Raw genomic sequence first — 57,671 nt, 5'->3', positions numbered from 1 at the left:
CGATATTCAATTCATTTATTGTTGCCTCAATAAAGTCAACAGCTTCAGCCCTGGAAGTTACGACCTGGCGCATAACATCCTCGCTCCACTTTGATTTTAGTGAGTGGAGACCATCATTACCGACCGGTGCATACAGGTTTCCTGTGGAATGGCCTGTAGAACCATTTGCGATTTTCCCGGATTCCAATACTACCACTCTTTTTCCAGCGCTGGAAAGCAGATAGGCTGCAGTAATACCTGTAATGCCACCGCCAACAATAGCAACATCAACAGTGATGTCATTAGCAAGTGAAGGAAAGAATATTTCCTGTGCATTAGTCTTCCAAACAGGAGTGGTATCCATTGTTTGTTTATATAGTTATATTAAAAAATTATACCAGAAGAAATGTTAAATGGAGCCTATAAAATTTAAAATGTAAAATGTTGGGAACGTAAGCGGTATGTTGATCCATATTTGAGGGCGTCTTATCGTTCTTTTCTGAATTTCCGGCTTTTTTTTTGCTGATGGCAGCCATTATTATGAGAAATACTATAGCTGCCCTTTTCTTATTAGCCGCCGTTGGTCCTGGTTGTAAGCCCACAGGTATTTTTGGCAGAAAATCGCCGCACGAAGAATATGTTAAAAAGCTGGATAAAACAGACATGGAAGAGACGCCGGAAGGCCGGCAATGGCTGGCTGCTTCCAAAACTGCCCTTGAGGACGCACAAGTAGTGGAGCTTCCATACCGGCAAAATGGGTATTTTGGGAGTGACAGACCCCGTGCGCTTGGATTAAAGTTTAATGCCAGGCATGGTGAACAACTCAATTTTATGCTGACCAAGAGGAGCAGTGTGCCGTTTACTCTTTATGTTGATATTTTCAAACAGGAAGGTGAAGGGACTTCCCTTGTCTATTCTGCTGATACGATCAGGTCGCAATTCAGTTATTATGTTGAAGAAGCAGGAAATTACATTGTACGACTGCAGCCTGAGCTCTTCCGCTCAGGTGCGTATAGTTTGTCTGCTTCGATAGGTCCTTCCATAGGTTTTCCTGTAAGCGGCAACAAAGTAAAAACCGGAAGTTTTTGGGGTGCCAGCAGGGGTGGTGGAAACCGCCAGCATGAAGGCATTGATATTTTTGCTCCAAAGCGTACCCCGGTTGTTGCGGCAGCAGATGGCATCGTTACTGGCGTAAAGGAAGGAGGTTTAGGAGGTAAAGTGGTCTGGCTGAAACTTCCTGATAAAAATATAACCCTTTATTATGCCCACCTTGATAAGCAATTGGTAAGAGAAGGGCAAGAGGTCAAGAAAGGAGAAACATTAGGTCTTGTGGGTAATACAGGCAATGCAAAGCATACAGCATCTCACCTTCATTTTGGCGTTTATACCAGTGGCGGTCCTATTGATCCGTTTCCATTTGTCAATCCAACGGTAAAAACGGCACCTGCAGTTCCAGATAAAAACATGACCAATTATTTGCGCGTCAGCAAAACCCAAAAAATAGCTAATGGTAGTAATATGTTACAGGCAAACACCTTATTGATACCTTTGGCCGCAAACCTGGTGGGATATATTGCAGAAATGCCTGATGGTAAGTTGGTTCAGGTGCCCTTTGCTTCCGTAGAATCCATTTCACAACCTGTAAGAAGTATGGTGGCAGTGGCAGAATCATCTGAGAAAGAAAGAAAACGCAGGGTGCGTAATTAAATAAACCGAACTATGTTTGTATAAATAACTTGTTTCCAAAACACGAAATTGGAACGCAGTCAGATAATTTTGAGCTCATGAGTTTTTTAGAGGTGTCCCAGATCAGCAGGCAAATAGATGATGCATTCCTGCTCGAAAACATCAGTTTCAAACAAAAAGAATTTCAGAAAATTGCTATTGCCGGAGCTACAGGTTCTGGTAAAACCACGCTGTTGAAGATCATTGCAGGGCTGGAACAGCCAGATGCGGGTGAGGTTTTGTTCGAAGGGACCAGGGTTACAGGTCCTTTTGAAAAACTGATCCCGGGGCACCATCGTATTGCTTATTTATCGCAGCATTTTGAATTAAGAAATCATTATCGTGTAGAGGAAATCCTGCAAATGGCCAACCTTCTTGGTGAAGAGGAAGCTAATAAAATCTACGAAGTTTGCAGAATTGATCATCTATTGAAACGTTGGACCCACCAATTGTCGGGCGGGGAAAGACAGAGGATCTCATTGGCCCGATTGCTGGTCACTTCTCCAAAACTTTTGGTTCTTGATGAACCATATTCCAACCTTGATGCTATTCATACCAGTATTCTTAAAAATGTAGTCAATGATATTGGTGAAAAGCTGAACATCAGTTGTATACTGGTATCGCATGATCCTCATGATATGTTGCCGTGGGCAGATGAAGTTATTGTATTACATGAGGGGCGTATCATTCAGCAAGGCTGCCCGATTACTGTTTATCACGAACCTGTCGATGAATATGTAGCTGCTTTATTTGGCAGGTACAACGTAGTATCTCTTGACCTAGCTCTTTCCTTATCTGATTACTCGGATGTGAGCATGAATGATTTTTACGGTTTTTTAAGGCCTGAGCGATTTGTTATTGTTCCTGATGATAGTAAAGGTGTAGAAGGAAAAGTGAATAGAGTGAATTTTATGGGTAGCCATTATGAAATGGCCATAAGAATCGGAGATAATTCTATTCTGGTGAATTCGAGACAGGCTTACCAGCCAGGTGATGTTGTTTATGTAACCTTGTAAGGTGTTGTGTGTTTTATTCAATTGTTACATCTTCGGCATTGCATTTGTGGCCAAAGGAAGTAGGGAATGGAGGGAATGACGAATGGGGTGGTAGATGATAGATGGTATTAGAAAGAGGGGATTGGGAGCAAAGAAATTGAGAACAAAGAAATTTGTGGTGATAGATGGTTGAAGAGAGAGATGAGTGATCAGTGGTAAGTAGGGATACTCAAAACTGATCACTCTTTTTATGTGCGGTTATCAGGTGAGCGCTTGTTTTACTTTGGAAATGATGTGGGCGGCATTGATACCGGCGTCGTCCATTAACTGGTCTTTGGTACCGGATTGTGAGATTTTGCTGACTGCCATTTTGATTACCATTCCATCTTCTCCTTCAATAGCTGCTGCTGCGAAATCTCCCATACCGCCGTGTTCAAAATGGTCTTCGACTGTTACCAAGATTTTTTTACTTGTTTCCTGCAAACATTTTTTCAGCGTAGTTACATCTATAGGTTTTATAGAGTAACAGTCTACCACACGGATGCTGATGTTTTCCTTTTGTAATTCATCTGCAGCTTTCAGCGCTTCAACAACTGTTATACCTGTGGCCACAACAGTTAACTGATCATTACCTGACTGTCTTAATATTTTAGAACCACCTATGGTGAACTCTTCCTCGTTTTTATAGAACAATGGGGTTTTAGGCCGCAGCGTACGCATGTATGCAAAACCTTTATGGGTAACGATCAGTGGAATTAACTTAGCTGTAGATACTGCGTCTGCCGGTTGCAGCACGATTGAGTCTGGCAAGGCGCTAAATAAAGCAACGTCTTCCAGGCCCATTTGTGAGGGACCATCTTCTCCGATGGAAACGCCTACATGGGAGCCTATGAATTTAATATTTGCTTCCGAAACTCTCGCCATCCTGATTTGGTCAGCAGCTCTTGTCAGGAAGGCTGCAAAGGTAGCCACAAAAGGCACTTTCCCTAACCGCGACAAGCCTGCAGCTACAGACACCATGTTTTGTTCAGCTATATAAGATTCAACAAAACGTTCGGGATACGCCTTTTTAAATGGTTCTGTGAAAGTAGAATTCATGACATCGCCGTCAAGCGCATAAATATCCTTGTTTTTCTCACCCAGTTTCACCAGTACCTCGCCAAATACTTCTCTTGTTGCATACTCTTTTCCTGCATCAAAAGAAAGATCTGTATTTTGAGTGGGGGTGTGGTCTGCCGGGAATATTGAGCGTTCAGGTTTTCTTAAGTCAAACCTCAGGTTATCATCAAGTTCTCCTAATTCCGCCAGGGCTTTTTGCAATTCTTCTTTATTCAATGCTTTACCATGCCAGTTATCCTTGTTTTCCAGGAATGAAACACCTTTACCCTTAAAGGTTTTTGCAATGATCGCAACTGGTTTTCCTGAGGTGTTTTTTGTTGCCTGGGCAAGTGCTGTATCAATCTCTTCGAAGTTGTGCCCATCAATGGGTATTACTTCAAAGTCGAAAGCCCTGAACCGGTTGATATACTTTTCTATATTGTGCCCAAACATGGTCTCCTGACTTTGAGCTAATCGATTGATATCCAATATAGCAATCAGATTATCCAGCTTTTCATGAGCCGCAAAGTTGGCTGCTTCCCATATCTGTCCTTCTGCCAATTCACCATCACCCGTGATCACATAAGTTTTATTTGGAAGGCCCTCGCGTTTCGAAATCAGTGCCAGTCCTGCGCCTACAGATAATCCTTGTCCAAGCGAGCCGGTAGCTGCTTCTGTGTACTTAAAGTTAGGAACAGGATGCCCTTCCAGTTTACTGCCAAACTTGCGTAATGTTTTCAATTCTTCCAGCGGGTAAGCGCCAGACAAGGCAAACAAAGCATACAGCAGAGGCGCTGCATGGCCTTTCGAAAGAACAAACCTGTCATTATACAAATTCAAAGGATTAGAAAGGTCGTAGGTAAAGTACTTGTCGAATAGCACAGCAGTAAAGTCTGCCGCAGACATACATGACGTTGGATGACCTGATCCTGCTTCTGTTGTAGCAATAAGTGACCACTTGCGGAGCAAGTTGGCTTTTTGATTGAGCTCTTTTGATTGTTCCATGGTTCTTATCTTTTAAGGGCGTTAGGTTGTTGATTTATTTCCGTAGCTTTTTTTACCACAGGGGCTACTTTGGTTCCCAGCAATTCAATAGCATGCATGATCTTATCGTGCGGCATTGCTCCCATACTCATTTGGGCCAGGAACCGGGTATGGCCAAACAATTCATGTTCAAATAATATTTTATCAATTACCTGTTGAGGGCTTCCAACTATCAAGGATCCCTGCTGATTTATAGATTTATGGAATTGTTGTTTATTGGTTGAAGGCCAGCCTCTTTCTTTTCCAATGCGGTTGATTACATCTGCATAGGAGGGATAAAACTCTTCTTCAGCCTGCTGTGAATTATCGGCTATATAAGTATGTGAGTTAATGCCGAGTTGCAGTTTATTCAAATCATGACCAGCTTTTTGATACATCTGGCGGTATAATTGTGCATAAGGTACAAAGCGGGCAGGCATGCCACCAATGATCGCCAGTGCCATGGGCAGTCCATACTCTGCTGCCCGCACAACCGATTCCGGAGTGCCGCCAACTGCTACCCATATGGGCAATTGTTCCTGGTAAGGGCGGGGATAAACACCCATATCGCTTATAGACTGGGTATGTTTTCCAGCCCATGTGATCTTTTCATTTGCATTGAGCTTTATGAGCATCTTTAATTTTTCAGTAAACAGCTCATCATAGTCGTTGAGGTTATAGCCGAACAAGGGAAATGATTCTATAAAGGAACCTCTGCCAGCCATTATTTCTGCGCGGCCTCTTGAGAGGAGGTCTACTGTAGCAAACGACTGGAAAACACGAACAGGATCATCAGAACTCAGAACTGTAACCGCACTTGAAAGTTTGATGTTGTTTGTTCTTTCTGCAGCGGCTCCCAAAATAACTGCAGGGGCTGATACTGCATAATCAGGTCGGTGGTGTTCGCCCACAGCAAATACATCCAGATTCAGCTGGTCTGCAAGTTCGATTTCCTCCATGAGGTTACGGATGCGTTGGTGGGGAGAGATGGTTTTTCCGGTTACCGGGTCCGGGGCAATATCAGCAAATGTGTAGATGCCTAATTCCATCCTTTTGTCCTTTAGAGTATGAAGTTAAGCAGTAATAATATTGTACTCCTGTAATTATGGTGGAGAGGGTGATTTTGGTGTTTTGTGAAAACGCCATATTGAATCCGGAGGAGTTTACTAATTTGGTGGTATGCAATTTTTAAAAGGTATTCATCATATAGCCATCATCAGCTCGGATTATGAGCGGTCAAAAGTATTTTATACAGATGTTTTAGGTTTTACCATCAAGCAGGAAGTGTTTAGAGCTGAGCGTCAGTCGTATAAATTAGATCTTTGTTTGGATGGTACTTATGTAATTGAACTTTTTTCATTTCCTAATCCCCGGCCAAGGCCCTCACAGCCTGAAGCTGCAGGACTCAGGCACCTTGCATTCAGGGTCAGTGATATAGAAAAAGGGGTCGATTATCTTAAAGGTAAGGGCGTAGATGTGGAAGCTATCCGGATAGATGAGTATACTGGGAAGCGTTTTACTTTCTTTAGGGATCCGGATGGACTGCCTTTGGAGTTGTATGAGGAATGATTCGAATGACGAATGGGGAATGGGATGAGTAATGAGTAGGGGAATAAGGGGAGATGATGGATGATAGGTATATGATGGTGGTGTGCGGTGATAGATGATGCATATATTCAATAAAATAACTGTTGGCATTGGAAGCTTTGCTTGCTACCATATTAGTTCTTGTGGTTACTGACCATAACATTGTTTTGGCGGCTGATAGTAAGAAGACCAGTCTTGGTTCGGAGGGTGTTGTGAAGAATGAAACCATGGATAAGATTTACCGGGTTCATGATTATTTCTATGCTATTGCAGGACTGGATTCGTCAGGGGACGGGAGCTTCAGCGTACATGCGATCCTCAATCGTATTCTACAACAATATTCCGATTTGGAGCAGGTGATTCAAGAGATACTTGCTCAATTACCTTATGCATTAAAGGATTTTTTTTCAGGTCTGAAAGCGAGAAGTCCCGAGGTTTTTGGACAATACCAGAAATACAGTGCTTCCGGAGGAGAAATCGTTATTATTAAACGGGTAGGAAAAATACCCACCCTTTACTTACTGGACTATAGAATCATAGATGAATCAACAATGAAGATTGTTATGAATACCTGGAAGGCGGATACGTCTACGATGAAGGAAAAGGCGCAATGTTTTTGGAGGGCAATCGGGAGTACGTCTTTTTTAAGCGGGCGACATCCTTCAGATGAGGAAATGTCTTTGCATGCAAAAGAGAAGGCACGAGAAATTATCGAGGAAGGGATCAGGGTTTATCCTGATTTTGTTGGAGGGCCAGTAAAGATTGTGAGCATGGAAATGGAGGGCGAAAGTGGGATGGTTGAATATTAGGATGCCTGTTATTGGCGCATCTCCTGCAAGATGGTAATGGCTTCTGACTCTTCGTGAGCGAATGACTCCCTTGGCAGGGCTGTGGCTGTTTCAGCATCGGTTATACCTTCTGCATCTGTCCAGTTGAAATTGTGTTTCATCCCATTCCGCCTGGTGAGATGAAATTCAAACATAGCGTTGGTTTTTCTAACTAAAACATGTGTACCGTTGCTCAATTGAAATTCAACGGGAAATTCCGGGATCATTTGGCAATGTTTCCCTGAAGTTAATGAGGAATAATGGTTATCCCGTATTTTACTGTAAAAAGTATTTTACTCTGCTGTTTAGGTATATATTTTGTTTTCAACTTCTGAACACCAAACGAAACGTGATGCTAACACTAAAATTTCAGAGTGCAAGAGATCTGGCTTTTTTTCAAATGGTTACCGGAATTTTAGATACTTATTTTGATGATGACCAATTAATAGTCCGGGGCTTTTTGAGTGAAGCGGAGGCTGAACTGGCCTGCAATGCTTTTAATGCAGCAATCATTGAGACGGATTTAGTTTATTATTGAACCAGTAATATATAATGAAAAGGCTGTATTGATTTTCCAGAGTGTGACCTTGGCTGGCTTTTTTTAATTTGGGCAAACGTATGCACAACATATAATAAGGGCAAGTTTTTATGTTTATGAAATCATTCATTTCGTAAAGCCGTATCGAGGTACTTAGTAATGAAAAGTTTTCTTGTTTTTATTATTGGAATTGCCCTCCTCTGTTCAATACCGGTTTATGCCCAAAAGAAAACCAGTACGTTGCCCAACATCATTTTTTTCCTAGCCGATGATTTAGGCTATGGAGATGTGGGTTGTTATGGTCAGCAATTGATCAAAACGCCTCATATAGACCAACTGGCCAATGAAGGCATGCGGTTTACTAACTTTTATGCCGGCAGTACTGTGTGCGCGCCTTCCCGTGCCAGTTTAATGACAGGTCAGCATACTGGTCATACTTACATCAGGGGGAACGGTGAACTGCCGTTACGGGCTGAGGATTCCATTATACCGCAACTTTTAAAACAAAAAGGGTATGTCAATGGCATGGTAGGGAAGTGGGGACTTGGCTTAAAAAACACTACAGGTGCGCCTGAAAAGAAAGGGTGGGATTTTTTCGTGGGCCATCTGCATCATGAGGAAGGCCATTTCCAGCAGAGCGATTCTATTTGGAAGATGGTTAACGGGGTCAGTCAAAAAGTAAGGGTTCCGGCAGGCACTTACCTTAATGAATTGTTTACATCTTCAGCCATTGATTTTATCCGCCAGAACAAGGAACACCCGTTCTTTTTATACGTTGCCTATACGCTTCCGCATGCAGAATTGAAAGTGCCGCAGAGATACCTGCAAATGTACCAGCAGAAGACCAGGAGTGTCTTTGAGCCGGAAATGCCGCAGCCGCCAGGCTTGCATTATGGTCCGCAGCCACAACCCAGAGCAGCATACGCAGCAATGGTTACCAGTATGGACGATTATATTGGCAGCATTTTGCAACAGTTGAAAAAAAGCGGTTTAGAGCAGAATACCATCGTGATATTTGCCAGCGACAACGGAACGCACATCGAAGGCGGACGAAAAATGCCTGATGCCACAGGGTTATTCCACAGCAGTGGCAATTTGAAAGGTATCAAACGAGACCTTTACGAAGGTGGTATTCGCATTCCCTTTATTGTTAAATGGCCTCAACATGTAGCAATGAATAGTACGTCTGTGTTTACTGGTGCTTTTTGGGATGTGCTGCCCACTTTTGCTGACATCACAGGGCTAAGCCTTACACAGACCGATGGCCATTCATTTCTGCCTACGCTGCTCAATAAACCACAAACATTGAAGAATAACTACCTCTATTGGGAGTTTTATGAAGGGGGATTTAAACAGGCAGTCCGCAAAGGCAACTGGAAAGCCATACGCTTCTACAAAAATGCACAGCCAGTACGTACAGAATTGTACGATCTCTCTGAGGATCCGGGTGAGCAAAATAATATAGCCAATTCCCATCCTGATCAAGTAAAAGAACTGGAAGCCCTGATGGACGAAGCACACCGGCCATCAGAAAGCAAGCTGTTTCAAATCCAGTAAATTAGCTGAAACAATCGCCGCAAATACGAAATAAATTTTAAGCTTTGTTTTTTAATCAGTATTTATGAGCATTCAACCATTATTTATTCTATTATTCCTTACAATATCTTTATCATTAACTGCACAAACCAGCCAAAATATTGATTTAAAAAGAAGTGAATTACCTAACGGCTGGGCTATTTCCCATGTTGGCAGGTCTTTACCACTGGGGGATCTGCCGTTGAATATGGCCGTAAGCCGTCAAGGCAAATTACTGGCTGTTACGAACAATGGTCAGAGTGTACAAAGCATTCAGCTTATTGATCCGGCAACAGAAAAACAGCTAGACAGCGTTGTGATCTCTAGAAGCTGGTATGGCTTACAATTCAGTGCCGATGGAAAACAACTATATGCTTCCGGAGGAAATGATAATATCATCTGGCAATACAGTATTATCAATAAAAAATTAATACTTACGGACAGTTTCGTTTTGGGAAAGAAATGGCCTAATAAAATCTCTCCGGCCGGTATTGAAATTAACACTGCTTCACAAACGATGTACGTAGTAACCAAGGAAGATAATTCTCTCTATATTATTGATCTTCCTTCAAAGTCAATCAAAAAGCAGATAAAACTGGAAGCAGAAGCATTTTCCTGTATTTTATCAAATGATCAAAAAGAGCTTTACATTACCTGTTGGGGCTGTGACCAGCTCCTGGTGCTGAACACTGCAACAGAAGAAATAACTGCCACAGTAAAAGTAGGCAGCCATCCAAACGATATCATTCTTTCAAAGAATGGAAATTACCTGTTTGTGGCCAATGCCAATGACAATTCTGTTTCCATCATTAACCGGAAGGAGCGGAGTGTTGTTGAAGTGCTCAATGCTGCATTATACCCTGATGCTCCGGTTGGTTCAACTACAAATGGGTTGGCCTTGAGTGCAGATGGGAAGCGTTTATACATTGCCAATGCCGATAACAATTGCCTGGCAGTGTTCGATGTAACAAAACCCGGCAGCAGTGTATCACTGGGCTATATTCCTACAGGCTGGTATCCAACCAATGTAAAAGTGATCGGTAGAAAAATATTTGTTGCGAATGGAAAAGGGTTCTCTTCATTACCCAATCCGTATGGTCCAAACCCGGTTGGCAAAATACAAGAAGTAAAATATAGAACAGCCGATAATAATAAGCCACCGTCCGTTCAATATATTGGTGGATTGTTTAAAGGAACCATGAGCATCATTGATGAACCTTCACAACAGCAGTTAAGCTTTTATTCGCGGGAAGTATACAGGAATACGCCCTATACAAAAGAAACTGAAATGAAGGCCAAAGGCCAGCAGGACAATCCCATCCCGATGAAGGTGGGAGATAAAAGTCCCATCAAATATGTCTTTTATATCATCAAGGAAAACAGGACTTATGACCAGGTATTGGCAGATGTTCCGCAAGGGAATGGAGATACCAGCCTGCTGTTGTTTGGCAAGCACATTACACCTAATCAACATAAGCTTGTTGACGAATTTGTATTACTTGATAATTTTTATGTTGATGCCGAAGTGAGCGCGGACGGGCATAACTGGAGTTTAGGTGCTTATGCAACTGATTACCTTGAGAAAACGTGGCCAACTTCTTACGGTGGCCGTGGGGGAGATTATGACGGAGAAGGGAGACGTAAAATTGCCAACAATAAAAATGGCTTCATTTGGGATGCCTGCAAAAGATCTGGTGTAAGTTTCAGAACCTATGGTGAATTTATGATGGGCTATAAACCAACGATCCCTGTATTGCAAAATAATTATTGTCCCACATTTAATAGCTGGGATGAAATGCAAGAAAAGGATACGGCCCGCTTTCGCCAGTGGCGCAGGGATTTCGATTCTCTAGTTGCCATTAACCGTGTGCCACAATTCAACACTATACGATTCCTCAACGACCATACTGAAGGCATGCGGAGAGGACGTCCCACACCATTTGCACATGTTGCTGATAACGACCTGGCAGTTGGTTTGTTCATTGAACATCTAAGCAAGAGTCCTATCTGGAATGAAAGTGTGGTATTGATTGTAGAAGATGATGCACAGAATGGCGCTGACCATGTGGATGCACATCGAAGTACTGCTTATTTAGCAGGTCCTTATGTGAAAAGAAAGTTTGTTGACCATACGATGTATTCATCTGCATCTATGTTAAGGACCATTGAATTGATATTGGGTATTCCGCCTATGACGCAGTACGATGCTGCTGCCACACCACTTTGGAATTCTTTTACGTCCCAACCCGATTTTGCCCCATTTCAGTCTGTGCCTTCAAATATCAACTTACAGGATGTGAATATCGTAATGAATGAATGGCAGCGGAGGTCAGAAGGTTTTGATTTTTCCAAGGAAGATGCTGTACCTGACCTCGAGTTTAACCTGGTATTGTGGCACGCCATAAAAGGCAGTCATGTTCCATTTCCTGGTCCACGTCGTGCAGCTTTTATAAAGCCAGTACAGGAAAAGGATGAGGATGACTGATTGTTAAGGAAGGTAGTTGTGGGCCAGTATTATTTTATTTCGATTAATCGGTGTTTATTCTTTGGGGTGATTGGGTAATGTTTTCAAATTCGAACTGCATTTCATTGAGTTTGCGGTAAAGCCCGTTTTGACTCATTAGTTGCTGGTGTGTACCCATTTCGCTGACGATGCCTTTATCGATCACTACGATCTTATCGGCATTGCGCACAGTAGATAGCCTGTGCGCAATGACAAATGATGTGCGGCCTTTCATGAGGTTTTCCAATGCTTCCTGTACCAGTTGTTCGCTTTCACTGTCCAGCGATGAAGTAGCTTCATCGAGTATCAGTATGGCCGGATCTTTCAGGATGGCACGTGCTATTGCAATCCTCTGGCGTTGGCCACCACTTAGTTTGATGCCCCGCTCGCCCACAATGGTCTCATATTTTTCAGGGAATTTCATGATAAAATCATGAGCGTTGGCTTTTTTGGCGGCATCGATTATTTCTGCTTCAGTAGCGGAAGGTTTGCCATAGGCTATGTTTTCTTTAATCGTTCCTCCAAATAATATCACATCCTGGGGCACAAAGGCCATTTGCCGGCGTAATTGAGAAAGGGGAAATGATTTGGCCGGGCGTTCATCAAAATACAGAGTACCGCTATCCGGTTCATAAAAGCGTAGTAATAGGTTTGCCAATGTGCTTTTGCCTGCACCGCTGGGGCCTACTAAAGCAATCTGTTCACCGTTGGCAGCACTGAGTGAGATATCTTTCAAAACGGGCACGTCTTTTCTTCCCGGGTATGAAAATGCAATGTTTTCGAAACGTACGGCACCCTGCAGTACAAATCGGGGTTCCACTTCCTCTTTAGCGAGTTCCACGGCTTCTCCTTCACTGCGAAGAATTTCGCGGATGCTTTGAGTGGCTCCCAATGTTTTTTGTAACTGACTGAAAATATCGGCAAAGCCGGCAAAGGTGCCACCTACAAACATGGAGAAAATGACGAACATGGTCAATGAGCCGATGGTGAGCTGACCAGATTGGATCATGCGTGCGCCAAACCACATTACAAAAGCAATAGCACCAAATACGCTAAATATCATAAAGGAAATAAAGGCCCCTCTGTAGCGTGCGTTGGAAATAGCAGTATCTACTACCGAATAAATGCTTTTTACATAACGGCCAATTTCATACAATTCGTTGGTAAAGGCCTTGACAACAGCAATGCCGCTGAATGTCTCCTGTACTATGGTACCACTTTCGGCCAGTTGATCCTGTGCCCTTCGTGACATCATGCGGATACGTTTGCCAAACAGTACAGCCAATACAGCGATCAGAGGCACGATTGAAAGCATGACCAACGCCAACTTTGTGCTGATCCAAAAGATAAAGGCCAGCCCAATGATCAATGTAAATATGCCTCTCAGCATCTCTGCCAGTGTATAGGAGAGTGCATCCTGGATTTGTGACAGGTCGGAGGAGATGCGGTTGCTTAATTCGCCCACTCTTTTTTCTGTAAAGAAACTCATTGGCATGCTGAGGAGCTTTCGATACACGTCCCGGCGCATATCTGCAAGCGATCTTTCACCCACTTCTGTCAGCAAATACACTCTCATAAAGGAAAATACGGTTTGGATACTCAATTGAAGGAAAATGAGCAGGAGGGTCGTATTCAAACTCCAGTGAATGTCCTTCAGGTTGAAGCCTACCTGGTTGCCTATATTGCCTGCTCCCATGCCGGGTATGGAAGCGCCCGGGGACACCGCATCGATCATTTTGCCCAGGAACAGCGGGAACAGGCTTGTTGAAAATGTTGACAGGGCAATAAATACCAGGCTTGCAATAAATTTACCCTTGTATGGTTTTAAGTAGGTATAAAGGCCCAATACTTCGCGCAGTGATTCTTTTGAAAGTTTCACTTTGGGTCTTTCATCTTTGCTTTTTCTACTATTGTTCAAATTACCTCTTTCGTTTGCCATATACAACAAACGTGCAAGGTAATTGTTTCTGAATATTGGGAAGGCTATTGGCCCTGGAGTTCCTGGTCCGTCTTTTTCTTGATTTTTCCCATTAACCAAACACTTAAAGAGAGCCAGGCAAAGCCTACACAGAATCCAGCCGCCACATCAGTTGGATAATGCATCCTGAGATAAACTCTGCTAAAGCCAATTAATAAAGCAAATAAGATGAGCGCCGAACCTGCTATGTATTTAAAAGTTTTAGGAAGGTTTGCTTTCCATATCAGGTATACCATTAATCCATAGAAGATGAAGCCCGATGTTGCATGTCCACTTGGAAAGCTGAAATTACTGAGGGGGGCATCCAATGGATTTAACGGGCGGTTACGTTGAAAAGAAAGTTTCATAAAGTGATTAACCAGGAAGCCTCCACCGCCAATGACGGCAATCTCAGCTGCTCTTTTGTAATCCATTCGAAATAAGTATAACAATACCAGGCATCCGTATGCTAATTGCAAAAAAGTTGATGATGCAAAGTAGGTAACTACTTTCATAAAGTTAGTTAGACCGGGGGTTATCACATTACCAGCAAGAAAATTGAAAATGTAGTTATCAACGGCTTCTTCTTTTTCCCAGATTACTTCATGAATAATCAACCCTAATAAGAAAACTGCTCCTATAAAAAAGATCAACAGCAGTATCAATCTTAAAGGCAGCTTTTTAAAATAGGCTTTTGTAAAAGTTTTAGAGCTCTGCATGATCAGGATAAAAATAAGTGGTTGCTTCTACTCCCGGATCATTTTTTGAAGATTTACAAAAGTCTCATAGGGGCCTTTAGCAGAAAACATGTTGACAATCCAGGCTGGCAAAGAACCGCCAGGATCAATATCCAGGTAGTACTCTGCATGTAACTTCCCTTTGTCAGTGTTGCGGAATTTCCAAGTTCCTGATAAATGGGGAACCCGCACGATGCCTTTTTTAACAGGTGTGGCATCCGGAGCTTCTTTCTGGGTAATGGTAAGGTCATGATTTGAAGGGCCTTCTTCCAGATTCATATGAATAGCTATATCCCGGTCGCTTGCAGGCCAGGGTAGAGAGGTTTCGTTGTAATATATAAAGTTGTTGTCATCTATTTTTTTGATCAGATTGGCTTTCCGGGTTTTAAAAACCCAATCTTTTTGACTTGCAATATCACGGAACACTTCAATCACCTTGTTCAGCGTACCGTTCAGCTCTGCATTTACTTTGATATACTTAAATCCCGAAGGGGATGGAGCCGTATACACTTTAATGCCGTTTCCTTCTTTTACAAGGTGCCAATTGGCCCCAGATGGCACTTGTGCATCAGCTGTAATGCCCAAGAATAGCAACCAACAAAAAATATTCAAGTATTTGGCCTTCATTATTTCAAATTATGGCTTCTGCTTATAAAATACGTGATACAGGGCAGAAAGTTGCCAGTACATTCATGAGCAAGATGCCATAGCCGTATTATTTCCATTCTACTTTCAAATCTTTCACAAGTGTTGGAGATCCGCCATTGTATTGAATGCCAAACCCACCATATGTATTTGGGACAATTGTTGTTTCCATCTGAATTGCAGGGAAAACACCTGGCCTGTCAGCTTCGGTACTATTGGGAGCGGAAGTAGTTGCCTCAGCAAGGATTTTATTGCCTTTTACTTCTACCGTGATCTTGCAAGATGTTTTGAAAGCTGTAGTGGAGACAGGCTCACTCATATTGGTTACCTGTCCATTTTCATATTTAACCATGATGCAGTCGACCGCATCGTGGTATTTAGTTGTACGTATAAAGCGTAGAGCATAACCTGTCATTGATCTTGTATCGAACTTGACCAGAACATCCATGTATAGAGGCGCCACTGAAAAGCCTTGTCCGGCAGTTTTAAAAGGGGCCACGGTCATTGTTAATTTCATGTCACCGTAGTTATCGCCAACCGGTGTATATCGCATCGCTGCGCTCCTGCCTTGCAATAATCCAAACATATTTGCAGCGCCCTCACTGCCTTGTCCATAATACCAGGCATCACTCTCCTTATTGGCCGTAAACCTGGGGTCATTACCGGCAGGTTCAAAGTGTTCCCATGTCCAGAATCCGGGTATTACCCTTGGTTGGTTTTTAGTAGAGAGGTTTTTAAAGTCTGTATATAAAATTTTTGAGGTAGCTTTTACATCTTTTGCGCTTATGGGTGTTTGCATGATAAAACTCACCGGATTGCCAGCATCGCAACGAAGGTGTTTAGGCGCTACAGAAACTTTTATGTAATATCCTATATCACCGGGTGAGAGTGTATAAGCGAGCAGGGGGGTGTCAAATCTTGATACAGCCACTTCTACAGGGAAGCTGCCGTTGGCGTCGGTGCAGCGGTACCAGGTGACCTCTGACTGGTCTTTAAACCTCATATCCAGCTTATAATTTGCGTGGAGTTTGCCATTATTCATCAAGCCTATTGAAGGTGCCAGACTAAATTTAGGAGCTTCCATTTTTGAAGGGGCTACTGTTAATACACTTGCTGCCTGCAAACCAGAAGCGGTGGTTGCTGTAATTACTACCTGCCTAGTGTCGTCATTTAAATTGGTAGGTGTTACAGTGCAAGTTGAACCGTTCTCACTTATTTTCAACCGGACCAAGGATCTCTGATCAGGAGCAACAGACCACTTTATCGTATCCCCGGTAAAAATGTAGTTGCCATACCGCACTACCTGTGCTGTGAGTGTTACATCATTCTTTGTTGTTTCCAGTGAAATCCTGGTAGGGGCAATGAGTAGTTGTACCGGTTGCATAATATACGATTTGCCGCTTTCTTTAGCAGCAGCCAAAACGGTTTCCCTGATATTCATCGGATCCCAGTCGTCATTACCCTGAAGCAAATTGTATGTATTGTAAATAACTTTTCCATTGTATTCGAAACGATATGCATCCAAAACAGGTTTGCCGGCCATTTCCACTGTTGCAGCCGGATTTTTTTTGCTGATCAATGCAGGCTTGCCATTTTGCGTAACATTGAATTGATAGTTACGGGTTTCAGCAGGGACCACATCTCTCCAGCCGAGGTAGGTGCCTGAGGGCGTCGTTAAACGAGAATCTATAACAGCAACCTGGCCATTAGCTTTCGTAAAAAATTGTTGATTGTCACCGGTGTGAGATGTGATGTCGCAGTTTAAAAAGACAGCGCCGGTACCAGAGGTACTATAAAATGGTTTGGAAGCATAAAAATCCAAAGAGCAGTCCAGGTAAACACCTGTACCGCATAAAGCATCATCTGTCGATTCAAAGTGACAACGATCAAAGAGAACACGTTTACCGCCTACAAAGGGGCATAAATTGAGCCTGCTGACAAACCTGGTATTACGCGCCAGGATCTTGTCACCATTGCAATGAATCAATTGGGCCTGCACGATTGCTGAGGCCCTTTTTGGCCTGTTTAATTGTGGCAGGAGCGGGTATACCAGGTCAATGTTACAATAGTTGCCGAAGGTGATGTTTTCGGAACTTGTGCCCTGACCTATGAATTTGAACATAGTAAAATTGCCTTTAGCACCAATCGTTTGTCCCCGGTTGCAGGCAAGCACCACATTTCCGGCATTGCTGGATAAACCATAAAACTTCAACCAATCACATTTAACGATCTTACCGTAAGGCGGTTCGCCGTTTTCTGAAACCCGAACTTCAGGATCATCCGGATTGTCGATCCAATAAACGTAAGGTGCAATGTACAACACCATGGGCGCAGCTTCCGTACCATTTGAGAGTTGATCCAATGCCTTGTTTACTGAATTATACACAAAAGGCTGGCCGGCTGCCTGTGCGTCGGTTAATTGACCGTCAATGAAAAATGCTTTGGGGCCGAGCGTAACCGTATCACCTTTATACACAATGTATTTCCCTCCGAACACAATGGGTTGCTTTGGATCGAGGGATTGGTAACTTTTTACTTGTTGTGCGGTGCAAAACAAAATGGCTAGTAATGACCAGCCAAACAGGATAGCCTTTTTCATATGTTAATTTAAGCTTCCATTATCTAAATTAAAAATACCAGATAAAAGTTGAATCACCTGCTTCAATTTTGTTTTAAGTTTTATCTTAAAGGATGAATTCATTTCTTTCAATACATCCTGAAGTGCAGCAAGCTTTAGCTGAACGCAAGCCAGTTGTTGCGTTGGAGTCTACCATTATAGCTCATGGTATGCCCTATCCTCAAAACGTACAAACAGCATTGGATATTGAATCGATTGTAAAAGAATGTGGTGCAATACCTGCGACAATCGCTATCATGCATGGCAAATGCCATGTAGGATTAGCCCCGGAACAGATTGAGTACCTAGGCAAAGCAAAGAATGTCTGGAAAGTTAGTCTGCGCGATATGCCTTATGTGATCAGTCAAAAGCTTGTTGGTGCTACCACAGTAGCTGCTACCATGCGTATTGCTTCTTTGGCAGGCATCAAAGTTTTTGTTACCGGCGGGATAGGAGGTGTACATAGAGCAGCCCAGACAACGATGGATATTTCTGCGGATTTGACAGAAATGGCACAAACGTCGGTTGCGGTTATATCTGCAGGTGTAAAGTCAATCTTAGATGTAGGATTGACGTTAGAATACCTGGAGACCAAGGGCATTCCTGTAGTGACCATTGGAGCGGATGAATTTCCCAGTTTTTATTCCCGGAAGAGTGGGTTTTCCTCTCCATTAAGGGTGGATACCACTATGGAAATTGCTGCATTGATGCATACGAAGTGGGCATTGGGATTGAAAGGATCTGTATTGATTGCCAATCCCATACCAAAAGATGAGGAAGTACCTTCTGAGGAGATGGAAATTTATATACAGGAAGCGTTGAAGGTGGCGGAGGAATTGGGTATTAAGGGTAAGGAAGTCACTCCATTCCTGTTGAAATACATTGCAGATCATTCCAAAGGTGAAAGCCTGCAGGCAAATATTGCTTTGATCAGGAATAATGCGATGGTGGGAGCGGAGATAGCGAAAGCGTATACTTACCATATACGGCTATGACCCATTAAATTATTTCTAAATAATATCTTTGTTTCAATATTGTATCAATGCCCCATCCTGACCAGAAATATATTGATGCGTTGGTCAACAATGATTTCACCTTGTTAGAGGAGTTGTATCAAAAGTTTTCAGGCAAGATCAAATGGATGGTGTTACAAAATAATGGCAGTTCTTCTGATGCCGCAGATATTTTCCAGGAAGCCTTAATGTCTATCTTTCATAAAGCCAAAACGCAGAATTTTACTTTATCCTGCCCTTTAGACGCCTTCCTATATGTGGTTTGTAAAAATAAATGGTTGAAAGAGTTGAATAAAAGGAAAGCAGGGGGGGTAACAAATTCGGACCCGGAGGAATATCATATTGGCGAAAACTGTTTTCTGCTTGCAGAAGAATGCCAGTTGAAACAGGAAAGAATGGAATTGCTCCATGAAAAGCTTTCTGAATTGGGGGAAAGTTGCCAGCAACTGTTGCGCTTAAGCTGGAGTGGAAAGTCAATGGATGAGGTAGCCCAGATACTCAAGGTTACCTATGGTTATGCCCGTAAGAAAAAATCAGAATGCATGTCTAAATTGATGCAATTGGTAAAGCAATCTCCAAAGTTTGATTTCTTGAAATGGTGATATATGAATGAAACATGGTTAGAAAAAATAGGCGATTACCTTAACGGGAAAATGAACCATGAAGAGCGAATGCAATTTGAGGCGGAAATGGCCTCAAACGAGGAGTTGTATGCCGTTTTCAAGCTCTATCAAACTATCGAGAAGGAAATGTCTGAGCGTGCAAAACATAGCAGCCAGGAAGGGGAACTGAAAAGTTCACTGGATGAACTCAGCACACGGTATTTCCCAGATGAGCATGAGCGGGAAACTGGAGAAAATGTAACCATGTATCCTGTAAAAGGGCCAACTCCAGTTATTCCATTCGGCGTAGTGTTTGGAAAGGTTAAAAGAGTCCGGCTATGGAAAAGCATAGCGGTTGCAGCAAGCATCATTGGACTTATTATATTGGGAACCATTTGGTTTAGACAAGGTGATCAAAATAAACCGGAAATAGCGTCAGAACATAGCAGTTCTGATACTTCAGCAGACGTTTCTATTACAGATTCCATTTCAAAAAGTCCTTCTATAGACGATCAACAAAATAAACCTGGGGTGGTAGTGGAAAAGCCGGAGCATCAACAAGAATCTATCCAGGTAAAACCGGGGAAAAATCTTAAGGAAGAAGTACATCAGAATAGACCAAAAGCTGGAAAACTGGATGCCTTGTTTGCCAGCAACTTTAAACCAGATACTTTGCCGGTTCGTAAAGCAGGTCCTTTACAAACTGCATATCAACATTATGAAAGTGGTGATTATGAAGATGCTATTTCTGCCTTTGAACAAGTGAACATGGATGTAGTGACAAGGGGGAACGACACCAATAAAGCTCTTGCTGCTTTTTACATGCATTATTTTAAAGGCCTGAGTTATTTAGCTATTAACCGGGCTTCAACTGCCATACAGGAATTAGAAAAGGCCCTGGCCGGAAGTCCAGATGCATTCAGCAAAGGAAAGACTTTATGGTACCTGTCGTTAGCTTATATCAAGAGCGGAGAACCAGATAAGGCTTTGAATTATCTCAGAAAGCTTGCTGTTGAAAAGCAGGCTGGTATTTACCGGGATCAAGGGGTAAAATTAATGGGTGAATTAACAAGGCATAGTTTGAATCAGGCGGATTAGGATTAGAGATTTAAGTGGCGTTGGAAATTAATGAGGAGTTGGCTCAAACTGCTGTTATGAAAAACAACCATTGGGCAATATTCATGATTTTAATCGTGCTAATGAGCATACAGAGCGTATCTGCCCAGACAAAATATGCTTTACTATTTGCCATTAGCAACTATCCTGCAGCAGGAGGCTGGTCAGCACTCTCCAGCAACCGCGATGTTTTTTACATAACAACAGCTCTTCAGAAACAGGGGTTCTTAGCTAATAACATCCAAACTATTACTGAGTCGGAAGTGACGCCACCTGGTATTACCAGGGCTTTGATGGCTTTGATCCAAAAGGCGAAGGCTGGAGATATCGCTGTTATTCATTTTTCCACACATGGTGAGCAGGTAGAAGATGATAATGGCGATGAAACTGATGGATTGGATGAAACCATCGTTACTTATCATGCCATAAAGCCAGAACTTTCACGGGACTTTACTAAGGAACAGGCAGCTTATTTCAGGGATGACCAGTTTGGGGTCTTGATTGACAAGCTCCGTGACAAAGTAGGCAGCAATGGTGATATTGTCGTATTTATGGATCTATGCCATTCGGGTAGCGGCACTCGTGGGTTAGCTAAAGTTCGTGGCAATGAACCCCCATTTGTATCCGTTGGTTTTGATGCCCATCGATTTGCGGCCAAAGATGCATCTGGTGTCTTTATGGAAAATATCTCAACGGGAACCAAGCAAGAAGGATGGGGAACGTACGTGGTTTTTTCTGCAGCAAGAGCCAGTGAAGCCAGTTTCGAGGTAACTGATGATGCCAACCAGGGCATGGGTGCATTAACCTATGCCATCTGCAAGGCTTTTGAAAACCTGGATGCAGGAATTACCTACCGGTCTTTGTTTTCAAAGGTCCAGGCAATCGTGCAAGCAAAAAGGCCGGGTCAATACCCCGTGCTGGAAGGCAATGGCATTGACCGTAAATTGTTCGGTGGAAAATTTGTTCAACAGAAGCCCTTTGTAGAAATTGAAAAGATCAAAGGAACAGAACTGACCTTAAAATCAGGAAAATTGGTAGGATTGGATTCTGGTGCTAAAGTTACCGTTTATCCTTCCGGAACGCTTGATCCAACAAAGGCAACGGCACTCGCTTCAGGCTATGTTACAAAGGCTGGTTTTTACAGGTCTATTGTACAACTTGATAAAAAAGCAGGTATTGAACAGGAAGGATCCGCCTGGGTATTTGTCACAGAAACCGTTTACATCATGGATCCTATAGGCGTTCAATTCATTTCCTTTACTGATACCAAATCGCTTAAAGAGAATCTAAAAGAACTGCCCATTATTACGTGGGAAGGAGAACCAGAGCTCATTATTGTAAAAGGTTCAGAAGAAGATTCCATAAAATTTGCAACGACTGGAAAGTTGTATAAGACGGTTCAACATAGTGATCCTGGAAATACAGCATTGATAGAAGCGCTCCGGCGTTATGCACAGTATAAATTCCTGCAGGGGCTTGAATTCAATGATCCCAACACGAATACAGAAGTAAGGCTGGTGCCGGTACTTCAAAGGAAAGCAAATACTGCTGCGATTGATCAAAAGATTAAATATGGCACTTACGTTTTTAATGAGGGAGATACTATAGCCTTGTGGATCAAAAATAAAAGTAGTCACCCTGTTTATTTCAATGTGCTGGATCTACAGCCCGATGGAATTATAAACCCGGTATTTCCCAACAAGCAGTTGAAGATATATCCACAGGATCTAAGAATTGAAGCTGGCCAATCAAAATTATTCCAGAGACCGTTCATCGTTATTGCACCTCCTTATGGAATGGAAATCTTTAAAGTATTTACTTCAAAAACAGAGATCGATATGGAGGGTATTGTCAATGTCAGGAGAGGGGAGGAACCTGCCAAACTCTCTTCTTTAGAACAACTGGTAGATCAATCTTTTGAGATCGGAACCAGAAAAGGCAGAATGGAAAAAGTCAACACTTCGGAGGGCAGCATTTATAGTGTATTATTTGAAACCAGATCCAGAAAGTAGGCAGTGGGTGGTTGGGGCAGAAATCTCAATTTATTTGTTATGCGTTTCCTGATCTTATTATTGGTGTTTAAGGTTCTTTGTCTCTTTCCGGCAAATGCACAGCCAGACAGTATTACACAGCAAGCCATCCGAAACTGCGATCTGACGGTATTACAACAGCAATTTGTAAAAGATACAGCAGGTACCTATAAAGCTGACAGTAATGGAACTGCCCTACTGATGTGGGCTGCCTATTATTGTGATTTACCTATTGTCAAGCATTTAGTGCAGCATTATCTGAAAGTTCGTGATTCAGTTGTGATCTTCATTAACCAGGGGGCCAGCTATTTTGGTAATATACAAGGCGTTGCCGCCTCTAAAAAATCACCTGCACTCTTACAATACCTTGGAGATTCCCTTCATTTACCATTGGATGAAAAAGGATATAATCCTTATACCAGGAAAAAAGATAGCTGGACACCTTTGTTTTGGGCAGCAGCCAACGGAAGAACAGAGAATGTACAATACCTTTTACAACATGGAGCCAAGATCGATGTTTTGGATGCAGAAGGCTGCTGTACTCCATTGATCGTTGCTGCTGAAGAAGAACAGTGGGCCGTTTTTGAACAACTCATGAACGCCGGTGCAAAGGATCAGTTGGGTAGACAGGCAAAAGCATTCATGAATACAGCTACCATGCTGGCCAGTCAATATCCTAATAAAGGCTTCGTTACTAAAGAACCAGCATACAGAAAATTTATAGTAGCGCTCAAAGAGGCCTATTTTGGAAAGACCCATTTTTCTTATGCCAAGAGTTTGAATAGTCTTGCTGATGCTTATTACCAGATGGGAGAAGCAGACAAGGCCAAGCCTTTATATGAACAAGCACTGGCTATATTAAAAAAGGCAGGAAATCCAGAATTCGCTAATAGCCTTATTGGTCTTTCTAATGTGTATGTGTACATGGGTGAGTATAAGCAAGCAATACCGCTCATGCTCGAGGCTGTAGCTGTCAAAAAAGAGGTTTATGGCGAAGAGCACCTGGATTATGCCATCAGTTTACACAACCAGGCTTTTTTATATGAACATATAGGGCAGTATGATAAAGCCTTGCCTTTGTATGAGCAGGCATTAGGTATTTTAGAAAAGGTTGCAGGAGAAAAGCACAGCAGGTATATGACCACATTGGAAAACCTGGCAAGTTTATACGTGCGTATCGGGCAATATGATAAAGCTTTGCCGTTGTATGAGCAAGCTGTAGACATACAAAGGTCGGTTTGGGGCGAGCAGCATCCTCATTATGCTTCCAGTTTAAATAGCCTGGCCAATCTTTACCAGAGTTTAGGAAGATATGATGTAGCGCTTTCCTTATTGCTACAGGCTGTAGACATTCGAAAAAACTGGATGGCAGATCATCCTGATTATGCTACATCCTTAAATGACCTTGCTATTTTATATGAGCGCATCGGGCAGCCGGATAAATCAGTACCCTTGTTACTGGAAGCTTTACCTATCTTAAAAAAAGTATTGGGAGAAAAGCACAGCAAGTACATCCTTACTTTGGAAAACCTTGCCGGATTATACGAAAGTATGGGGCGCCCGGATACAGCTTTGAAATTATATGAACAAGCCTTAGCTGTCAGAAAATCATTGGTGAAAGAGAGCCCTGATTACACTGTTGGATTGAATAACCTTGCAGGGCTGTATATGGCAAAAGGTGCGTATGAAAAAGCTTTGCCTTTGCTGGTACAGGCTGTTGCGATCAGGAAGAAAGTCTGGGGAGAGGAACATCCTGACTATGCTCAAAGTTTACATAACCTGGCCAGTTTATATGAGCAAACAGGTCATCAACAGGATGCACTGTCCTTATATGAAAAGGCATTAGCCATCAGAAAAAGAGTATTGGGTGAAAACCACCCGGATTATGTGAGCAACCTGAATAGCCTGGGATTACTTTATGCCAGGATGGACAGTGTTGCAAAAGCGTTGGCTTTTATCAATAAAGCTAATGCAACCATGGTTCAGCAATTGACACAAACATACTCTACATTATCGGAGCAGGACAAATTAGCCTTTCTCAACAGAGAGGCTTACCAGTTTGATTACCTTCCTTCGATCTTATATACCCAGGAAAAAGCTGGACAGCCAGAATTGCAACAATTATATGCAAGTGAGCTGATCTCTAAAGGAATGGTATTGGAAAACCAGCGGCAGGTATTGTATAGCATCCGTAAAAGCAATGACAGCGTTGCTTTGCAATTATTTGATCAATGGCGTTTGTATAAAGCTTTTATTGGAAAGCAACTTTTGCTGCCCATTTCCCGGCGTGTACCCAACCTCGATCAATTACAAGAGACTGCCAACCAGATGGAGCAAGAATTGTCCAGCCTCGCTTTACCTTTTAGAAACCTGTTGTTTAAACAGCAGGCAGATGTAAAAAAGATCAGGCAGCACCTGTCAAAAGGTGAGGCTGCGATAGAATTTGTAAGATTTGGATTGTATCATAAAAAATGGACGGACAGTACCATTTATGCAGCGCTTATCATATCGCCTGCAGATAGTAATGTTGTATTCGTGCCCTTATTTGAAGAAAGACAGTTGCAACGATTATTAAGGCCTGACACCTCTATAAACGCCCTAGATTCCGTAGATGGAGCAGAGGCAATCATTCATCAATTGTACCGGGGAATCATTGTTTCTGAAGATGAAAAAAGTAGTTTTTCTGATTCGCTCTACCAATTAATATGGAAACCCTTAGAGCCTTCTCTCAAAAATATCAATACCATTTATTTTGCGCCTACCGGTTTGCTGCATCGTGTGGCTTTCCAAGCTTTGCGGTATGATTCCACACATTTGCTCATTGACCAATACCAATTGAACCAACTACTCAGCACCCGTTCATTGGCCCTGTCGTCAGAAGGAAATGCAAAGCCCAAGATTGCCAATACCTGGGGCAATATAGATTATCAACAGTCATCAGATACTATGCAGGTTAGAGCAGGCGTCTATAGCAATGCTAGTTCCTTTAATTTTTATGCATCTGATACGCGTAGAATAAGAGGGGGCAAGGAATGGAATTCATTGCCGGGAACGAAGGAGGAAATAGACAGTCTACAAAAGATATTGTTGCATGGAGGTGTGCAGGTGCTCCCGGTTAGTGGTTCGAATGCTACAGAAGAGGCGTTTAAGCGTTTAGATGTGCACAGTCCACAAGTATTGCACCTGGCGACTCATGGCTTTTTTCTGCCTGTACCTGAAGTGAGGGCGAATGCGGCATCTCCTTTGGAGCACAGGAATGTCTTTACTATTCAGCAAAATCCAATGTTCCGGAGTGGTTTGGTATTGGCAGGTGCCAATCATGCATGGAAGGGAGGGATCGCGCTGCCGGGCAGGGAAGATGGCATCCTGACCGCTTATGAAATAGCACAATTGGATCTGAGTTCTACAGACCTGGTGGTGCTGAGTGCATGTGAAACGGCTTTAGGCGATTTACAAGGTAATGAAGGTGTGATTGGTTTGCAGCGGGCATTTAAGCTTGCAGGCGTGAAACAGATGGTGCTGAGTTTGTGGCGTGTACCTGACAAGGAAACCAAGGAATTAATGGCCCAGTTTTACAGGAACTGGATCAATGGACAATCTACCAAGGATGCCTTGCATGCTGCACAGTTAAAGATGAAAGAGCAATATCCGCCATTCTTCTGGGCTGGATTTGTTTTGGTTGAGTAAACGTTTTCATAGAGCCGGATCGGGGGGCAAGGAATAAAAACGGGCTGGACACCGGGACAGATATTTAGTTCATTAAATCATTTTGAATGAAATAATGAGGATCTATTGATGAATGTCTTTCTATAGAGACTGGGGATTCACCCAATTCCATGAAAAGAGATTTGCTTTGACGAATATGCCACAAGAAAAGTTTTTTGCCATTTGAGGACTGATTCATTATTTCCGGGAGCAGTTCAGGGAGCATTCCATTCCAACAAGCTTCTATTAGCCGTTCTTCCTGTGATAAAGGCTTGCTATTCGATGAATTTACCGGGCACCATTCTCTTTGAGAAAAGGTAGTGTTCAAGACCAGCATGATTTCCTGTTGTGTATTTTGTGTTTTCATGACTTTGGATTTGATTTCCTTATTGGTATATACGCAAATTGGACTCATTGTTACCCTCAGAGTTAGTCATCAAGATGTTAAAATGAGCGGGGAAACCCGCTCATTTAAGCTTATCATTTTTGTTGCAGCCATTCTATGGTACCGATCAGGTATTCCGGAGGTTCATACAAGCTTGGAAACTTCTTGTTGTGCAGTTGCAGGGCTTTTTCAAAGTCTGTTAAAGCCAGTTTATAGTTTTCCTTTAGAATATGGCTTTCACCCCTTAAAATGAGTGCTTCCAGATTGGATGTATCTTTTTGCAAGACAGCATTTGCATAACTGAATACTTTATCGGCATTTCCTGCCAGCCAGTAATATTGTCCCAGCCGGATTTGCATTTCTGGTGATTGCAAGACAGGTTGAGGTATATCCCCAGGTAGCACAGTTATTTTAACCTGATTAGACCGGACGTCGCCTAGCAAAACCTTAATGGAATAACTACCAGGTTTGATCAAAGAAACCATTTCAGGAGGCATGTGGCAATAAAGCAAATAATTTGCATTTTCATCCAATACAGCAACTGCTTCATTGGGCGTTATTCCCAGCCTGCTCACAGGCCATGCCTCCTTTTGAATGCTATCGTCCTGGAACACATAGAATTTCAATTGTTCGTACCAAGGATGCGCAAGTGTACCCAGGGTATCAGCCTTCCCTGTTTTTTTCCCTTTGATAGCCACTTCTTTTTCTTCATTATAATCTTCTTCCGATAATTTCCCTGCTTTGAAGTTTGCTTCCAATTCCTGTATCCATTCGTCCGCGGCCATGTTCCATTGCCAATTTTTATATGCCTCCTTATTCGTAATACTTACAGAAAACACTAAAGGCTGGTTGTGATAAATAGTGGTCGTATCTCCATCTGCAACACTGCAGGAAATTGAATACCTGCCCTGAGGGTTGGCTATCACAAATTCCAATAGGCAGGTAACAGTAAATAGCATCAGCTTTTTCATACAATAGATTTTAATAACTGGAATATGAGCATTTAGTACTGAGGATATGGGAATTGAGTACAGGAAACCCTGATCTTACGGATGCAAAAGCCCCTGTTTACATCAGCGTTCCCGAAGCACCTGCTGGCAGGCACCAAAGGGGAACATGGTATCCGGGCATTATAACCTGTGCCCAAATTGCTATCGCATAGAATATTTCCTATGGGTTCCGGGATGAAGCCGGGGACTGTAGGTAAACGGTTATCATACCTCATGATGCAACGCATGTCCCCGCTTCTTAGCCCGTTTAGTACATTCACACCCCGGCCATGGTGATAGATATTTATTGCATGGCACAATTCGTGAGCCGTAACCTGGTTAAGTTTGGTTGGAAGGTTTAAACCCATTCTAAGGCAGAAAGCAGTAATGTTTGCCGGATAGATATTGACACGTTGCACCCAATTGGGGGGAGCCGGACGATTATTCCGGGATTCAATATTCCCATTAAGGCCTACCACTACAGCTATTGCATTTCTTAAGAACAAACCTTTCTGAACAGGGGCAGTTCCTGCAGCTCCAGCATTTGTGCCATCAGGATGCAAGTCAGGGTTACAATTGAAATTGATCTCACGGCGGGCGTTACTAATGTATTCCTCTTCATAGATCTCATGGACATATACCCTTTCTCCAGCTGGACTCAACAACACGCTTTGGAAGGTTATTAAATTTGCACCATCAGAATTGTGAACGAACAGGTCTTTATTATTGATGTTGGTGCGCAGGTGACTACCGCTGACATAAAATCCCCTGTATTCTTCGTAGTTCGACAGGCCATCCCCATTGAAGCCATCACCCGGCAGCTGGTTGTCATTATCCACCTTCGGATTTTGAGGGTCGGGTATTCGTGCTCCTCCTAATGTGGTCCAACCATTGTCGGCTATGTGGTTTTCATCTACATCTCTTGGTATTGTAACGCGGTTGTCTGAATAGATCGTCTTCTTCGCTCTACCTAAAGGATGCGGCAACTTATTCGCTGGTATAGGCACCGGTTCATAGACCGGTGTTTCTCCTTTAATGCTGTCTTTTCCTCCCTGGTTGATATTGGCAAAGCTGCGCAAGAAACCATAGGAGCCAAAGTCTTCAGAATTTACTTTAACTGTTTCTTCCTTTGCTGGTTTTTGAGAGCGTGCATGCACATAATACTTCTTGTTGTTGCAATTGAAAGGGCCAGGGTCTTTGGATCGTTCGAATACTTCCGTATGACCTTCTTTCTTCAGTAACAGGTCACGGCATTGCCTGGCCCTTCGTGGCAGCGGATCATTCAAGCATATCCCTTTTTCTTTAGAAACGTTTAATAATTCAAAGAAATGGATGCGGGACATATGTGCCAGTGCTGGTTTCCACATACCATTTTCAAAATACAGTAAAGATGATTTCAAGCTCACTGAATTGCCATCTTCCGGCAACCAGGTTAAAGGTGGGTATTGTAGTTGCACGCCCGGCTTAAAGATTTTAAATGAGATCGGGCTCGATGTAAAGGTGACATCGTTCTTTTGAACCCCTGTGTTCTTTACGCTCACAACGATGTCAACAGACAACTCGTTTATTCGTGGCAGTGGCATCCTGTCGGGGGCTTCATAGATCACATAACGGCCTGTTTTACCTCCAATAAATCTACCCTTTGTACCATCATCATTTTGGATTGTCCAGGTCCATTCAATGTTATCAGGATATTCTTTTTTGCCACCGTCCTCCTCGCATTGTGTTTGTTTGCCATCACAAACCATTTTCAGTTCATCTGTTTCATTTTGATTGTTCGCTTCCAGAACCATCCATTGACCTAAGACCATTTTATTGTTATCGGGAACCGGAGGCAGTTTTATTGTAGGTCTTTTCAGGTCGTTCGGTTTATCCCAGCTGTAGGTTGCTTTACAAACCCCATTATTATCTTCCTGGAGGTTGGGTTTGGCAAAATAGGTTTGATTCGTGTTTTGTACCTCAATGGTATAATAATCCTCATCGGAGTTTTTAAAACGGGAGGTGGTGATGGTAATATTGTCGTAGGTGTTTTGATCCAGGAGTTGCCCAGTACCAGTTTCATCTATTGTGCGTAAAAAGATAGTGGTGGTCTTGGAATTCTTCTGACCGTTCTCGGGCAAAGGCACGTAAGGAGGTTGGAAGATCACCCTGTCACCAACATCACTAGATACATTTGCGGGCAGAGCACCGAGCTTAACGAAGTTTCCCTCTCCATTCTGGATCTCCCATTCAAACCGAACCTTTCCTGCCAGGAGCACATCTTTGGTGCCTTTCTTTTGGGCCTCATCACATTGGTATGATGGGGTGCATTCAAAGGTTACTTTATCAAAATCCTCTCCCTTAGCGAATAGAGCAATGTAATCATCCCTCCTGATCTTGTTATTCCCGGATACGTTCTGTTCTTTACTGAACATTGCCAGATCGCCCGACTTCAATACTTTATACAATCCACCAACCATAGCCGGCTGATTGCTTTCGGAATAAACGAAGGTGCATTTTTTCTCTACCCTTGCCGTATCAAAGCAATAGTCAAAACTGTTACAGGTTTTGGAGCCATCGCTGCATGTAACATCTGCCTGCACACGCATTTGATAGGGGCCTGTTCCTTTTATCTTCACATTCACGGTTTGCTGGTTGTCGGCGCCTTCTATTTCGGCCACATCACCACCTTCGATCACCTGCCAAAACCAGGTGACATTTTGAATGCCACAGGTATCATAAGGAGGGGCCATACCGTGTACGCCGGTACAGCCGCCATTCAGGACGCCTTCAAAGGTTCGCAGGTTTCCCTGTCCGATTACCTTTTTACAATCGACATCCACATTACAATCGCAAGTTTTGGGTTCATAAGCAAAGGTATCTGTGTAGGTGGTGGTGGTACTGCAATTGTTGCTGTCGTTGCATACCACAGTTCCTTTCAATTCAATGGTAAAGGTGCCAGGGCCTGCTGTAGCGACGTTCACAGTGGGGCCGTTATCGGGACCTTCGATGTTGGCAGCACCGGAAACAACCCGCCACAAATACTCTATACGATTGGTACCCTGGCAGTAATAATCTCCGGAGCACCCGCCCTGGACAGTGCCCTGATAGGTAAAGAAGTTGGGACTTTTACTGGTACGCTGAATGGATGTATTACCAACCGAGCAAGTGCAGTAATCGTAATAACCTGAATCTATTGAAAAGGTATAAGCTTCGCTTGTCGTCTTACTATCCAATGCCGGCTTTTGTCCACGGAGACCTATTGCACTTATTTGCCAGGCATATGTCTTCCCTGGCGATAGGGCAGGTAAATCGGGTGTATACAAAAAGGTGGTACCGAGGATGGTTTTTTCCAATAAAGGCACAGAGGTTGACTCCATGGCATCTCCGGGTTCGCGGTCGGTGGGATTCACTTCCACCAACCTGAACAGGTATAGAGCGCCGGGCAAGGTCTTCATGGAAGGTTGCCAACTAAAAACGAGGTTACGTGCCTGCAATTTTGTAACCACCTGTTTGTTTTGAGGCCGGATCAAGACAGGCAGATCAATGCTTTGTGCCTGCAAGGAAATATTAGCAGCTAAGAGTTGCCATGTCATGAACATGAAAAATATTGCTTTGCGCATGGTCGTAAGATTTTAGGCAGTCATCGGTTGATGATCACCGTTAACAATTGAATGGTGAATGGTGAAGGGGTTTGGAGTTTGAAGTTTGGGGTTTGGAGTTTGGAGTTTGGAGTTTGGAAATTATAGTGCAATCAGAAGTGGTATGTATAGGCCAATCTGCCTGTGATTTCAGAAAATGACTGGTTGGCCGGCGCCCAGTTGAAAAGGCCATTCACATCAATGTTCCATTGGTGATGCCTATTTATTTTATCCTGTATACCTGCATTCAGTGTTAACATTTTTGACCGTTGCTCATTGGATACAACCGTTCCATTGGGATGAAAAGAAGTGAAGAAAATGGATACAGCCTTGTGGTAGCTTAATTTATTTGCCTTCAGGTTTTTGGTCATGCTGCCGGTGATGCCTGATATTGTATTCCTGCCGCTATTATTGGTCAACGTGGTATGTTGTATTGACGTATTCATTGTCAATCCTGCAGGTATCAACACTTTGTCGTAGGCCAGTTGCAGGTTGAATACCTGGGAATTATTTACCGGTGAAGTAAAAGCGTTGAGGTCGCTCACCAGTTGGTAGTTCAGCATGAACGTCAATGATTGTGTTTTGGTTTCACTTGCAGAAAGATAACGGTTGACGATGCAGATGTTCCTATTGGCCTGGACCATACGTATGGTATCATTCAATGGATTTCTGCCTGTTTGTTGTGTACATCCGTAATTAGCTATTTGGACATCCAGTGCATATTTAGGAGTTGGGTTGAATGAAAGGTTGAGTGAGCCGACCGTTCTTTTTGTAGTGGCATTCCTTTGCTGCGCCAGGTTATTTCTTTCAAAGCCAAGAGTTGATTGGATGCTTAGTTTCTTTTTGCAGCTTTTCCATGAAGGCTCAAGGGTGATACTTTCAACATCTGTCTGAAAATAGTAGGCGCCCATGGATCTATAGTCCGGATCTATGCGGCGATAGCGCAGTATGGTGGCGTAGTCTTTCTGTTTTAACGTCAAGGCTATTTGACCTGCTGTAGCCAGGCGCATCGAGTGCGTAGGTTGAAACAAACCTGTGAAAGGTTTCCATAATCCCAGTTTACCGGAAGCGATGCTTTGCGCCCTATAGTCGCTATTGTAAGCACTCGCAGCCCAGTCTGTTTCCCAGACCCATTTCATTGCACTGTTCTTTTTGCCGACCTGTTGTTTTGATCGTATGCCTGCCACCAGGTTGTCTGAAGGCGTTAATTGATTATTGGTATTGAATGTATTATTCTCCAGGGAGGCTGTATCATCCCTGGCCCTGAAGAAGCTGAAGGCAATAAAATTATCTTTATTGCCATAGCCGATATTGCCGCCATAGCCTAATCGTTTGTATGTGGCTTGAATTTGATAAGGGAGCAAAGGGTCTTCTCCGATCGCTTTCCGCAAGCGGCCGTACATCAGAGCAATTTTCCATTTACCGGGATTCAATTCCAAGCCAGTCCCCAAGAATGTATGTCCTGCAAGTGTAAAAGGTGAAAAGTGCAGGTTGCGGTAGCCCAGGTGCAAGGTTATCCATTTATAGCGCGGGCTGATCCCTATTTGATTAAAAGGCTGATGAAAATAGCTATCCTGCTTTCCCAGGATGATCCTGGTAGGTATGGTGATACCTTTGAAAGTAAGGACCGGGTACCAGGAAAATGTCCAGGAAAAGGGGGGAAGGCGGTAGGGAATTCCGCTTGTGTAATTAACTGTGCTGGAAATAGTCATACTGCCTGAAAGTTTTAGCAGTGTGTCTTTTTTTGTTTTCATTGTTTCCGTTTTTTTATTGAAAGGATCATGAGATATATTTTGCGCAGATAGTGGTAACATCAAAGAGCAGCAATAAAGGATCTCAATGATCCTTATGCTGATCTTTATCCATTTTACATTAGAAAACAGATGGGCATTGCATTGCCTTGTTCTCATTGTTTCTATTCTTTTCCAGGTGAATTGAGATATGAATAGATACCTGGAAGGGAGTGAATGTTACCTTGTTTCTAATCGGAAAAATTTGCCAGGAGACTTTTTCAAATTATTGCAGATTATATGAAGGGAAAAGGACTGAAGGTAAATATCGCTTACATCTGAAATGATATGACACCAAGGGTGGTAGCATGAGCGTATGCAGTGCATTGTTGGTTTGGTTAAATGCCTTTCACTCTTTTATTCAAAGCGAATAAAAGAGTGAAATGTTGTCGGAATTTCATGTTTTTCATTTTTTTGCTATCGAAGTTGAAGCATTTACCAGCTGTATAAATTCTTCCCGGTAGTTATTGATGTCTTTTCCTTTGGCTGAGCTGGCAAGCGACAATACCTGACTATATTGTGCATCCTGTTTAAATTTAGAATTACGCAACAATAAGCCGAACTCTGCTACTGCAGCAGAAAAGCGGAAGTTATCAGAACTGCTTTCAAGCGGGGTTTTTGAATCTTTAACTAGATGTACCATCAATTTGCTGGTATCTCCACCGGGTTCTTTATACCGCAGTTTAATGGTCATTACTTCGTCTTTGTTATTATGATTCATTTTTTCGTAGGAGGTGTATTTCAGGCTATCTACAGGACGAGTAAATTCGTCTCTTACACCCATGGGAATGATTTCATAAAGAGCAGTCACTGTATGACCGCTGCCTAATTCGCCGGCATCTTTTGCATCATCATTAAAATCTTCAGCTGCCAGCAGGCGGTTTTCATAGCCAATCAAGCGATAGGACTGGACTTTTGCGGGATTGAATTCAACCTGTAATTTAACATCTTTCGCAATGGTAAATAAGGTACTGCCAAACTCACTTACTAATACTTTCCTAGCTTCATTCAGGTTATCGATATAGGAATGATTACCATTTCCTTTGCCTGCTAATTGCTGCATTTTGCCATCTTTGTAGTTACCCATACCAAATCCAAGTACACTGAGAAACACTCCACTTTGTCGTTCTTTTTCAATTAACCGGACCAACTCATCATCACTGCTCATGCCTACGTTAAAATCACCATCTGTAGCCAGGATTATCCGGTTGTTGCCATTGGGAATGAAATTTTCCCTGGCGATCTTATATGCCAGTTGAATTCCTTCGCCGCCAGCTGTAGAGCCGCCAGCCTGCAATGCATCAATAGCTTCTTTGATCTTCATTTTATTATCACCGGCTGTGGATGGAAGAACAAGACCTGCATTGCCTGCATACACCACGATGGCCACTTTATCCTTTTCTCTCAATTGGCCAGTTAGTAACTTCAATGATTGCTGTACCAGTGGCAATTTATTTGGTTCATCCATAGAGCCACTGACATCGATCAGAAATACAAGATTGGAAGAGGGTAAATTATTTACAGGTAATTCTTTACCTTTTAAACCGATGTGAATTAATTGGTGTTTTGCATTCCATGGACAAGTACTGATTTCTGTGTATACAGCAAAAGGTTCACCTGTGACGGGTGCTGCATAATCATAATCGAAATAGTTGATCATTTCTTCAATGCGCACCGCCCCTGGCGGGGGAATACTTCCTTCATTAATGAAGCGCCTGATATTACTATATGAAGCTTCATCGACATCAATAGAAAATGTAGAAAGGGGATTTTGAGTAGCAGCCAGAAAGTTGTTTTCGACAATGTTGTCATAGTCTTCCGTGTTTAAAGGATTTTCTTTAGTAGTATCCCCGACTGAAGCCCTGTTGGTTTCTTTTTGTTTTAAAGATTGTACTGATTCATTGAGGGTTATTAATTGTACTTCTTGCTTATCATAAGAAGATTCAGCACCCTGGTTGCAGGCAAGACATAACACTGCCAGCATTGTCGCCAATGAAATTAATTGGATTTGCATGACAATAATTTTTTTGTGATTACCTATTAGATGCAAAAACTGTTTTTTTACATAAACTGTTTTGTGCATCGTGGAAGAAAAGTGTAATAGGAACTACTCTAAAGCTTTGGAATATGTTCTATCATTTATTCCAGAAGCCTGGGAAAGGTAACCTTCATCAAATTATTATTTTATTGCTGTTTCAGGCGAGGAGTATTTCTTTGACAGCCACGGGGCAGAGGCCGGTATATTCGCAGAATTCATCGATGGTGACGAACTGGTGATTTTGCTTGCCGCGGGCTTCCCTTATTTTCTTTATGAGGTCGCGGCAATAGCGAATGCTTTTTCCTGTTATGATCTGAATGTCTTTCGCGTAAATGCAGAGCCTGTCCATCGTATAATGTTTCTTCTTTTAATCGTTTTGTTTATTGCTGTGTTTTTATTTTTTATCGTTGGGTTAATGTTTGAATGGCGATGGTGAATGGTTAATGGTGAGTGGTCAATTGTGAATGGGCAATGGTTAATGGTGAATAAGTGGAAAGAGAGTTGGGTGTCTGGAAATGGGAGTGGGAATAGGGTTTTCATACACTCCCCATACACTATCCATACACCATCTATACACCATCCATACACCTAGGATGAAGGGATGTGGGATGTGGGCGGTTATATAAGATAGTTAGGTCGTGATTATTGTGCATGTGAAGTGACATAAGTCATGTAAGTTTTGATGCCCAAATTTACTAAATATTTAGTGGAAATAAGTGAAGAAAACGGCATAATCGGCATAAATGGTCGAAAGCGGAACTGCTTGTTTGTTAGTGGATTAGGAGGGGTGTACTTTTAGGTTGTTGATGAAACATTTTATTTGATTACTGAATTAAAACAGATTAGTGATGGCAAGACAATCGGGGATTTTTCCAATTGAAGGAACACTTGGTGGTGTAACGTTTTTTAAGTCGGGAGATGGCTTCCAAGTTCGGTTAAAGGGGGGCGTTAGTGGCAACCGTATAGCAACGGACCCTGCATTTGTGAGGACCAGGGAAAATGGTGCGGAGTTTGGCAGGGCCGGTAAGGCTGGCAAGCTTTTGCGTACTGCGTTGAGGAGTTTATTGCAAAATGCATCGGACAGGCTGCTGACCAGCAGGCTGACTAAGGAGATGGTGAAGGTGGTGAAGGCAGATGCCACTAATGTGCGGGGTATGCGGAACGTGATCGATGGTGAGATCGAGTTGCTTCAAGGGTTTGAGTTCAACAATGATGGTAAACTCAGTACGTCGTTGTATGCACCTTATGGTGTGACGCTGACAAGGGCTACCGGACAGGCTACTGTGGATGTACCGGCTTTTGTGCCAGGGAACATGATTGCTGCGCCGGCTGGCGCTACGCATTTCAAGGTGGTTGCTGCTGCGGCGGAGGTTGATTTTGAAGGGAACACTTACGTGGTGGATACCAAAGAAACAGCTATGCTGCCTTTGGACAACATGCCGACAGCGCCGATCAGTTTGGAAAGTACGGTTTCTCCCGGCAGTGTTCACCCGCTGTTCGTGGTTGCGGGTATTGAGTTCTACCAATCGGTGAATGGTGAGTTTTATTCGTTGAATAATGGGGCGTTTAATGCGTTGGCGTTGGTGAAAGTTGAAGCGGTTTAGGGGTTTGGAGTTTGAAGTTTGGGGTTTGGAGTTTGAGGTTTGGAGTTTGGATGGTGATGGTTGGTTGAGGGGCCGGGGTGGATTAGAGAAGCTCCGGCTTTCTTTTTTGGATGGTAGATTTTTGGGAGATGGGATTTTTTAATTGTTTAAATGTTTTTAGAGATGGGTAAGATTTTTATAAGAATGACGGCGCCGACGCCCCCATTTTTTGCGAGGTTGAGAAATATTGGATTGGTGTTAACGGCGGTGAGTATTGCGTTGACGAGTGCTCCGTTTGCACTGCCCCTGGTGGTGGTTAAGATTGCGGGTTATTTGGCTGTGGCTGGTTCTGTGGCATCGGCGGTGAGCCAGGTGGCGGTAGAGAAGGAGTAGTTATCCGGAAACGAATAGGACTTAGGGCCCAAGTCCATTTTTTTCACTTTTAAATTTAAAAAAATGGACGTTTTATTAAAACGTTTTGATGACCTGGAACGGCTGATCAAGAGCCGTGGCTATTTTCAGAAAGAGGTATTTACTTTTTCTGAAGGTTGTGCATACTGTGGATTTACGCAGTCGTATATGTACAAGCTTACTTCGTTTAACAAGATCCCCTATTACAAGCCTAATGGCAAGGTGGTTTTCTTCCGGCGTTCGGAACTGGACGGATGGCTATTGAGTAACCGGATTGCTTCGGAGGAAGAGGCGAACGTTTACATGAGTAAAAAGAGGAGGGACAAGCAATGAGGAAGATCTTATACCAAAAGCCGAAGGGGGATCATAAGAAGCAAGAGGTAACGGGAATGAGTAGGGGCAATGAGAAGGGTGTGCAGGAAGTGTTGGCGCAGATGGAACTGAATAGGGAAGCTATCAGCGGGAAGACGCATTATGGAGTGAAGATCTATGCGCATGTGTTGCGGCAGTATTATAAGGATGAGGTGGTGCTGGTGTTGAGGGGGCGGCATTGCCTGCCTGCGAAGAATCCTTTTAACGGGGATAAGCAGACGCTGCATGTGGGTATTGTGGATGGTGAAGCCAGGCATCATGATACGGAGGTGGCAGATTGTAAGGGGGATGCATATGACTTTGCTCAGTTGCATTACCAACTTGAAGGAGCGGAATTACTGACAAAACTGAACGAGGAGCTTGGATTGCGCATTGGGCGTGGGTTTGGTAATTGCGACAGTGCGCAACAGGTTGGGCGAAATGAGGTAAAAAAAATTACTCAAATTACTCAATTTACTCAGGAGGGTAAAAGTGGCGAAATCCAGGTACCGGAGTTTAGTTTTTTCAAAAAGCCAGTACGGAATACGGTTCCGTCGGGCGGTGTGAGCCTGGTGGAGGTGTATGAGAAGATCAAGGGGATATCGTATCAAAAATGCACAAATGCATTGCGGATGATACAGGATGAAAAGGAGGCCAGGGCTTACAAGGCGAAGCAGTTTGATTACGTTACTTTTTCGGGCACGTTCGTGAAGAGGGAGAATAGTGCCCTAGTGCAGCATTCTGGTTTGTTTGCCGTGGACTTTGATCACCTGGAGGATGTTGAGGGATTGAAGCAAAGACTGCTTGCAGATCCTTATTTTGAGACAGAACTGCTTTTTGTTTCTCCTTCGGGGCATGGGTTGAAATGGGTGATCCCTATAGACATTACCAAGGCCACTCACCAGCAGTATGCTGTTGGCATCAGTAACTATTTATTACATACTTACGGGCAGAAGATGGATGCTTCGGGCAAGGATGTGGCGAGGGCGTGTTTCCTGCCGTGTGATCCGCATGTATACATACATCCTAAATACACATAACCCCCATACACACCCCCAGCTCCGCCTGAGGCGGAGAGCGTCAGCGCTGCAGACCCTGGAGGTATCTAGTGGTATTGTAGGGGAGGTATTTCTATCAATTTAATCAGTTAATTCAAAAGACTTTATCATGGAAAAAAAGGTTTTTGATCCGAATGAATGGATCAACCAGGTTGAACAAAAGCAAGTTCCGGAACGTGGTGGAGATGGTAATGGTAGTAATGTAGATAGTAATAGTAGTGATGTAAGTGGTGTTGTTAGTGAGGCTACTGATGATGTGGAAAGTGTAATTAAGAACATAGAAGAAAAGAAGGTAGATATTACTGCCCGGTATGCACAATGGCGGAATATAGGCTTTGCCCTGGCCAGCGCTTTTGGCGAGGAGGGGCGGAGTTATTTTCATAGGGTGAGTTGTTTTTACCCTGGTTATACAAAAGCAGAGAGTGACTGGCAGTATAGTAGTTGCCTGAAGGGAAAGGGTAACGGGATTACGTTGAAAAGCTTTTTCTATTATGCGAAGGAGTCGGGCATTGATATTGGAGGAATCGGGCGGCAGGAGGAAGTGGCAGGTGAAGATCAGCTTGGAGATGAAATGAAAGAGGTGCATCAGAGGGAGGTTGACGGAGAGGAGGTGAAGGAGCAGCGGCCAATTGAGGACGAGCGGAAAGTGGCAGGAAGGATGAGTGGACAGGGTGGGAAGCAAAATGTTGCCAATGGCAGGAATAGACAAACGGTGGATGAGAGAACGGCAGGGGGGCAGGATCCAGAAGAAGAGTGTATGCCCAACATACCGGCAAGTGTATACGCAGATCTGCCTGAGTTTTTGAAACAGGTGGTGGCGTATGCTGCCAGTAATGAAGAGAGGGATTTGTTGCTGCTGGGTTCGCTGGTGGCACTGAGTGCTTGTCTGCCTACGTTTTATGGTATTTATGATGGGAAGAAGGTATATCCTAACATGTACCTGTTTTTGACGGCCAAGGCCTCTGCAGGTAAAGGCAGGCTGGTGCATTGCAAGCAACTGGTACTACCTATTCATTACCACCTTAGGGACCAGGCAAAGCTGTTGAAGAAAGAGCATGAGTTGCTGCTTGCAGAATATAACCAGTTAAAGAACAGTGAAGGAGGAGAGAAGCCGAACCGACCTCCTGAAAAGATGTTGTTTATTCCTGCCAATAACAGTACCACTGGTGTGTTCCAGCTGTTGCATGAAAATGAAGGAAGGGGTATCATCTTTGAAACGGAAGGCGATACGCTGGCCCAGGCGTTTAAGAGTGATTATGGTAATTACAGTGATGGTTTCCGGAAGGCCTTTCACCATGAGACTATTTCCTATTACAGAAGAACGGACAGGGAGTATGTAGACATTGAAAGTCCTTGTATTTCCACTATTCTTTCAGGTACGCCAAAGCAGGTGTCGGCACTGATACCGAATGCAGAGAACGGGTTGTTCAGCCGCTTTATTTTTTATTACATGAATATACAGCCGGTGTGGAAGGATGTATTTGCCTATTCTGCGGAAGAAGAAAGCCTGGATGCCTATTTCAAACGGCTTGGCGGGGAGTTTTTTGGGTTGTACAAGCAATTGCAGGAACATGAGGAGGTGCAGTTTGTGCTTACGCCGGAGCAGCAGGGGCAGTTTAACGGGTTTTTTACTATTGTGCAGGATGCTTATGTAAGTCTGAAAGGTATTGATTACCTGGCTACGGTGCGCAGGCTGGGGCTGATTGCTTTCAGGGTGAGTATGATCTTTTCGGCGTTGCGGTTGATGGAGCATGGTGTGATCCCTAAGCAGTTGGTGTGCGAGGACAGGGATTTTCAAATGGCGTTGAGTATGGTGAGGGTGTTGGTGAAGCATGCTGCCAAGGTGTATTCTGAATTGCCAGAGGAAGAGCCGTTGCCCAAGCGCAGTAACCGGAAGGAAGGATTTTTCAAGCGTTTGCCGGAGGTGTTTAGCAGGAAGGATTTTCGTACGATCGCATATCGCATGGGTATTCCCGACAGGACGGCTGACCGGTATATTTATGAGTTTTGCAAGAGTAGGATATTGAGCAATGATGAATGGGGACAATATCAAAAGGTGTTCGAAATGCAGATTTGAGTAAATTGAGTAATTGGCGTAATTGAGTAAATTTTTATGATTTTTCTCATATGGTGTGGGGTGCGGGTATTGAACCTTTGGGAGACTTTGTACTAAAATGCTCTTCGCAAAATAATTAGTTTTGGTTGCAGCCCGCTATTCCTGGCGGGCTTTTTTATTCCGTAGGAACTTAAACAACTAGAAAACTCGATTCCTAACTGGTAGTTAATAAAGGGAAGCTTACATTTTCACAATACTATTCTTTCAAATAGGACAAAAGTTCTGTTTTAAAGTTGTTTTTATCAGGAGTGATGAAATCATTGTTTACAATTTCACCCTGTGGCCCATACAGTAAATATCTTGGAGCTGTGCTGATTTTATTAACCTGGATAAACTTATTCCGGTAGCCACCAATTAAGCGGAAGTTATACGCTTCCTTATCCAGTTCCTCACTATGGCTGGCCTTTAGCCATTCATTGTGTAATGTTTCAATGTCTATGCTTAGGGAGACAAAAGCAATATTTTGGTGCTTAAGGCTTTCTTTCGTCTTTTGGAGAAACGGTATTTGCTGCCTGCAAGGCATGCACCAGCTGGCCCATATATCTACAAAAACATATTTTCCCTTTAGAGATTGGAGCAGGGAACGAAAATCAACTGTATCACCCTTGGTATTGACCATACCAGCACTTGTGACGCTCTTTAAGTTTTCCAGGTGCACATATTCCTCATAATAGTTAGTGAACATAGGATCTGCAAAGCCCGCCTTCGCTAATAAATTCAATTGGGCTTCCAGCATTGTTTTACTTTTAATGCTTCCATCACTTTTTAACTGGTGAAGGGCATACTGCTTTATCATCTGCTTTGTTTTCAGGGAATCAGGAAGAGATGAAAACGCACTCCACCGGTTCCCATTCCCTATAGAGCTTTTTTGATGTTGAATAACCAGGTCAAGAATATTATTTAATTGTTTAGAGCCAACGGAATTCATTCCTTCCAATTGTCCAAGTAGTTGGCTGTAATCCCCTGCAGAAAGGTAAGCACTTGCATATTTGGAAATATTGTTATACCTGTTAAGTTGTGCAAACTGTTTCAGTACATCGTAGTACTCTTTCTTTATCTTTTTTTGCTGGTAACTGGTTTCGATGAATGCTAATGATTTGGCAGATGAATCATCTATGCTTTTTAAAACATCTTCTTTCCTGGTTTTCTTTGTTGCTGCTTCAAAGCCTGTAGGAATCAAAAAAATGTTGTCCAATTGCACCGTGCCTCCGGAATAATACCGCTGAAAGAGCTTTTCATCTGCGCTTTGCAATTTTAAGGTGTCACCAGGCAAGACCAAATAATTGTCTATGTGGACGGTAAACTTGTTATTATGTCCACCGGTAATAACACCTCTGGTAAAATGTGTGGGTCGATTAAGTGCAATGTTCTTGGTAACTATGGTATCATGTTTAGAGGGATTTTTAAACTCTAAGCCTTGCTGTTGGTTCTGATTGTCGGTATAATTAAATAAGACCCTATTCAGTGGAGCTAAATTCACTTCAATGGTTACCTGTTCCGGATAAACTTTTTGAGCAGTAGTAGCTGGCTTTTCCTGTTTTACGGAAGCATGACATGAAAACATACCGATGAGTAGCAGCCATCTTAAATCCATAGAATTAACTGATATTTTTGGATGAAGAAATAGGAACCGCTTTTAATGATTGATATTGCCATGTTTTAAAGTTTCAATTTGGCTACTGATTCTAAAACATATTCCACTTAATTAAAACTTCATTGTTTCAATTACCTGCTTGATTCTTTCTAAACCTTCCATTCCTTTTGCTCTGTATATGATTTTGTTTTCACTATCGATCAACAAAAAGGAAGGGAAGTATTGTACATTATATTTTTTAATAAGCGAGTAACTGGAATTCATTGGGATAAAGCTTTGGGGCCACTCAATTTTATATGTAGTAATGATATCTTTAAGCATGTCCACATTTTCCTCCTTGTCATAAGCAATCCCAACAAAGGCTACGCCTTTACCTGACAGTTCCTTCTTGAATTCAATTAAGTCAGGCAAGCCAGCAATACAAGGTTTACACCAGCTGCCCCAAAAATCAATAAACAAGTATTTGGCATTTGACAACAAGCTCTTTGTATGAACAGTATCAGAGGTTAGCAAATCAGTAAACGAAAAATCTCCCCATATATTATCTGAATAAATTTGCTTATCAAGGGGTAATTTTCGCAATAACAATCCTTGCTCCACTGTAAGCACCCTGGATAACTCAAAAAAGTCCTTTTTTATCTTAATGGTATCTCCAATTTTTTTAAGTGTAGTCAAGTCATGAGATTTTTCATACTCATATTTTTTACCATATTTGGCTATACCAATGAAAGTTGTTTTATCATTAAATAGGGCACTGGCATTAAAATTCCTTAGTCCAACTTTATAAAAATGTCCATTGGCTTTAAATTTACCTGAATAAAATTCATTAAAATCCAAGCTTAAACTAAGTTCCAGGATTTTATACTGACCAGATAATAAGATGGTATCTCTTATTAATGGCCTTATTCTGAATTGCTGTGAAAAAGTAAAATGCTTGCCATCATAAAAGCCATTTAGATTATTAATTCTGATCTCAGGATACGACTTAGAATTTTTCGTGTCGTTTTTAGAAAACCATTTTTTAATAATGATAGGTTTGTCATCAGAAAGTACATTGTTATTGTTATAATCAGGAATGACAATGCAATCTTCATTTCTTTTTCCAACAATGAATATAGTTTCTGCATCGAGTTCGGGATCATATGAAAGCAAAGTCGTGTCAATACCATAATATTCACTAGCCCCAGAGAATAAAAAATCAGAAATCCTTTCTGCCCTTTTTTGTTGGTAATAATACTGCTCAGGGAAGTGAGCGAAAGTTGATATTACAAAACTGTCTAAAGCTAATCTTTTACTTAAAGAGTCAAATTGTTGGGGCTTGTCAATTTTTAGAGTAATTAGTTGGCTTGAATTAAATTGAGATCTTTTTGATTTATTGGGCTTCAATTTGATCACAGTAGCATTGTCGTCTTTTAGTACTGTGCAAGAAAACTGTGCGATCAGGATTATTACCAGAAGAAAGGAGCTCTTTGTTGTTTTTGGGTATTGCATCATCGAACAGAAGGTATTACTGAACTGTTGAATAATGGTTGGTATCTTAAAGATAGTGCTGAAGCCAAGCTTTAGCAATAGCCAATTATGTTAGGTGGAAAAAAGCACAGAACTTAACTCCTTTGTGCCGATACTGGCAGATGCACAAAAATTAATAGTGATATAACGCCATTGTAAGTGTTGGAATGAACATCTATTTTATATAAGCTGTTGGTTTTCAGATTCAATCATTATAGAAATACTGAGGGCAGAAAGGGGTATTAAATTCGGTGAGCTAGTGCCAAGTCAATTGTAAGAGGGGATATTGTGGTTAGAATATCCACAATACTATTCTTTCAAATAGGACAAAAGTTCTTTTTTAAAGTTATTCAGTAGGCTATTCATATGGTGCGGGTGTTGGTGAAGCATGCTGCCAAGGTGTATTCTGAATTGCCAGAGGAAGAGCCGTTGCCCAAGCGCAGTAACCGGAAGGAAGGATTTTTCAAGCGTTTGCCGGAGGTGTTTAGCAGGAAGGATTATCGTACGATCGCATATCGCATGGGTATTCCCGACAGGACGGCTGACCGGTATATTTATGAGTTTTGCAAGAGCAGGATATTGAGCAATGATGAATGGGGACAATATCAAAAGGTGTTCGAAATGCAGATTTGAGTAATTTGAGTAATTTGAGTAATTTGAGTAATTGGCGGAATTGAGGTGATTTTAATCATGTTTCTATTATTCGTTGGGTGGATGGGAGAGGAAGCCGCAATGGATGAGCGTTTTACGGTTACACAAGTGGGTGGAGGGTTCGTGTGTGCGGTCTGACAAAGATCAGTTTTAGGTATTCGACTTTATTGAATCTTTGGGAGTCTTTTAGTATTTCCAAGCTTTCTAATTAACAGTTAGTTATGGTTGTAGCCCGCTATTCCTGGCGGGCTTTTTTATGTGCGCTACGCATGCTATAGTTCTTTAGAGTGCAAGTCTCAAACGAACCAGCCAACGGGAATCGTTAGCCAAGGGCAAGGGTGTCCGTCGTGAGGCGGAATCTGAAGGAAGCCGGCGGCAAAGTGATGAACTGACGAACAGAAACACAATACAAGGCTTATGCTGTGGGCGAGCGGGCATTGGACTGCGAAGCCCCATAGTTGGACGTAAACAGCTGTAGTAAATTGTGCAGTTTATCACCACAGGACTATGAGCTTACCGTAGGAGATCTGTTATTCCTGTCGGAGACGGCGGCACGCGCGAGGGCCAAAGAGAAGAAAGGGAAAACAGAAGTCAGCAGCGTCCATAGTACCATAGAAGCTATGGAAACATAGTGGAGGGAAGGGACAAATCGTTAGAACAGGGAATTATTTTTTTTCAGGTAGTAAAACGCCAAATGCGTAAACGCAAAAAGGACATAAAAGAACGTCAGTTGCAGATAAACCTTGTTGGAGAATGCAGCGAAGACGGCTGTGAAGTGAGCGAGGCGGCCGTACACCGTCTCAAACACGGAGCAGTAAGTCCCGCATGGGTTTCTGCCTGTGAAAGAGAACGCACCCTGACGCTAGGGATAATGGAGCAAATTGCCTCCCTGCCCAACCTGCAAAAGGCTTACCGTATGGTAATGCGCAACGGCGGGAGCGGTGGTGTAGATGGTATGGACATGAAAGGGTTGCGCAAATGGGGCCGCAGTAATATGATGTGGCTGCAAGAGCAACTCTTATCCGGCACCTATCAGCCGCAACCAGTACGATGCGTGAGCATACCAAAACCACAGGGTGGGGAACGCCTTTTGGGCATACCCACCCTGATAGACCGTATGGTGCAGCAAGCCATCCATCAGATAATCAGTCCCCGCTATGAAAGGGTATTTTCCGAAGCCAGCTACGGGTTTCGTCCCCGAAGAAGTGCCCATGATACACTGCTGAAAGCTGGGGAATACGTAAAAAGCGGAAGGAACTGGGTAGTAGACCTTGACTTAGAGAAGTTCTTCGACCGTGTAAACCACCATCGGCTGATGTGGCTGTTAAGCACCCGCATAGGAGATGGGCTGTTGTTGCAATTGATACATAAGATGCTGAAATGCGGCATGCTGGAAGGCGGGCTGTTACACCAGCGTATGGAAGGTACGCCACAAGGCGGCCCGCTGAGTCCTTTACTATCCAACATAGTGCTGGATGAATTGGACAAAGAGTTGGAACGCAGAGGCTATCACTATGTACGCTATGCAGATGATGTAAAAATATTTGCAACATCCGAGTGGCAGGCCGGCCGGATCATGGAGCGCATTGCAGAGTGGATAGAAGAAAAGCTAAAGCTAAAGGTAAACCGCAGTAAGAGCCGTGTATGCCGCAGCTACGAACTAACCTTTTTGGGTCATCGGATACTATTGGATGGTACCCTGGGTTTAGGTGAAGGCAGCGAAGAAAGGCTCAAAGCAAAGCTAAAGAAGATGACTTCCCGCAGGCGGGGCGTCAGCATAGCGCAGATGGTTAAGGAACTACGGGAGGTAACAAGAGGCTGGCTTATCTACTATCGGGGAGCACGGATGCAGAAGAAGTTGGAAAAGATAGGGGGCTGGCTTCGGCGCAGGCTGCGCTGTTTTCGGCTGAAACAATGCAAGCGGCCCATTGGGATCGTTCGCTTTCTCTGTAAAGAGGGAATCGAAAAGACATTGGCATGGAAACTTGCATTGTCGGGCAAAGGCTGGTGGCGGCTTAGTAACTCTCCTGCCAGCAACATGGCCATGAACAAGGAGTGGTTCGCCAGACTGGGCTTCCAGAGCCTAACGGACTATTACGAACAGGTGAAACGTTTTAAACTCTAACGAAACCGCCGTACACGCAAGTACATACGGTGGTGTGAGAGGACGGCGGCCTGCTAACGCAGCAACCGCCTCCTACTTTAATTCCGTAGGAACTTAAACAACTAGAAAACTCGATTCCTAACTGGTAGTTAATAAAGGGAAGATTACAGTTACATTCGATGTTTTTTCTAGCTATTCATTTCTAGAGAGTTCCATATGGCAATGTTATATTTCGGATATGCATGTATGTTAAACAAGCAAAAAAAGCATCAATAATTGTCAAAATTGTGGTGGTTTGTTGCAGGTTTAAGGTTGATATTTAAATTTTAGAAGGCTGGAAAGACATTTTAGAAGATTTGATCACGCTTTGACGATAACTTAATTTTTTCGATGATCCATATTTACTTGAATAAAACCAGACTAACTGCTTTATTTATTGTGGGTGCAACAGTTTACACATTAGCACAAAATACGCGAGGAAGTAACGTCTATAAGGAAGACTTCTCAAAAACTACCAAGATGCGTTATAAATACTTCTTTGTTTTCGCCCTGTTATTCATGTCTTTTAAATCAAGTAGTCAAAGATTAGAGGTTGACAGTGCTGACAGAAAAGCCAGACTTGATTCGTTTATGCAGGATCTAAATAATAAAAGGGAACAAAGGAAAAGAGAGGCAATAGGAAAGCCCTTTAACCAGTTCTCTATAAGTACTGGTGGCAAAAAGATATCAAATAAAGATTTAGAGCAGAAAGTTGTATTTATAAACTTTTGGTTTTCTGGCTGCAAGCCTTGCCTTGAGGAATTTGACGAGTTGAACACATTGTTTGAACAATTCAAATCCAATAAAAGCTTCCTGTTTTTGTCTTTTACGTTTGATTCTCCGGAAATGATCAGCGAAACAAGAAAGAAATATCAATTGAAATTTAAGTCCTACTCAATACCAGAGCGGGAATGCTTAAGACTAAATCAAGGCTCGGGATATCCATTAAGTATTCTCATTGGGAAAGATGGTAGAATCAAACAATTCTATGATGCGAGTATAAAAAAGGAAAATATTGAAGCGGTTTGTCAAGATGTATTAAAAGAATTAAATACAGGGATATGAGGCTAACGAAAAACTAACCTTAAGTATAAAATATGGAATTGTACTTCACTAAACTCCAATCCATGCAATTAAAACTATTTTTTTGCCTATTTGTACTTATCATTCTTGTTGCCTGTTCTTCAACCAAAGTAATCAAGCTTTCGCCTGCAAATGGAGCTTCCAAAGAGTTTGGGTACGGCTATGGTCATGCAAAGTATACCAATGATGATAGCAGTTATGCAGCTTATGCAAGAAAACTGGGTATGGATAGTTTTGTTTTTGCCCGTTTTAACCATTACCCTACTTCATATCGTGTCCCAGCATCAAGAATCGCCATATATGCTGGAGATCATAATGAACACCTTGTTCGGTATGTTTCTGGTACACCACAGGATATCCCTATTAAAAACTTTGATACAGAAATCCTATTCCTGTATGGAAAGAAAGCCGACGGCACTTATGTTGTGGTGGCAGACCAGAATAACAACAAATCTTTTACAGATGATTTTGTATTTGTAGTTAACGAGCCGCAGGAAAACTATATGGTTATTGGCACAAAAAGACTGGTTAAATATCCTCATGTTAGAATCGATAATTTAAAGTCATATTACAATGGGGAGGTTCGCCCATTCTCACTCAATCTTATTTTAGAGCCAACTCTTTTTAAGTTTGATGAGGACAGTGCAAGAAGACTTAGCCTGGGGATTATCTCCATTGATTATGTGACAGGAGATTTTAAGTTTAAGGGTAAAAAATACAAGGTGGCTGCAAGAAATGCATTGCTTCCATCCCTTTATTTTGACCCACAACTTGTCAAGATAAAGTTTGCAGATGCTAAGGACACTACTGCTTTTCAAAAAACTAAAGGAGAAATGCGTACTCATTTTGTTGGAGACACTGTGCAATTAAGAAAGCACCAGTTTGTTATTAAGGAGGTTTCTCCACTTTTGGAGAATATAACTATTCAACGGTTGAAAGGTAAAAAATCATGAGTTGTAATAGGATTACCCCTTTTTTATTGATAAAATTCATATGCCGTTTATGATGAATAGAAAATTAGTTTTAACAAGTTTCATTTTGTTGTTTGTTACTTGCATAAAAGCAAATGAAATAATTCTAACCGGGTACATTAAAAATTATAGCAATGATTATTTTGTTATGGGGACACCAATAGGTGATAATTTTAACCGGTTTAATTATAAGCCTTCGGATACAGTGAGTGTAAATGGCGGAAAGTTTTATACAAAGATTTCTTGTCAAAAACCTGTTTTCATTTACCTGAATTTTTTTAAGAACTTCATCTATCTACCGGTGGTGCCAGGAGATAGTATACACATTGAATTTGACATTGAGAATCAAGACCACTATCGTTACATTCCCTGCCAGTTTTCTGGAAGTAACAGCGAAGGTCACAATAGATTTTATCGGTATGATTTTTTCCCTGGAAACAAGTTTAATGATTTGAGAAAAATATTAACCGGCAATGCAACTTCAGTCAATATGACGACCTCAATTTTAGAGGAAATCAAGCGGCAAACAGCCCCCTTTGATTCGCTATTGATTAGAAAAAATATTTCGAGTTTATATTATAAAATTGTAACTAAAACTATTCAATCGCTTCTTGTCGGGGAAACGCTCAGAAAGCTTAACAATCAATCAGTAAAGAGCATAATAGTACCAGACTCTGTCAGACTTAAAGTTTCTGAATCGTTGATACAAGCAACTATGATGGAAGACTCTATTATTTCTCAATGTATGTTAGGGGATATTACTCGGGGAACCCTTTTATCATTTTTTCAAATGAAGAAGGCAGGTAGTAATGATATGTATAATTTCATACACGATTCAACCATTAAATATAAAGGAAGGGATTTTTTCTTTAAAGATTATTTGTTCCGTTATTACGGTGTTAAGAATGAGGAATATTTCTTAGGCAATAAGATATTAAGTTTTCATAGTGTTGGCGAATCCAAAGACACGATGAGAGATGCAGTGGAATATTATTATTTAAAGTATCCTAATAGTGAATACTCCATTGCAATAAGGAAAATTCTTGGTTCATCAAAAGAAGAGCAAAGTAAAAATAATGCTGGGCAATCGACAGGAAAATTAAAGTCATTTGGAAATAATATTTTCTATCTTAATAACGCCGGAGCGTTACATAACCTTAAAGTGAATGAATTTCCACAACTAAAAAATGGGATTGTTTATGTAGATATATGGGCTACATGGTGTAGACCCTGCCTGGCAGAAATGGAGCTTAATTACCAGGTTGACAGCTTACTGGCAATGATAGGCGGAAAGCGTTTATATATATCTATTGACGAGCAATCTGCTGCACCTAAATGGAATGAAATAATTGAGAAAAAGGGTTTAGGGGGCTATCATGTCCTTGCTGGGGAAAAATTGAGAAAATATTTAGATGCAGAATTCGGATTTGCAGGAGGTGCCATCACGATTCCTTATTATATAGTACTAAAAGATGGGCAAATTGTTTATAAGAATGCTTATAGACCAAGCGAATTTGAAATGCTTAAGAAGCAACTGGTAGACCTTTCCAAATAGCCATTGAATATTAGGTGGTAAAGAAAAATTGTTTTCATGAAAACAATTTTATAATTAAAAGTATCAACAAAAAATTATGAAAACTCAACTAAGCATTGCTTGTCTATGTTTATTCTATCTGTTTGTAGCTTGTAAAGAGCATAACTCCTTAAAAGTAACTTCAGGAAATGTGTTGGATAAATCAATTACTAAAGCATCAATACTACACCAAGATACTTTAATAGAAAAGTATAAAAGTATGTTTCCTGATACAGCAAAGAATTTTAAGAATATTCAAGACTTGTCTACCTATATTCTATCACTAAAAAATACTTTCCTTTATACGAAAACTTTCAATGGGACAGCATTAGAATTTAATGATTCAGACACCATGGTTTATATTAAAAGGGAATTTGATAAAGCGGCTAATTATTTGCAATTTAAGCATGCATATTTCTGGACTAAATCAACTGATGGCATGATACTTTTAGGCATGCATCCTGGTTTACATACTTCGGAAAAACTTGCACTTTTTGAAAAGTTTCCTCAAAACATTAGAGAAAGTTCAGTTGGGAAACAGACAAAGGCTCTCTTGAATAAATATGTCTATGATCGGAATCTTGGGTTTGATTTTAACAATTTTCGCAATGTGGAATTGATAACCCCTACATCCGGAAAATGCAAAATTGAAAGTCTATTAGCACACTCAAAAAAAAATACCTTAATCTTTTTTGGCGCGTCCTGGTGTCGTCCTTGTAGAATACAAGAGAGCCGATTTAAAAGGATGTTTGAAAATATAGATACAACAAAGTTGGCAGTGGTTGGTATATCTATTGATTCTGATAATGAGGCTTTTAAAACCCTTCTTAAAAAGGAAGCATATCCTTGGCAATGTTTTAGGATAGAAAATGCATGGAGGAATACAATTTTTAAAACCCTCAACTATCAAGGAGTGCCGATGAATATTTTATTAGATGCTTCGAGGAGGATTGTTAAAGAAGATGTAAGTATTGACGAAGTTTTAAAATTTATGGGTATAAAAGTTCCAGAGATTTGAATTTTCGTCAGTAGTATAATATTACTATGCACATGAAAAGTAAATTCTTAGGCTTAATAGTACAAAAGATAAATTATGTTCTTTGATATCTACTGATGTATGGTTTTCAAATTATTAAACAACAGGAAAAGATGAAAAAAAACTATTTAATATTCGCTTTCCTTATCATCCTATTTTCGTGTCAGACCAACCCTGAAGCCAAACCAGAAGAAGTTGGATCCACTAGCAAAGAAGAAAATAACCTGATACCATTTGCAGACACACTTTCTGCTAATTGGATTGTTGTAAAGGCCTCTGTTTTTAACAAACCAGCGTTTCTTTTATTAGATAATGGAACGATCCCGGAAACAGAGTTGATTCTTTTCAAACATTATGCAACAGCTAAGTCTGTTATTGATAGCACCAAACCTTTTTGGATTGAAATGAAGAGAATTGCAAAATCTCCAGCAAGTATATTCATCAATCATTTTAGCGACACAGTAAATACAGAATTGCAACCTGTGTACAATGCACCTGTTCATAAAATGCCGGATGGTATCCTTGGAAAGGGATTTCTGACCAAATATGTTTTAGAGGTTGACTACAACAACAAAACGCTAAATATCCTTGACAGTTCAGGCTATATTGTTCCTGAAGGATATAAAGCTATTCAGATGAAGCCTGCTGGGTATTTTTATAAATTTAGTGCTGATTTATTTCTAAAGGGTAATAAAATACAGGAAGATTTGTATTTGGACCTGGGTAGTGGTCTCAATGGATTTTTATTCGGGTTTAAATTTTATCGCAAGAACAAAGACAAACTAGCAGTTGACACCAGGCAAATTAAGGAGTCGCATACAATGTTCTCTAAAAGCAAGGTTGCCAATATCATTGTTGATTCAGTAAAGATCAATGGAGTTGTATTAAAGAATATTTTGTCTTCTGTAGAAGTCGAATCTACAGTTTCTTTTACGCAGACACTCATTGGCAATAGTGTATTGCGTCATTTCGGGAAAGTGATTTTTAACTTGGGGAATAATAAAATGTATTTACCAATGACTACAATCAACGTTCCATGAATATGGAACGTTGATTGTACAAAACTGTTGTATTGAGAGCTACTGAAGAATTTGTTTCAATGTTTCTTCTACTGCATGAATATCACCACCAACACTTTTTGTAACAATGATTCCTTCAGGAGAAACCAGAAAATAATGGGGAACAGCCCTGATCTGATAGCTTTGTCCCAGGCTTGATTTCTGACCCAGTAAATCAGAACCTTGATGCCAGGTCATTTTATCCTTTATAATGGCTTTCTTCCATTGTTCACTATTTGTATCCATAGAAATACTGAGCACTTCTAATCCTTTGTTATGATATTTTTCAAAAAATTCTTTTAATAGCGGGTTGTTTTGCCGGCATGGTCCGCACCAGCTTGCCCAAAAGTCTATCAACAACCATTTGCCCTTAAACTGTTCCAGCTTTATATCATTTCCTATAGTATCCTTTACCAGGAACGTAGGCGCTTTTGCATTTACAGGCACTATAGAATATTTTTCACTGTAAGATGCAAATGCACTTTGCATCAAACGCGCTGTATAATTATTCATTTTTGCCTGGGGTAGTAGTTTGTCAAAACAATTAGCAGCAACAGTATCCAATGATCTCGTAATATAAGATTGGTCTATCATTGTACCAATGACAAGAACACTAAATGGGGATTTGTTATGTTGCAAAACCCAGTTTACATAATAGTCTTTAAAACGCTTCTCAAAAGAGTTGACTTCATTTTTTAAAGCTTGTGCATGGATGGAGTCTGTAGTCTCGGATAATTGTTTTTCAAGCAACTGGCGCTCGCCTCCTAAAGTAAACAATCCCTGGTAAAATTCGTTTTGCTCGGCGGCATTTGAATCGCCCGAAATAGTCCATTGGCGGAACTCTTTATCTACAGTAAGCTTTATGTTTGATTGGGCATTGTGAAATAGTAACATGTAAAATTCTCTTTCCTGGCCTTTGTAAGCAATAGAATAATTATCCCATTCATCCTCCATTTTAGCTAAAGAAAACCGGGCTTTTTTATTTTTAATAAAGGCTGAATCCCTATTCATATTCTTGTTAGAAGACAAGTAAACGGTATCACTGTTTTTTGCCCCTTCAAAATCAACTTCAATGTAATAATTACTTTGACTAAATGAAGTGCAGGTTAATAATGATGCTGTAGAAAATACAAATAGGAATTTATAAATACTCATTCTTATTTTTTAATGCTATAAATGTATTGAAGCGTGTATGAACTAATTGTTAAAACGAGTAAGCGTGATCGTTGCTAGTTTAATTATATATACTCGCCTTCAATTGCAAAAAAAGCATCAATAATTGTCAAAATTGATGTGGTTTGTTGTTAGTTCAAGGTTGACTTTTAGGTTTTTAAGGCAGGAACGACATTTTAGAAGATTTGATAACGCTTTGAGAATAACCTAATTTTTTCAATGCTCCATACATACTTGAATAAAACCAAACTAACTACATTATTTATCGTGGGTGCACCCCCTTACACATTCGCACAGGATGCACGTGGAAGTATCATCGCTAAACCACGGAATTCACTTACCAAAAGGCCATTAACTCTTGCGGCCTTAACTACAAATTAAAACTCACACCAGTAAAAAGCATATATGATTCAAAAGCTAAAGTTTCTTTTTGATAAGAAAAAGCTACTCCTTTTCTTTGCCCTTGTTATTCTTTTCGACTTTGCATCTGCACAACAGGAATCCCAATTGAGAGGCAAGGTAGTGGATACCCTGGGAAAAGCGCCTTTGTCCAATGCTGTTATTTCCTTGCTTCATAAAAAAGATTCTACTTTATCGAACTTTACCAGAAGTGGTAAAGATGGCAGCTTTATCCTACCTCATATTGCAAAAGGCCAGTACATTGTTATGGTCACTTTCCCCAAGTTCGCCGATTATGTTGAGGTGGTGAATGTGCAGGAGCAGGTGGTGGATATAGGCTCTATTGCGCTTACCCAAAAAGCTACGCTTTTAAAAGAAGTGGTGATACAAAGTGGACGTGCTATCCGCATCAAGGGAGATACAACGGAATTTACAGCTGATAGCTTTCATGTAAAGGAAGGGGCTACGGTGGAAGATCTTCTCAAAGAGTTCCCCGGCTTCCAGGTAGACAGTAAAGGGCAGATCACGGCTCATGGTCAGCGGGTGCAAAAGGTGCTGGTAGATGGGGAAGAATTCTTTGGTGATGATCCTACGATGGCTACTCAAAATATTGCGGCAAGAGCTGTGGATAAGGTGCAGGTGTTTGATACAAAGACGGATCAGCAAAACCTTACGGGGTTGGGAGGTAACAGCCAAAGCAAGACGGTAAACATCAAGCTGAAAGAGAACAGCAAGAAGGGGGCCTTCGGTAAGATTAATGCCGGAAGCGACTTTCAAAAATACCATGATGGCAAGGCTTTGTACAACCGTTTCGTAGGTAAAAAGAAGGTTTCTGTATATGGAACCAAGAGTACCGTTAGTACAGGAAGCCTGAACTGGGAGGACCGGGAAAAGCTAGGCATAGAGAATGATCAGGAATATGACGAAGTAGGCGGCTACTACATCAGCTATGGAGTTAGTGACGGCTTCAACGACTATAGTCTCCGTGGCTTGCCAGACTCCTATTCAGCAGGAGCCTTATTCAGCAACAAATGGAAAGAGGACAAATATGGCGTTAACGGTTCTTACCGGTACAACCGCTTGTCAACAAATAACGAGTCTTCCACGCTTACGCAAACCATTCTATCCAGTGGGCTATTGTATAGCGACCAACGAATAAAAACCAATGGCCTCAACCAGCAGCACGCGATCAATGGCAAATACGAGTGGAAACTGGATTCCCTGGCTACTTTTAAGTTCACTACAACTGGCATCTACAAAACTACTCAGAGCCACAACAATACCAAAAGCTTTACCCAGAACGAGAAGCGTTTATTCCTGAATGAAAACGACCAGACAACAGAGAGCGAGACCGAAAGTAAACAAATGGACAACCAGCTTACTTACAAGCAAATGTTCAAAAAGAAAGACAGGCAATTACTGATGACTTTGCGTTTTGGATTGGTAGAAGACGACAATAACGGCACATTGTATTCAACATTCAAAAAATACGATGCCGCAGGCAATTTCCTGGCCGACAGTATTACTGACCAGCAAAAGAGGTTTACAGGCAGTTCAAATACCATTGGAACCAGGATCACTTTTAGTGAGCCGCTCACTCCTAAATTGAACCTAGTGGTAAATTATGGTTACAACAACAACAATTCAGCATCCAACCGTGCCTCCTTCAATGATGGCGGCAATAGCAAGTACGAGATACTCGACTCTTTATACAGTAATAACTTCGACCTCGATGTATCTTCCCATAGCACGATGGGTGTATTAAAGTACACTGGCAAAAAGACAAGATTCGCATTTGGAACTGGATTGTCTGCCCTCCAGATAAACCTCGACGACCAGTATAAAAACAAAAAGACTACTTATAGCTTCCTGAATATTACACCCCAGGCAAACTATAGCTACCAGTTAAAACAGCAGAAAAGGATTTATGCCAACTATAGAGGTTATACCCGCCAGCCCAGTATGAACCAGCTGCAACCCATCCGTGACAACAATGACCAAACCAATGTCTTTGTTGGTAACCCCAACCTCAAAGTAGGCTTTAATCACATGATCAGTGGCGGTTATTCAAGCTATAAAATATTGACTGGCCAAAACTTTTACTTTGATGTCAATTATGGATTTACGCAAAACGATATTTCCAACGCCAGTGTCATTGATGCATCAGGTAAAAGGACTTACACACCCATCAATGTAAATGGTAACAATAACTGGGGCATCTATGGTTATTGGAGTATTGGCCAGGGAGAAAAGAAACTGCGTCATATCATAAATTTAAGCGCCTACGGCGGACGCAATATCAATTTCATCAACAATGAAAAGGGCATCAATAACTATTCTAGTTTTTATGCCTCTTATGGCCTTGGTTACGATGTAAAAGAGAAGCTCAATTTCAACATCCGCCCCAATGTACGTTACAATACTTCCAGATCCTCCATGCGCAAGGTAGACAACAACTTTTTCTCCTACGGCAGCACTTTCTATGGCTATGTAATACTTCCTGGCAAAATAGAGATCAACAGTGATGTCAATGTTGACCTCCGCCAGAAGATCGACGCTTTTGACCGCAATACCAATATCATTCAATGGAATGAGTCTGTATCCAAAAAGGTATTAAAGGATAAAAGTGGTAAGATCATCATTGTTGCCAACGACATCCTTAATCAGAACAAAGGATACAGCCAAAGAATCAACAGCAACTTTGTTACCGATGAACGCTACCAGAGAGTGAGCCGTTATTTCCTATTGAAGTTTGAATGGTCGTTCAATAAAATGCCAACAGGGAAATAACAGGACATGAAATATGCATAGTCCATTCAGCAATTCACTAAAACAACAACATTTATGAAAAGATCAATTTTCTTCTTTATAGCTATCTTCCTTGTACATTCCTTGTTACAGGCACAAACCCTTTTCTATAATACCATAAAAGTGGAATTTGAAAAGACTGTTTATGTGCAACAGATGTATAAAGAGTTAGAACCAGAATACTATGAAAGAATTAAAGCCAATCTTCCTGCAACAGCATTAAGCTATTTCGATTTTGTAGGTGATACTACAAAATCTATTTTCAAACCAGGCAGGGAAGTGCCTGTGAGTTCACGTTCGTGGTATAGTCCTATTGCTGATAAGAATGTTGTTTATTCAGATTATAAAAGTGATCGGGTTGTGGCACAGAAGCCTGTGTACGAGGAGACTTTTCTTGTAGAGGACAGTCTTGCCAAAATCAAATGGAAAATAACAACCGATATAAGAGAGATTGCAGGATTTGAATGTAGGAAGGCTGTAGGTATACTCAATGATAGTATAGGCGTATTTGCCTTTTATACAGATAACATTTTAATTTCAGGAGGGCCGGAGAGCATTCACGGATTACCGGGAATGATACTAGGAATGGGCATTCCCCGACTGCATACAACATGGTTTGCAACCAAGGTAGAAGTAAGTGGTGTGAACATGAGCAATGTAGTGCCCGCAACCAAAGGGAAGAAAGTTACTTATAAGACCATGATGGAGGCTATCAACAAACTTGCCAACAGATGGGGCGATTATGGCAAGAAATTGATGCTGAACTTTGCGATTTGAGGACATGAATAATTGGATATTTGGAAAAAACAGTTTATAACAAAATAGCTTTCTACTATTTGCAATTGAATTCAATAAAACTAAAACCATGCAATTAAAACTATTTGTTTGCCTATTTGTACTTATCATTCTTGTTGCTTGTTCCACAACCAAAGTAATCAAGCTTTCGCCTGCTGAAGGAGCTTCCAAAGAGTTTGGGTACGACTATGGTCATGCAAAGTATACCAATGATGATAGCAGTTATGCAGCTTATGCAAGAAAACTGGGAATGGATAGTTTTGTT

At 41.7% G+C, this 57,671-nt stretch carries 42 protein-coding genes (1 of these 42 running past the window's edge); 26 read left to right on the top strand and 16 right to left on the bottom strand.

Translation table 11 applies throughout. From position 1 onward, the window contains the following. Positions 1-343, bottom strand: partial view of an FAD-dependent oxidoreductase gene (locus OCK74_RS22870; RefSeq protein WP_279299421.1) — the beginning only. 1,169 nt of this gene lie to the left of the window's left edge; the window shows 343 of its 1,512 coding nt (coding positions 1-343); it begins with the start codon at positions 341-343; its stop codon lies off the left edge, out of view. 176 nt (positions 344-519) lie between these two features. Between OCK74_RS22870 and OCK74_RS22865 the strand changes: the two genes are divergently transcribed. Together OCK74_RS22865 and OCK74_RS22860 are read left to right on the top strand one after the other, a co-directional pair. Next, positions 520-1,686 (top strand): M23 family metallopeptidase, encoded by a 1,167-nt coding sequence (locus OCK74_RS22865; protein ID WP_279299420.1) that lies wholly within the window; start codon positions 520-522, stop codon positions 1,684-1,686. 77 nt (positions 1,687-1,763) lie between these two features. Then, positions 1,764-2,720, top strand: coding sequence for an ABC transporter ATP-binding protein (locus tag OCK74_RS22860; protein ID WP_279299419.1), 957 nt, complete (start codon positions 1,764-1,766; stop codon positions 2,718-2,720). A 240-nt stretch (positions 2,721-2,960) separates the two neighbouring features. Here OCK74_RS22860 and OCK74_RS22855 read toward each other — a convergent pair whose 3' ends face one another. Both OCK74_RS22855 and OCK74_RS22850 read right to left on the bottom strand, forming a co-directional pair. Then, on the bottom strand, positions 2,961-4,802 hold the full coding sequence (locus tag OCK74_RS22855; RefSeq protein ID WP_279299418.1) for a transketolase: 1,842 nt from the start codon (positions 4,800-4,802) through the stop codon (positions 2,961-2,963). Between the two features lie 5 nt (positions 4,803-4,807). Then, positions 4,808-5,869, bottom strand: coding sequence for an LLM class flavin-dependent oxidoreductase (locus OCK74_RS22850; protein WP_279299417.1), 1,062 nt, complete (start codon positions 5,867-5,869; stop codon positions 4,808-4,810). A gap of 130 nt (positions 5,870-5,999) precedes the next feature. Here OCK74_RS22850 and gloA2 point away from each other — a divergent pair, with 130 nt between their 5' ends. Together gloA2 and OCK74_RS22840 are read left to right on the top strand one after the other, a co-directional pair. Then, positions 6,000-6,389, top strand: coding sequence for an SMU1112c/YaeR family gloxylase I-like metalloprotein (gene gloA2 / locus OCK74_RS22845; protein ID WP_279299416.1), 390 nt, complete (start codon positions 6,000-6,002; stop codon positions 6,387-6,389). Positions 6,390-6,517: 128 nt separating this feature from the next. After that, complete coding sequence (locus OCK74_RS22840) at positions 6,518-7,216, top strand: Ntn hydrolase family protein (protein WP_279299415.1); 699 nt, start codon at positions 6,518-6,520, stop codon at positions 7,214-7,216. Between the two features lie 8 nt (positions 7,217-7,224). Here the strand turns inward: OCK74_RS22840 and OCK74_RS22835 are convergent, their stop codons facing one another. Next, entirely contained in the window at positions 7,225-7,461 is a 237-nt protein-coding gene (locus OCK74_RS22835) for a hypothetical protein (protein WP_279299414.1), read from the bottom strand. Between the two features lie 125 nt (positions 7,462-7,586). Here OCK74_RS22835 and OCK74_RS22830 point away from each other — a divergent pair, with 125 nt between their 5' ends. From OCK74_RS22830 to OCK74_RS22820, 3 genes are all read left to right on the top strand, one after another. After that, complete coding sequence (locus OCK74_RS22830) at positions 7,587-7,772, top strand: hypothetical protein (protein WP_279299413.1); 186 nt, start codon at positions 7,587-7,589, stop codon at positions 7,770-7,772. Between the two features lie 159 nt (positions 7,773-7,931). Further along, positions 7,932-9,329 (top strand): arylsulfatase, encoded by a 1,398-nt coding sequence (locus OCK74_RS22825; protein WP_279299412.1) that lies wholly within the window; start codon positions 7,932-7,934, stop codon positions 9,327-9,329. Between the two features lie 64 nt (positions 9,330-9,393). Beyond that, entirely contained in the window at positions 9,394-11,832 is a 2,439-nt protein-coding gene (locus tag OCK74_RS22820) for a beta-propeller fold lactonase family protein (protein ID WP_279299411.1), read from the top strand. A gap of 43 nt (positions 11,833-11,875) precedes the next feature. On the opposite strand, the gene OCK74_RS22815 is transcribed toward OCK74_RS22820, so the two are convergent. The 4 genes from OCK74_RS22815 to OCK74_RS22800 all read right to left on the bottom strand — a co-directional run bounded on the left by OCK74_RS22815 (position 11,876) and on the right by OCK74_RS22800 (position 17,788). Next, positions 11,876-13,789, bottom strand: coding sequence for an ABC transporter ATP-binding protein (locus OCK74_RS22815; protein WP_279299410.1), 1,914 nt, complete (start codon positions 13,787-13,789; stop codon positions 11,876-11,878). Between the two features lie 44 nt (positions 13,790-13,833). Then, positions 13,834-14,526 carry a phosphatase PAP2 family protein gene (locus tag OCK74_RS22810; RefSeq protein WP_279299409.1) on the bottom strand — a complete coding sequence of 231 codons (693 nt, stop codon included), beginning with the start codon at positions 14,524-14,526 and terminating at the stop codon, positions 13,834-13,836. 27 nt (positions 14,527-14,553) lie between these two features. Beyond that, the gene (locus tag OCK74_RS22805) at positions 14,554-15,171 is read right to left on the bottom strand and encodes an START domain-containing protein (protein WP_279299408.1); all 618 of its coding nucleotides are present in this window, start codon (positions 15,169-15,171) and stop codon (positions 14,554-14,556) included. Positions 15,172-15,259: 88 nt separating this feature from the next. Continuing rightward, entirely contained in the window at positions 15,260-17,788 is a 2,529-nt protein-coding gene (locus OCK74_RS22800; protein WP_279299407.1) for a hypothetical protein, read from the bottom strand. A gap of 92 nt (positions 17,789-17,880) precedes the next feature. On the opposite strand from OCK74_RS22800, the gene OCK74_RS22795 reads away from it, so the two are divergent. From OCK74_RS22795 to OCK74_RS22775, 5 genes are read left to right on the top strand one after another with little or no spacing between them, the layout of a single operon-like run. After that, complete coding sequence (locus OCK74_RS22795; RefSeq protein ID WP_279299406.1) at positions 17,881-18,801, top strand: pseudouridine-5'-phosphate glycosidase; 921 nt, start codon at positions 17,881-17,883, stop codon at positions 18,799-18,801. 47 nt (positions 18,802-18,848) lie between these two features. After that, positions 18,849-19,421 (top strand): RNA polymerase sigma factor, encoded by a 573-nt coding sequence (locus tag OCK74_RS22790; RefSeq protein ID WP_279299405.1) that lies wholly within the window; start codon positions 18,849-18,851, stop codon positions 19,419-19,421. A 3-nt stretch (positions 19,422-19,424) separates the two neighbouring features. Next, positions 19,425-20,519 (top strand): tetratricopeptide repeat protein, encoded by a 1,095-nt coding sequence (locus OCK74_RS22785; RefSeq protein ID WP_279299404.1) that lies wholly within the window; start codon positions 19,425-19,427, stop codon positions 20,517-20,519. Positions 20,520-20,575: 56 nt separating this feature from the next. Beyond that, positions 20,576-22,549, top strand: a complete 1,974-nt coding sequence (locus OCK74_RS22780; protein WP_279299403.1) for a caspase family protein — start codon at positions 20,576-20,578, stop codon at positions 22,547-22,549. 39 nt (positions 22,550-22,588) lie between these two features. After that, positions 22,589-26,254: a tetratricopeptide repeat protein gene (locus tag OCK74_RS22775; RefSeq protein WP_279299402.1), complete on the top strand. Its 3,666-nt coding sequence runs from the start codon at positions 22,589-22,591 to the stop codon at positions 26,252-26,254. A gap of 64 nt (positions 26,255-26,318) precedes the next feature. On the opposite strand, the gene OCK74_RS22770 is transcribed toward OCK74_RS22775, so the two are convergent. From OCK74_RS22770 to OCK74_RS22750, 5 genes are all read right to left on the bottom strand, one after another. Beyond that, complete coding sequence (locus tag OCK74_RS22770) at positions 26,319-26,639, bottom strand: hypothetical protein (protein ID WP_279299401.1); 321 nt, start codon at positions 26,637-26,639, stop codon at positions 26,319-26,321. A gap of 113 nt (positions 26,640-26,752) precedes the next feature. Next, complete coding sequence (locus OCK74_RS22765) at positions 26,753-27,628, bottom strand: tetratricopeptide repeat protein (RefSeq protein ID WP_279299400.1); 876 nt, start codon at positions 27,626-27,628, stop codon at positions 26,753-26,755. Between the two features lie 32 nt (positions 27,629-27,660). Next, positions 27,661-31,248, bottom strand: coding sequence for a zinc metalloprotease (locus tag OCK74_RS22760; protein ID WP_279299399.1), 3,588 nt, complete (start codon positions 31,246-31,248; stop codon positions 27,661-27,663). Positions 31,249-31,379: 131 nt separating this feature from the next. Then, a complete protein-coding gene (locus OCK74_RS22755; protein WP_279299398.1) occupies positions 31,380-33,020 on the bottom strand; it encodes a hypothetical protein in 1,641 nt (546 codons plus the stop codon). A gap of 442 nt (positions 33,021-33,462) precedes the next feature. Next, positions 33,463-35,070, bottom strand: a complete 1,608-nt coding sequence (locus tag OCK74_RS22750; RefSeq protein WP_279299397.1) for a vWA domain-containing protein — start codon at positions 35,068-35,070, stop codon at positions 33,463-33,465. 872 nt (positions 35,071-35,942) lie between these two features. Between OCK74_RS22750 and OCK74_RS22745 the strand changes: the two genes are divergently transcribed. The 4 genes from OCK74_RS22745 (at position 35,943) to OCK74_RS22730 (ending at position 40,574) form a co-directional block, all read left to right on the top strand. Further along, the gene (locus OCK74_RS22745; protein ID WP_279299396.1) at positions 35,943-36,698 is read left to right on the top strand and encodes a hypothetical protein; all 756 of its coding nucleotides are present in this window, start codon (positions 35,943-35,945) and stop codon (positions 36,696-36,698) included. Between the two features lie 435 nt (positions 36,699-37,133). Next, positions 37,134-37,421, top strand: coding sequence for a helix-turn-helix transcriptional regulator (locus OCK74_RS22740; RefSeq protein ID WP_279299395.1), 288 nt, complete (start codon positions 37,134-37,136; stop codon positions 37,419-37,421). Next, positions 37,418-38,479, top strand: a complete 1,062-nt coding sequence (locus tag OCK74_RS22735) for a BT4734/BF3469 family protein (protein WP_279299394.1) — start codon at positions 37,418-37,420, stop codon at positions 38,477-38,479. Before OCK74_RS22740 ends, OCK74_RS22735 begins: the two co-directional genes overlap by 4 nt. Before the next feature lie 127 nt (positions 38,480-38,606). Then, on the top strand, positions 38,607-40,574 hold the full coding sequence (locus OCK74_RS22730) for a DUF3987 domain-containing protein (RefSeq protein WP_279299393.1): 1,968 nt from the start codon (positions 38,607-38,609) through the stop codon (positions 40,572-40,574). A gap of 235 nt (positions 40,575-40,809) precedes the next feature. Here OCK74_RS22730 and OCK74_RS22725 read toward each other — a convergent pair whose 3' ends face one another. Continuing rightward, a complete protein-coding gene (locus OCK74_RS22725; RefSeq protein WP_279299392.1) occupies positions 40,810-42,207 on the bottom strand; it encodes a TlpA family protein disulfide reductase in 1,398 nt (465 codons plus the stop codon). A 111-nt stretch (positions 42,208-42,318) separates the two neighbouring features. After that, positions 42,319-43,593: a TlpA family protein disulfide reductase gene (locus tag OCK74_RS22720; protein WP_279299391.1), complete on the bottom strand. Its 1,275-nt coding sequence runs from the start codon at positions 43,591-43,593 to the stop codon at positions 42,319-42,321. A gap of 489 nt (positions 43,594-44,082) precedes the next feature. On the opposite strand from OCK74_RS22720, the gene OCK74_RS22715 reads away from it, so the two are divergent. From OCK74_RS22715 to OCK74_RS22685, 7 genes are all read left to right on the top strand, one after another. Next, positions 44,083-44,349 (top strand): hypothetical protein, encoded by a 267-nt coding sequence (locus OCK74_RS22715; protein WP_279299390.1) that lies wholly within the window; start codon positions 44,083-44,085, stop codon positions 44,347-44,349. Between the two features lie 712 nt (positions 44,350-45,061). Continuing rightward, positions 45,062-46,492, top strand: coding sequence for a group II intron reverse transcriptase/maturase (gene ltrA, locus OCK74_RS22710; RefSeq protein ID WP_279299389.1), 1,431 nt, complete (start codon positions 45,062-45,064; stop codon positions 46,490-46,492). 417 nt (positions 46,493-46,909) lie between these two features. After that, the gene (locus OCK74_RS22705; RefSeq protein ID WP_279299388.1) at positions 46,910-47,575 is read left to right on the top strand and encodes a TlpA family protein disulfide reductase; all 666 of its coding nucleotides are present in this window, start codon (positions 46,910-46,912) and stop codon (positions 47,573-47,575) included. Between the two features lie 62 nt (positions 47,576-47,637). Next, a complete protein-coding gene (locus tag OCK74_RS22700; protein WP_279299387.1) occupies positions 47,638-48,546 on the top strand; it encodes a hypothetical protein in 909 nt (302 codons plus the stop codon). 49 nt (positions 48,547-48,595) lie between these two features. Beyond that, a complete protein-coding gene (locus OCK74_RS22695) occupies positions 48,596-50,119 on the top strand; it encodes a TlpA family protein disulfide reductase (RefSeq protein WP_279299386.1) in 1,524 nt (507 codons plus the stop codon). A gap of 76 nt (positions 50,120-50,195) precedes the next feature. Next, a complete protein-coding gene (locus OCK74_RS22690) occupies positions 50,196-51,155 on the top strand; it encodes a thioredoxin family protein (protein WP_279299385.1) in 960 nt (319 codons plus the stop codon). 131 nt (positions 51,156-51,286) lie between these two features. Beyond that, positions 51,287-52,213, top strand: coding sequence for a hypothetical protein (locus tag OCK74_RS22685; protein WP_279299384.1), 927 nt, complete (start codon positions 51,287-51,289; stop codon positions 52,211-52,213). A 39-nt stretch (positions 52,214-52,252) separates the two neighbouring features. Here OCK74_RS22685 and OCK74_RS22680 read toward each other — a convergent pair whose 3' ends face one another. Beyond that, positions 52,253-53,386 carry a redoxin domain-containing protein gene (locus OCK74_RS22680; protein ID WP_279299383.1) on the bottom strand — a complete coding sequence of 378 codons (1,134 nt, stop codon included), beginning with the start codon at positions 53,384-53,386 and terminating at the stop codon, positions 52,253-52,255. Between the two features lie 423 nt (positions 53,387-53,809). Between OCK74_RS22680 and OCK74_RS22675 the strand changes: the two genes are divergently transcribed. The 3 genes from OCK74_RS22675 to OCK74_RS22665 all read left to right on the top strand — a co-directional run. Beyond that, positions 53,810-56,593, top strand: coding sequence for a TonB-dependent receptor (locus OCK74_RS22675; protein ID WP_279299382.1), 2,784 nt, complete (start codon positions 53,810-53,812; stop codon positions 56,591-56,593). A gap of 54 nt (positions 56,594-56,647) precedes the next feature. Then, positions 56,648-57,388, top strand: coding sequence for a GLPGLI family protein (locus OCK74_RS22670; protein ID WP_279299381.1), 741 nt, complete (start codon positions 56,648-56,650; stop codon positions 57,386-57,388). A gap of 88 nt (positions 57,389-57,476) precedes the next feature. Further along, the coding region (locus tag OCK74_RS22665) for a hypothetical protein (protein ID WP_279299380.1) at positions 57,477-57,671 on the top strand (195 nt) is incomplete at its 3' end.

This window comes from Paraflavisolibacter caeni, from assembly GCF_025628885.1.
Classification (GTDB): Bacteria; Bacteroidota; Bacteroidia; order Chitinophagales; family Chitinophagaceae; genus Flavisolibacter; species Flavisolibacter caeni.
Note: the sequence above shows the minus strand (reverse complement) of the source record. Positions and strands in the feature narration are given on the sequence as shown.

Coding starts and splice junctions, on each gene's coding strand:
- OCK74_RS22680 (WP_279299383.1), bottom strand. CDS start 53,386: ATGAGTATTTATAAATTCCTATTTGTATTTTCTACAGCATCATTATTA.
- OCK74_RS22730 (WP_279299393.1), top strand. CDS start 38,607: ATGGAAAAAAAGGTTTTTGATCCGAATGAATGGATCAACCAGGTTGAA.
- OCK74_RS22685 (WP_279299384.1), top strand. CDS start 51,287: ATGAAAAAAAACTATTTAATATTCGCTTTCCTTATCATCCTATTTTCG.
- OCK74_RS22765 (WP_279299400.1), bottom strand. CDS start 27,628: ATGAAAAAGCTGATGCTATTTACTGTTACCTGCCTATTGGAATTTGTG.
- OCK74_RS22860 (WP_279299419.1), top strand. CDS start 1,764: ATGAGTTTTTTAGAGGTGTCCCAGATCAGCAGGCAAATAGATGATGCA.
- gloA2 (WP_279299416.1), top strand. CDS start 6,000: ATGCAATTTTTAAAAGGTATTCATCATATAGCCATCATCAGCTCGGAT.
- OCK74_RS22775 (WP_279299402.1), top strand. CDS start 22,589: ATGCGTTTCCTGATCTTATTATTGGTGTTTAAGGTTCTTTGTCTCTTT.
- OCK74_RS22725 (WP_279299392.1), bottom strand. CDS start 42,207: ATGGATTTAAGATGGCTGCTACTCATCGGTATGTTTTCATGTCATGCT.
- ltrA (WP_279299389.1), top strand. CDS start 45,062: ATGCGTAAACGCAAAAAGGACATAAAAGAACGTCAGTTGCAGATAAAC.
- OCK74_RS22675 (WP_279299382.1), top strand. CDS start 53,810: ATGATTCAAAAGCTAAAGTTTCTTTTTGATAAGAAAAAGCTACTCCTT.
- OCK74_RS22800 (WP_279299407.1), bottom strand. CDS start 17,788: ATGAAAAAGGCTATCCTGTTTGGCTGGTCATTACTAGCCATTTTGTTT.
- OCK74_RS22780 (WP_279299403.1), top strand. CDS start 20,576: ATGAAAAACAACCATTGGGCAATATTCATGATTTTAATCGTGCTAATG.
- OCK74_RS22745 (WP_279299396.1), top strand. CDS start 35,943: ATGGCAAGACAATCGGGGATTTTTCCAATTGAAGGAACACTTGGTGGT.
- OCK74_RS22850 (WP_279299417.1), bottom strand. CDS start 5,869: ATGGAATTAGGCATCTACACATTTGCTGATATTGCCCCGGACCCGGTA.
- OCK74_RS22750 (WP_279299397.1), bottom strand. CDS start 35,070: ATGCAAATCCAATTAATTTCATTGGCGACAATGCTGGCAGTGTTATGT.
- OCK74_RS22735 (WP_279299394.1), top strand. CDS start 37,418: ATGAGGAAGATCTTATACCAAAAGCCGAAGGGGGATCATAAGAAGCAA.
- OCK74_RS22830 (WP_279299413.1), top strand. CDS start 7,587: ATGCTAACACTAAAATTTCAGAGTGCAAGAGATCTGGCTTTTTTTCAA.
- OCK74_RS22785 (WP_279299404.1), top strand. CDS start 19,425: ATGAATGAAACATGGTTAGAAAAAATAGGCGATTACCTTAACGGGAAA.
- OCK74_RS22695 (WP_279299386.1), top strand. CDS start 48,596: ATGATGAATAGAAAATTAGTTTTAACAAGTTTCATTTTGTTGTTTGTT.
- OCK74_RS22805 (WP_279299408.1), bottom strand. CDS start 15,171: ATGAAGGCCAAATACTTGAATATTTTTTGTTGGTTGCTATTCTTGGGC.
- OCK74_RS22855 (WP_279299418.1), bottom strand. CDS start 4,802: ATGGAACAATCAAAAGAGCTCAATCAAAAAGCCAACTTGCTCCGCAAG.
- OCK74_RS22815 (WP_279299410.1), bottom strand. CDS start 13,789: ATGGCAAACGAAAGAGGTAATTTGAACAATAGTAGAAAAAGCAAAGAT.
- OCK74_RS22820 (WP_279299411.1), top strand. CDS start 9,394: ATGAGCATTCAACCATTATTTATTCTATTATTCCTTACAATATCTTTA.
- OCK74_RS22700 (WP_279299387.1), top strand. CDS start 47,638: ATGCAATTAAAACTATTTTTTTGCCTATTTGTACTTATCATTCTTGTT.
- OCK74_RS22740 (WP_279299395.1), top strand. CDS start 37,134: ATGGACGTTTTATTAAAACGTTTTGATGACCTGGAACGGCTGATCAAG.
- OCK74_RS22835 (WP_279299414.1), bottom strand. CDS start 7,461: ATGATCCCGGAATTTCCCGTTGAATTTCAATTGAGCAACGGTACACAT.
- OCK74_RS22755 (WP_279299398.1), bottom strand. CDS start 33,020: ATGAAAACAAAAAAAGACACACTGCTAAAACTTTCAGGCAGTATGACT.
- OCK74_RS22715 (WP_279299390.1), top strand. CDS start 44,083: ATGGTGCGGGTGTTGGTGAAGCATGCTGCCAAGGTGTATTCTGAATTG.
- OCK74_RS22795 (WP_279299406.1), top strand. CDS start 17,881: ATGAATTCATTTCTTTCAATACATCCTGAAGTGCAGCAAGCTTTAGCT.
- OCK74_RS22690 (WP_279299385.1), top strand. CDS start 50,196: ATGAAAACTCAACTAAGCATTGCTTGTCTATGTTTATTCTATCTGTTT.
- OCK74_RS22810 (WP_279299409.1), bottom strand. CDS start 14,526: ATGCAGAGCTCTAAAACTTTTACAAAAGCCTATTTTAAAAAGCTGCCT.
- OCK74_RS22825 (WP_279299412.1), top strand. CDS start 7,932: ATGAAAAGTTTTCTTGTTTTTATTATTGGAATTGCCCTCCTCTGTTCA.
- OCK74_RS22865 (WP_279299420.1), top strand. CDS start 520: ATGAGAAATACTATAGCTGCCCTTTTCTTATTAGCCGCCGTTGGTCCT.
- OCK74_RS22670 (WP_279299381.1), top strand. CDS start 56,648: ATGAAAAGATCAATTTTCTTCTTTATAGCTATCTTCCTTGTACATTCC.
- OCK74_RS22760 (WP_279299399.1), bottom strand. CDS start 31,248: ATGCGCAAAGCAATATTTTTCATGTTCATGACATGGCAACTCTTAGCT.
- OCK74_RS22770 (WP_279299401.1), bottom strand. CDS start 26,639: ATGAAAACACAAAATACACAACAGGAAATCATGCTGGTCTTGAACACT.
- OCK74_RS22790 (WP_279299405.1), top strand. CDS start 18,849: ATGCCCCATCCTGACCAGAAATATATTGATGCGTTGGTCAACAATGAT.